We start from the raw sequence: 57,671 nt of genomic DNA on the forward strand, positions 1-57,671 counted from the left end.
CTGAGCCCGGTCTCGACCGGCTATTACGCTGACCGTTCGTGAGCGCTGAATCGCGAACGGGCAACACAGGACCGGACAACACGGCGCCTGATAATTACCTGGACCTGCGCGCTGCGCTGGGTGATCCGGTTCTCGACGCTGAGCTCCTCGAGCTCGCGCTGACCCACCGCTCGTATGCGTACGAGAACGGTGGTCTCCCGACCAACGAACGCCTCGAGTTCCTCGGCGACTCGGTGCTCGGGGTCATCATCACCGAGGCGTTGTACGCCCACCGGCCCGAACTTCCCGAGGGGCGTCTGGCCAAGGTACGTGCCGCGGTCGTGAACGCCCGCGCGCTGGCCGAAGTCGGTGGACGGCTCGGTCTCGGCGAGCACATCAAACTCGGCCGTGGCGAGGAGAGCACCGGTGGTCGCGGCAAGGCCTCGATCATCTCCGACGCGGTGGAGGCGCTGATCGGCGCGGTCCACCTCTCCGGCGGCATCACCGTCTCGCACGCCGTCGTGCATGCACTCTTCGACGACATGGTTTCCACGGCGCTCTCGCTCGGTGCCGGGCTCGACTGGAAGACCTCCCTCCAGGAGCTCGCCGCCGTGCGCGGGCTCGGGGTCCCGGAGTACGTGATCGAATCCGAAGGTCCCGATCACCGCAAGAGCTTCACCGCACGCGTCCGCCTCGGCGGCTCGTTGTACGGCAACGGTGCCGGCTCCTCGAAGAAGGAGGCCGAGCAGATGGCCGCATCCAGTGCGTACGCGGACCTCACCGGCACGGCCGTCGCCGACGCCTGACGATGCCAGAACTGCCTGAGGTCGAGGTCGTACGCCGCGGCCTGGAACGACACGTCGTCGGCTCGACCATCGCTGCAGTCGAGGTGCTCCACGAGCGCCCGGTGCGACGGCATCTGTTGGGCCCGGCTGCGTTCGTCGCCGACCTGGTCGGACGGCGATTCGAGGGCGCGCGCCGGCGGGGCAAGTACCTGTGGTTGCCCCTGGATGACGGCAATGCCTTGATGGCGCACCTGGGCATGAGTGGCCAGATGCTGGTGCAGCCGGTCGGTCAGGCCGATGAGCGGCACCTGCGCGTGCGCTTCACTCTCGATGACCAGGAGTTGCGCTTCGTCGACCAGCGGATGTTCGGCGGCCTGTCCATCAGTGAGGGAGGTGCTGATCTTCCCGTCGAGATCGCTCACATCGCCCGGGACCCGATGGACCCGGAGTTCGACGAGGATGAGTTCGCGCGCCGCGTACGCCGCTCCGACTCGGGCATCAAACGACTCCTGCTGAACCAGACCGTGATCTCCGGCGTCGGCAACATCTACGCCGATGAGGCGCTGTGGCGATCGCAGATCCACGGCGAGCGGCCGGGACGACAACTGAGCCGCACGGCGGTGATCGGTCTGGTCGAAGACGTGCGAGCGGTGATGGCTGCTGCGCTGGCCGAGGGCGGCACCAGCTTCGATGCGCTGTACGTCAACGTGAACGGCGAGTCGGGCTACTTCGACCGCTCGCTGAAGGCGTACGGCCAAGAGGGTCGGCCGTGTGAGCGGTGCGGGACGCCGATCCGTCGGATCTGCTTCATGAACCGCAGCTCGTACTTCTGCCCTGTGTGTCAGAAGCCTCCGCGCGGCCGCTGACGAGTCCGCGGCGCCGATGCCCGCCGCGCGTCATGGATGGAGTCGTTAGGGTGGGCTCGTGAGTCGTTTTCGGCTGTCCGCTGGTGGATCGCGCGCGCATGAGCCCTGGTTCCGGATCGGGACCCTTGATGTCGGCACGACCTGGTTCGTGGTGCTCCTCGGCGGCGTCGGTCTGCTGGCGTACGCCGTCGGTGGTGCGGATTTCGAGTCCGACATCGCGTTCCTTCCAGATGCCTCCTGGACCCTTCACCACCCCTGGTCGGTGGTGACGTGGCCGTTGGCCATCCTGTTCAGCCGTGGGGCGCTGAACTTCGCGATCGGGCTCTTCTTCCTCTGGTACTTCGGGCGCGAACTCGAATCGAGCGTCTTCGGACGGAACAAGCTCGCGTGGTGGCTCGTCCTGACCACGTTGGTGTTCCCGGCCGTCGTCTCCTTGCTGGTCGCACTCGTACCAGGCTGGGTCTACCCGCTGTTCGGCCTGCAGTTCCTGGGCCTGGCGGTCTTCCTCCTCTACGCGGCGGAATGGCCGCGCAGGCTGTTCTTCTGGGGCGTCCCTGCATGGATCCTCGGCATCATCTATCTGGCCGTGACGCTCGTGCAGTATCTCGCCGACCGCAACTGGGCCATGGTCTTCGGCCTCCTCATCGGGCTGGGGATCAGCGCGATCGCTGCACGCCAGTACGGTGCGCTCAGCGAGTACGCGTGGATCCCGCGACTTCCCGGCGGAGGCCCGCGTCGCCCGCGGACGCGTACGCGCAAGAGCGCCCAACCAACGGTGGTTGCAGGACCGTGGCAGGGCTCCTCGACCACCGCGCCGCCGGTCAACCGTGACGCTCAGCGCATGGATGAGTTGCTCGACAAGATCAGTGCCCACGGCACCGAGTCCCTGACCGCGGCCGAGCGTCGCGAGTTGGAGGAGCTCCGCCTCCGCCGACGTCGTTGACGCCGAAACCCGACATCTGTCAGTCCGAGACCTGACATCTGCCGGGTCTCGGACTGACAGATGTCGGGTTTCGGCGAGAGATGGCGCCGTTGGATTGACCCGGATGGGACCGCGAGAGACACTGGTAGACGGCCCGTCACCTCGGGTCATCCCACTCAAAAGGACCTGTCTCATGGCGAAGGCCCTGGTTGGCCACCTTGGTGGCGACGCGTCGCAGCTCAGTATGGAAAACGCCCGACTGCGTACGCGCGTCCAGGCACTCCAGGCAGAGATCTCCGAGCTCCGAGCTCAGAACGACGCATTGGTGTCCGCAAAGGCTGAAGCCCTGATCGAGTCGGCCGCGCCTCAGCTCGTCTGACTCCATCAGGGCCCCACCGGGAGGTCAGTGACCTGCGCCCTCCCGTGCCTTCAACGGCAACAGGAAAGCGGCGAGGAACGCCAGCCCGTAGCAACCCACGGTCATCCAGGCCGTCAGTTCGGTCGCATGCGCGAACCCGCGCGCCGGCAACCAGTTGAAGAACAGCGTCCCGAGCACGGCCACCCCGAGAGCTCCGGCGAACTGCTGGATCGCATTGAGTACGCCCGACGCCGTCCCGACCTCGCGGTCGCTGAGGTCGGCCAGGATGATGTCGAACATCGGCGCGAAGATCAGGCCTGAGCCGAATCCGGCCACCACGAACGGGCCGGTGAGTTCCCATCCGGATGTCACGCCGCTCCCGACGACGAGGGCGAACGCGCCCATGCCGATCGCGGTGATCAACAGTCCGGCGTGCATCACATGACGGCCGAACTTCGGGCCGAGGAGCGCGCCGGAGAGCGCTGCGCCGAACGCCATGCCGAAGGCGTACGGAGTGGACACGATGGCGCTGTGGCGCGGGGTGTAGCCGAGGCCGAGCTGGAGGTAGAGGTTCATCACCAGGCCGAGACCGACCATGCCGACGAAGAAGGTGCCGAGGAAGATCACCCCGGCGACGAAGCCGCGGTTCTTGAACAGCGACGGCTCGATCACCGGGTGCGAGCTGCGGCGCTCGCTCCACGCGAAGAGCCCGAAGACAAGCGCGGACCCGGCCATCATCACGTACGTCCACGCCGGCCAGCCGAGGTCACGCCCCTGCACCAACGGGTAGATCAGCAGGCCTGAGGCGATGGTGATCAGCAGGCCGCCGACCGGGTCGAGGCGGGCGTTGCGATCCCGTGGGATGTTGGGCAGGTAGCGGACCGAGAGATAGACGCCGATCAGGCCGACGGGCACGTTGATCAGGAAGATCGAGCGCCAGTGGGAGCCGAAGAGGTTCGCGTCGATGAGGAATCCGGCGATGATCGGCCCGAGCACGGCTGAGAGGCCCATGATCGGCCCGAACGGGATGAAGGCCTTCTGCAGCTCGTCCTCGGGGAAGGACTGCTTCACCATCGCGAAGCCCTGCGGGATCATCACGGCCCCGAAGAGGCCTTGGAGGACACGGAAGGCGATCAGCCATCCGGCTGTGGGTGCCAGCCCGCAAGCCAGCGAGAACAGCGTGAAGCCGGCCATGCCGATGACGAACATCTGCTTGCGGCCGTACAGGTCACCTGCCCGTGAGGAGGTGATGAGGCCGACGGCGAACGCGAGCGTGTAGCCGGCCAGGATCCATTGCAGCGTGGTGTTGCCACCGCCGAGATCGCGGAGGATCGAGGGGCCGGCCAGCTGGGCGATCGTGCTGTCGAGCAGGTCCATGACGTCGGCGATGATCACCACCGCCATCACGAACCACCGGAATTGGTAACCGATCGGGAGATCGGGCGCCGCGGACTGCGACTGTGTTTCAACGGTTGCCATGGGGGACTCCTGAGAACGCGGACGAACACTGTTCGTGATTTACGAACAGTGTTCGCGAACGTTGTTCGCTTTGTCAAGTGCGGGTGGCTAACATGCGTCTCATGACTGACCGCCCGCCGATCACCCCGTGGAAGAGCATCCCCGGGAACGCGGTCCCGTGGAAGAGCGGCGGACCGTCGGGCCCGGGACGTACGAAGCTCTCCGTCGACGTCATCGTCGATGTGGCAATGCGGCAGTTGCGCGCACGGGGATATGACGCGGTCACCATGCGGTCGATCGCCACGGAACTCGGCACCGGGCCGGCGAGCCTGTACGCCCACGTCGCCAACCGCAACGAACTCGACTCGCTGGTCAACGCCCGGATCAGTTCGATGGCGTACGTCCCGGACCCGGACCCGGACCCGGGGCGCTGGGACGAGCAGATCGCCGAGGTCGCCCGCGAACTCCTTCGCCTCTACCGCGAGCATCCAGGCACCGCGCGCTGCACCATGGGCAACATGCCGGCCTCCATCGAGGCCCTCGACCCGGTCGAGAAGATCTTCGCGATCCTGCGCGCCGGCGGCGTACCCGATCAGGATGCGGCCTGGTTCGGTGACCAGTTCTCGCTCTATGTGGCGTCCTTCGCGATGGAGGAGGACATCTGGAAATCCAGGGCGCGGGCGGACAACCTCAGTGAGGCGGAGGCGTGGGACCACATCCCGCCGGTGTTCGCGAACCTCTCCGCCACGCGATTCCCGGTCCTCACCTCGCTCGCCGGAGCCCTGACGAACGGTGATGCCGACGAGCGGTTCAACTTCGGCGTCGACCTGATGATCCAGGGTTTGAAGGCTCGCAAGGGGTAGGGTCGACCCAGCCGAGCTTCCCCCGACGCATGGTCTGCAGGGTTTTCTGTGAGGCATCACGCGTCGCCGTAGACCAGTGGGAGTCGTCCGTTGTATCTGAAGAGCCTCACGCTCAAGGGCTTCAAGTCCTTCGCGTCCGCGACGACCCTTCAGCTCGAGCCCGGCATCACCTGCATCGTCGGACCCAACGGATCCGGCAAGTCCAACGTCGTCGACGCCCTCGCCTGGGTCATGGGCGAGCAGGGTGCCAAGAGCCTGCGCGGCGGCAAGATGGAGGACGTCATCTTCGCCGGGACGGCCGGCCGCGCCCCGCTGGGCCGCGCCGAGGTCGCCCTCACGATCGACAATTCCGACGGCGCACTGCCGATCGAGTACGCCGAGGTGACGATCAGCCGCACCATGTTCCGCAACGGCGGATCCGAGTACGCCATCAACGGCTCGACCTGCCGACTCCTCGACGTCCAGGAACTCCTGAGCGACTCCGGCATCGGCCGCGAGATGCACGTCATTGTCGGCCAGGGTCAGCTCGACACCGTTCTGCACGCGACTCCCGAGGACCGCCGCGGGTTCATCGAGGAGGCGGCTGGCGTCCTCAAGCACCGCAAGCGCAAGGAGAAGGCGCTTCGCAAGCTCGAGTCCACCGACGGCAATCTGACCCGGTTGCAGGACCTGCTGACCGAACTCCGCCGCCAGCTCGGCCCGCTCGGTCGTCAGGCAGAGGTCGCCCGCCAGGCACAGACGGTCCAACTGGACGTACGCGACGCCCGGGCGCGCCTGTTGGCAGACGACCTGGTGCAGGCTCAGCAGTCGATGGAGAGCGACGCCGCCGATGAGTCGGCGTTGCTGGCGCGGCGTGCGGAGGTCGAGACCTCGATTGCCGCAGCCCGGGAGCAGGAGGCTGCACTTGAGGCAGCCCTACGTGAGGACCTCCCGGCGCTGGCGCAGGCGCAGGACACGGTCTTCCAGTTGGGCAGCGTCCGCGAACGTCTGCGAGGTCTGCAGTCGCTCGCCGCCGAGCGCCAGCGCAATGCGCGATCCCTGCCGGCGGTGCCGGCCGGTCGCGATCCCGACGAACTCGAGGCCGAAGCCGCCGTCGTCGCCGAGCAGGAGACAGTGCTCCAGGGCGAAGTGGCCGGATTCCGTACGTCCCTCGACGCGGCAGTCGTCGACCGCCAGGCGGCCGAAGCCGCCCACGCCGAGGAGGAACGCCGACTCAGCGCCGTCGCTCGGGCTGCCGCGGACCGTCGCGAAGGCCTGGCTCGCCTGATCGGTCAGGTCAATGCGCTCAAGTCCCGGGCTGCCGCAGCGGACGAAGAGGTCGGCCGTCTCGCCGAGGCGCGTACGCAGGCCCAGGCGCGGGCCGAGAAGGCGCAGCGTGACTTCACCGCTCTGGAGACCCAGGTCGCGGGCCTGGACGCGGGGGAGGAGAGCCTCGACGGAGAGTACGAAGCCGCCGCCGCCGGACTCGAGGAGATCGAGCTCAAGCTCGCCGACGCCCAGGCTGAGGCCAGTGCCGCTGACCGCGAGAAGACCGCGCTGAGCGCGCGCAAGGACGCCCTGGAGATGGGCCTCGATCGCAAGGACGGCGCCGGAGCACTGCTCGGAAGCGATCTCGGTGGCGTACTCGGATCCGTCGCGTCTCTCGTCTCGGTGAAGACGGGGTACGAGGCCGCGTTGGCGGCAGCGCTCGGCACTGCGGCAGATGCCGTCGTGGTGGCCGATGCGGCCGCCGCCGTGGCTGCGCTCGGCGAACTCAAGACCGGTGACCTCGGTCGGGCCGGCCTCCTCTTCGACGCCAGCCCGGCCTCGACCGCGAAGGCGCCGCCGGGGGCGGACCTGTTGATCGAGGCAGTCACCTGCCCGCAGGGCCTCCGCGCCGCACTCACTCGGTTGATCGGTCACGTCGTCGTGGTCGATTCCTTGGAGGACGCCCGCCGGGCGGTCAAGGGGAACGACGAGCTGGTTGCGGTAACGCGCGACGGCGACATCTTCGGCAGTTCCTTCGCGCACGGTGGCTCGTCGAGCGTGCCGAGCCTCATCGAGGTCCAGGCTGCGGTCGATGAGACCACTGAGCGGCTCAAGACAGCAACCGCAACGGCCGAACGCGTCACGTTCGCACTGGCCCAGCTGGAGGCCGAGCGCAAGGATGCGAAGGCGCGCGTCGACGTGGCGCTGGCCCGGTTGCACGAATCCGATGCCCGGCTGGCAGCTGTGGCCGAGGAGCTCGGTCACCACGGTGCCACGGCTCGCGCCGCTCGCGGCGAGGCCGAGCGCCTGACCGAATCGATCGAGAACCTCCGTGCCTCTCGCGAGGAGGCGGTCGTTCAGTTGGCCGACCTCGAGGAGCGACTCGCCCACGCCGAGGAAGAGCCGGACGTGGAACCGGATCTCGGTCCGCAGGTGGACCTGGCGACCGCAGCAGCGCTGGCCCGCCAGGCCGAACTGGAGGCGCGACTGGCTCTCCGCACAGGCGAGGAACGCGCCCGAGCCCTGCACGGCCGCTCGGCAGCGCTGCTCGCCAGCGCCCACGGTGAACGAGTCGCTCGCGCCGAAGCAATCGCGCAGCGAGAACGTCTGATGCGCGAAGGTGCCGCCGCCGAGGCCGTCGCCTTCGCGGTTGCCACGGTGCTGGCTCGTGTCGAGGTGTCCATCCACCGCGGCGACGAGGCCAAGGCCGCGGTCGAGGCAGGCCGCGTGGAGCGCGAGCAGTCCCTGATGGCCGGTCGCACCACGTTGCGTACGCTCGCCGCCGAGCTCGAACAGCTCGTCAACGACGTCCACCGCGACGAACTCGCTCGCGCCCAGCAGCGGATGCGGATCGAGCAGTTGGAGGAGCAGGCCCTCGAGACCCTGGGTCTCGACCCGGCCGGGCTGGTCGAGGGCTTCGGCCCACACCTGCCGGTCCCGGTGATCTCGACGAGCACGATCGACGGGTCGCTGGTCGAGTCCGGAGAAACCGTCCCGTACGTGCGTGACGAGCAGGCGGCTCGACTCAAGAAGGCCGAGCGCGCGCTCTCGCAACTCGGCCGGATCAACCCGCTCGCGCTGGAGGAGTACAGCGCGCTGGAGGAGCGGCACAAGTTCCTCACCGAGCAACTCGAGGACCTCAAGGCCACCCGCAAGGACCTGCTCGACATCGTCAAGGAGGTCGACGCACGGGTGCAGCAGGTCTTCGCCGAGGCGTACGCCGACGTCGAGAAGGCCTTCGTGGAGACGTTCGCCCGGCTGTTCCCGGGCGGCGAGGGCCGGATCTTCCTCACGAACCCCGACGACATGCTGTCCACCGGCGTCGAGGTCGAGGCCCGGCCACCGGGCAAGAAGGTCAAGCGGCTCTCGCTGCTCTCCGGCGGTGAGCGGTCGCTGGTCGCGGTGGCGTTCCTCGTCGCGCTCTTCAAGGCGCGTCCGAGCCCGTTCTACATCCTTGACGAGGTCGAGGCGGCGCTCGACGACACCAACCTCGGTCGTCTGCTCGAGATCTACGAGGAGTTGCGCGCTCACTCACAGCTGCTGGTCATCACCCACCAGAAGCGGACCATGGAGGTCGGCGACGCCCTGTACGGCGTGACGATGCGCGGCGATGGTGTCTCGACGGTGATCAGCCAGCGGCTACGGGACGAGCGCTCCGCCTGATCGCCGAGACCCGACATCCGTCATGCCGAAACCCGACATCTGCCGTGGCGAAATACGGACTTCGTCCGCAGTCTGATGGGATAAGCCCATGACGCTCATCGTGGTGCTGTCCGTCCTGGCCGTCCTGGTTCTCGGCGGTGGCACCGCTGCGCTGGTCGTACGCGGCCGCCAGTCGGCTGCCCTCCCGAAGCCCGCCGCCCGGCCGGAGCTCGCCCGGCCGAGCGTGGTGGAGCAGCCGGCCGAGCCCGAGGCCCAGCCGACCACTGAGACGCCGGAGAGCAGCGCCTCCCGGCTCACGCGTCTCAAGCAGCGCCTGGCCGGTTCCAACGCGCTCGGCCGCGGACTGCTCGCGCTCATCTCCCGGGACCAGTTGGACGACGCGACCTGGGAGAGCATCGAGGACCTCCTGATCGGTTCCGACCTCGGGGTCAAGGCATCCACGGAACTCGTGGAGAAGGTGCGTACGCGCCTCCGCGTCGAGGGCGGGGACGCCAGAACGATCCTCAAGGACGAACTGGTCACCCTGCTGGACCCTGCCGCCGACCGGCGCCTCCAGGTCACCGGTGAGGGCGGCAAGCCGGGCATCGTGCTGGTGGTCGGCGTGAACGGTGCCGGCAAGACGACGACCGTCGGCAAACTCGCACGCATTCTGGTGGCCGAGGACCGCAAGGTCGTCCTCGGCGCCGCAGACACGTTCCGCGCCGCTGCCGCAGACCAGCTGGAGACGTGGGGCAGCCGCGTCGGTGTGGAGGTCGTACGCGGCGCTGAAGGCGCTGACCCCTCCAGCGTGGCCTTCGACGCTGCCAAGGAGGGTGTCGATCACGGCCTCGACACGGTGGTCATCGACACCGCCGGTCGTCTGCAGAACAAGCAGGGTCTGATGGACGAGTTGGGCAAGGTCAAGCGCGTCACCGAGAAGCAGGCGCCGGTCACCGAGACCCTGCTGGTGCTCGACGCGACCACCGGTCAGAACGGTCTGGTCCAGGCGCGGGTCTTCAACGAGGCCGTCGACATCACCGGGGTCGTGCTCACCAAGCTGGATGGTTCAGCGAAGGGCGGGATCGTGGTCCAGGTGCAACAGGAGCTGGGTGTCCCGGTCAAGCTGGTCGGCCTCGGTGAGGGCCCCGATGACCTGGCTCCCTTCAGCCCCGAGGCCTTCGTCGACGCCCTGCTCGGCTGATCGATGCTCGCGCGAATCCGGGAACTGCTGGAACGCCGCCCGCACCTCGGTCCGATCCTGCTGATCTGCGCGATCGTCGTCGTCGCGAACGGGCTGTATCTCACCGGCATCCGCGACAGCGATCCGCTGGGTACGCGTGCCGGGTTGGCCCCCGCAGCGCACGGGTGGGTCGCCGGGCGTACGACCATCGACCGGAATGACGGGTACACCTCCCAGGCGTTGGGGCACCTTGCGGCGACTGACCTTCTTCACGGCCATCTGCCGCTGTGGAACGAGTACGAAGGTGTCGGTACGCCCCTGCTCGGCGAGATGCAGAGCGCCGCGCTCTTTCCGCCGACCCTGCTGAACGCCTTGCCGAACGGGATCCTCTACGAGCACATCCTGTTGGAGATGCTGGGCGGGGCTGCGACGTATCTCCTGTTGATCCGGCTACGACGCAGTCGCCTCGCGGCGCTGACCGGCGGGGTGTCGTTTGCAGTGATGGGCGTGTTCGTGTGGCTCACGAATGCGGCGTTCAATCCGATCGCCTTCCTGCCGGTGTGCCTGCTCGCGGTGCAGGGGATGGCAGATGCTGCCCGGGAGGGGCGCCGGTCGGCGTACTGGGCTCTGCTGGGCTTCGGGATCGGCATGTCGTTGCTGTCGGGCTTCCCGGAGACCGCGGCCCTCGACGGGATGCTGGTGGCGGCGTTCGCCGTCATGCGCTGGGTCCAGCTTCGTGGTTTCCGGCGACGCTTCACCCTCGGCGTGCTGGGCGGTGGTGTCGCAGGTGTCGCCCTGGCGGCGCCAGCGCTCGTGGCGTTTGTCGACTACCTCGGTTTCGCGGCCGTCGGCGGTCACGGGGGAGCCTTCGGTGGGGCCTGGTTGCCGGCGAGGGCGCTCCCGATGCTGGGGCTGCCGTACGCCTACGGACCGATCTTTCCGGTCGAGTTCGGCAGGCGTACGACCATCGACGGACTGTGGGGCGCTGTTGGCGGCTACCTCACGCTGACGACGCTGGTGGTGGCTGTCCTGGCCTTCCGCCGCAGCACCCGCCGGGCCGAGGTCTGGTTGTTCGGCATCGCCAGCCTGATCGCACTCGGTCGTATCTACGGCCCGGCTCCGATCGTGTGGGTCTTCGACCTGATCCCCGGCATGACCAAGGTGAGCACCACGCGCTACCTGCCGCCGATCGTCGCGATGTGCGCCTGCGTCCTGGTCGCGTACGGGATCGACTCCCTCCGCGTACCCCGCCGCAAGACGCGTCTGGCGGCGACGGTCGCCGTCCTCGTCGCGCTGGCATTCGCTGGGGGAGCGCTGTTCCTGGTCTCCGACTCCGCGGTGCACGGTCGCTGGTGGTGGTACGGAATCTCGGTGGGGTGGGCCGCCGCGCTGCTGCTGATGATCGGTCTCGGGCTACGACAGGCCGATGCCGGTCGTGCCCAGCGCGCGCGTCGGATGATCGCGGCAGTCGTGATGCTCGATGCGGTGGCGATGTTCATGGTCCCGCAGCTCAGTGCGCCGTCCAAGGTCCAGATCGATCGCCCCGCGGTCGCGTTCCTGCAGTCGCATGTGGGGCTGGGTCGCGTCTACAGCATCAGCGTGATGGCCGCGAACTACGGCTCCTACTTCGGCATCGCGCAGCTGAACGTCAACGACCTGCCGTTCCCGCGGACCTTCGCGCAGTACGCCGAGGAGGATCTGGACCCCGGCACCACAGCGGTGCCGATCTTCCCGGGTGGGATGAAGGACAGCGACGGTCCGGTCCGGCGTCGGGACACCGCGCTGGTCGCCAACTTCGAGGCATTCCGCGAAGCCGGCGTCGCCTACGTCGTGACGGCCCGGAACCAACTGAGCCTGACCCAGGGCCTCTCGGTCGGGATGCGGCTGGTCTACAACGACGGGTTCATCCGGATCTGGGAGGTGCCGCACCCGAAGCCGTACTTCGAGACCGTCGGTACGCCCTGCCGGACCGACTTCGCCGGCCGATACTCGGTGACCGTGACCTGCTCGCAGCCCTCGGTGCTGGTCCGTCGTGAGATGTACGCGCCCGGCTGGACGGCCAGGGTCAACGGTCATGGGGCCGCGATCACCGCGTACGCGCCTCCCGGGTCGAGCGTCGGCCTGTTCCAGTGGGTGTCCCTTCCTGCGGGTCGGAGCACCGTCACGTTCGCGTACCGACCGCGTGGTCTGGATGCGGCGTTGGTGGCCGCAGCTGTGAGTGCGCTCGCGATGGGCGGCGGGTGGGTCGTCTCACTGATCGGTGCGCGTCGACGCCGCCGGGCAGACATGTCGGAGACTTCGGCCTCGTGAGCCGGATGTCGTCCGCGATTCGTCGAGAGTGGGTGCCGCTGCTCCTGATCGTGGTCGTCGTCCTGGTGGCCAACGGCTCCTACATCGTCGGTCTGCGGTCCAACGATCCGCTGCAGTACCGCGCCTCGCTCGGACCGGCTCCCGTCGGTGTGGTCCAGGGACGCACCACCATTGATCGCAACGACGGATACACCTCCCAGGCGTTGGGCCGACGGGCTGCCGAGGAACTGCTTCACGGACACCTCCCGCTGTGGAACCCGTACGAAGGCATCGGCATGCCGTTGGCCGGGGAGATGCAGAGCGCGGCGCTGTTCCCGTTCACGCTCATCCAGCTGTTCGACAACGGCATCTTCCTGGAGCACCTCCTGTTGGAGATCCTCGGTGGGGTCGCCACATACCTCTTCCTCCGGCGACTGCGGATCGGCCGGGCGGGATCCTTGGCAGGCGGTGCCCTGTTCGCGGTGAACGGGACCTTCGTCTGGCTGACGAATGCCGCATTCAACCCGGTCGCGCTGTTGCCGGTCGCGCTCCTCGGGGTGGAACTGATCGCCTCGGCGTCGACCACTCGCAGACGTTCGCGCGGCTGGGTGGTGCTGGCTCTCGGCCTCGGTCTGAGCCTGCTCGCCGGGTTCCCCGAGACCGCGCTGATCGACGGTCTGCTCGTGGGTGCGTACGCGGTCCTGCGCCTCGCCCAGCTCCGAGGGGTACGCCGGCGCTATCTGCTGCAGTTGGTGGCCGGAGGCTTCGCGGGCGTGGCTCTCGCAACTCCTGTGTTGGCGGCCTTCGCTGCCTATGTCGGCTTCGCCAACGTGGGGACCCACGCCGGGGCCTGCGCGCGGATGACGTTGCCCCACGGCAGCATGTCCGGCTGGTTGTTCCCATACATCTACGGGCCGATCTTCGGTCAGTCGGATCCGTGGGCACCGTCGTTCCTCCACCAGTTCTGGGGCAACGTCGGTGGGTACGGATCTCTCGCCGCGCTCCTGGTCGCGCTGACGGCATTTCGCGCGCGAGCGCATCGCGCGTACGCCCTGCTCTTCGGTGGAGCCGGTCTGGTCCTGATGGGACGGATCTTTGGCGCGCCGATCATCGTCGGGCTGGTCAACCTCGTGCCCGGGATGTCGCAGACGTGCGCGCAGCGGTACTCCCAGCCAGCCGTGAGCATGTGTCTGGCGGTCCTGGTGGCCATCGGGATCGATTCGTGGGGACAGCGTTCACGACGCTGGGACTGGGCATGGTTCATCGCGGGCGCAGGGATCATCGGTGGGCTGGCGGTGGTCGCAGCGCTGCCGCATCTCGACGATCACGTCCCGCACCACGTCCGGTGGGCGGTTGTGAGCGTCGCCTGGGCCTCGGCGATCCTCATCGGGCTGACGCTCGCCCTGGTCCTCGCTCGTCGTGGACATGGACGAGGTGCCCGCTCCCTGGCGGCGGCGTTGATCGCCCTCGACGCGATGGCGATGTTCGCTGTCCCGCAGACCAGCGCCGGCCCGGAGTCGACTGTCGACACGGCCGCAGTGGACTTCCTCCAGTCGCACGTCGGACTCCATCGGGTGATGACGTTCGGTGTCTCCAACGCCGGGGTGATGGATGCCAACTACGGCACCTACTTCGGCATCGCCCAACTCAGCCTCAACGACCTGCCCTACCCGAAGCTGTTCTCCGACCTGGCCACCACCGACCTCTATCCCGGCACCGCACCCGGCGTCCTGTTCCCGGGATCGCCGGCCCGCGGCAGGACTCCGGGTCCGGTGGAGCAGGCATTCCTTGCGCACGTGACTGCCTACCGGGCGGCAGGCGTCGCGTACGTCATCACCTCGGACAATCGCCTGTCACCGGTGGCGGCGCGAGCCGCCGGTCTCACGGAGGCCTATCGGGACAGTTGGGCGGTGATCTGGGCCGTGCCCGATCCGGCGCCGTACTTCCAGCCGGTTGATGCCGCCTGCGTCGTGGTGCCGCTCGACCGGCAGCACGTCCGGGTGACGTGCCCGTCAGCCACCCGACTCGCGCGCAACGAGATGTACGCGCCGGGCTGGTCGGCCTCGATCGACGGACACGATGCCCCGGTCAGCGCGTACCGGCCCGACGGCCTGACTGTCGCGGCGTTCCAGCAGATCCAGGTGCCGGCCGGCACCTCGACGATCACCTTCCGGTACTGGCCGGCTCACTTCTCGTGGTCGCTCGTCGCGGCGGGGACGGCCGTGCTCGCGATGCTCGGTAGTTGCGGCTGGTCGTTGATCGGAGCGCGCTTGCGGAGGAGCAAGGGCTCCGCGAAATCTGTTACATCCCCGTAACAGTTCGCAGGTCGCCCTGAAACCTCACCCCGCGAGGGTACTGCCGTTATCTGGCATGTGGATCGCCGACGACGCCGTCGACTCCACTGCCTCCGGACCGAATCCATGGAGGTTCTGTGGACGCCTATTACGGCTGGATGATCGTCGCTACGGCGCTCGTCCTCATGATGACAACGCCCGCGCTGGCGTTGTTCTACGGCGGCATGACGCGCGCCAAATCTGTGCTCAACATGATGATGATGTCGTACGTGGCCATGGGCACCGTCGGCATCAGCTTCGTGCTCTGGGGTTGGTCCGAGGGCGGTTGGGCCGGCACGAACAAGGGCTTCAACAACGGTCACCTGATCGCGAACCCGTTCAGCTTGTTCGGCCTCCACACCGAGCTTCCCTCGAACTACATCTACGTGCTGTTCCAGCTCACCTTCGCGGTGATCACGGTCGCGCTCATCTCGGGCTCGATCGCTGACCGCGTCAAGATCTTCCCGTGGGCCGTCTTCTCGATCCTCTGGGTCACGATCGTCTACTACCCGATCGCCCACAACGTCTGGGGCGGCGGCTGGCTCTACCACCACTTCGCGAACCTCGACTACGCAGGCGGCACGGTCGTCCACATCAACGCCGGTATCGCCGGTGGTGTGCTCGCCCTGATCATCGGCAAGCGCATCGGGTTCAAGAAGGACCCGATGAAGCCGCACAACCTGACCCTCACGATGGTCGGTGCCGGTCTGCTCTGGTTCGGTTGGTACGGCTTCAACGTCGGCTCGATCGTCCTCAACGCCGACCCGAACGCCGGCCCGAAGGAGACTGCCGACCAGGCGGCCGCCTACGCCTCGTCCCTCTCGGCGCAGTTCCAGGCCGAGACCGGTGCGACCTTCCTCAACACCACCATCGCGACCATGGCCGCGATGATCGCCTGGCTGCTCGTCGAGCGCCTGGTCCACAAGAAGTTCACCTCGTTGGGTGCGGCCTCGGGCATCGTGGCCGGTCTGGTCGCGATCACCCCGTCGTGTGGTGCGGTCAACCTGTGGGGCGCGATCGCGGTCGGCGCCATCGCCGGTGCGGTCTGCGCCGTGGCCGTCGGCTTCAAGTACAAGATCGGTCTGGATGACTCGCTCGACGTCGTCGGCGTGCACCTCACCGGCGGTATCCTCGGCGCGCTGCTCATCGGCTTCGTCGGCACCGCCAAGGGTTCGCCGCAGGGTGCGGACGGCCTGTTCCACGACGCGTTCCACAACGTCGACATGAACGGTCTGTTCTACGGCGGCAACGCGACGCTGCTCTACCACCAGTTCGCGGGTGTTCTCTTCACCCTGATCTGGTCCGGCGTCGGCACGGCGATCATCGCCCTGGCGATCAAGTACACGATCGGTTGGCGTGTGAAGCCCGAGGCTGAGATCGAGGGCATCGACGGCGACCAGCACGGCGAGCAGGCGTACGACGTCGCTCCGGGATCGGGGGTCCTCGTATGAAGCTCGTGACGGCGGTCATCAAGCCGCACAAGTGGGAGGACGTACGCGAGGCGCTGGAAACGTTCGGTGTCACCGGCATGACGGTGTCCGAGGTCAGCGGCTACGGACGTCAGAAGGGCCACACCGAGGTCTACCGCGGTGCTGAGTACGACATCGCCCTGGTCCCGAAGATCCGTATCGAGATCGTCGTCGACGACGCCGACGCCGACGACATCGTCGGTCTCATCGTCAAGACCGCGGCCACCGGCCGCATCGGTGACGGCAAGGTCTGGCTCGCTCCTGTCGAGACGGTGGTCCGGGTACGTACCGGCGACCGTGACTCGGAAGCGATCTGATCCACCCAAGAAGCGGCCCGGTTCTCCTGCATGGGGGACCGGGCCGTTTCATCATCCCCGCTGGTGGGGACGCGACGAAACGCGGCATGATGCAGGTATCGCCGCAGGCACGACTTCCAGGAGAATTGCATGAAGCTCATCACCGCAGTCATCAAGCCGCACAAGTGGGAGGATGCCCGCGTCGCGCTTGAGGCCGTCGGCGTCACCGGCATGACGGTGTCCGAGGTCAGCGGCTACGGTCACCAGAAGGGCCACACCGAGGTCTACCGCGGTGCCGAGTACGAGGTGACCCTCGTCCCCAAGATCCGGATCGAGATCGCCGTCGCCGACGGTGACGTCGACGCGATCCTCTCCGCCATCGAGAAGTCCGCCAACACCGGCAAGATCGGTGACGGCAAGGTGTGGGTCAGCCCGCTCGAGACGGTGGTACGAGTCCGCACGGGTGACAGAGACGACTCCGCCCTCTGACACCTCCCAGCAACACCTGACGGCCTTCTGTTACACGCCTGTAACAGAAGGCCGTCACAGTTCGGTCCATGCTCAACCCGGTCCTCGAGATCACGCTCACGCACGTCCAGCCCGATTCTGGCTCCACGGCCTGGCTCCTCGCAGCCTCGGCTCTGGTGTTGCTGATGGTTCCGGGACTGGCGTTCTTCTACGGCGGCATGGTCCGCGTCACCAGCGTCCTCAACATGATGATGATGGTCTTCGGTGCGCTCGCCGTGTTCATGATCGTGTGGGTGCTGATCGGCTACTCGCTGGCGTTCGGAACTGATCACGGCGGCGTGATCGGCGATCCGACGCAGTACTTCGGATTCCAGAAGTTGCTCGACCCGGCGAACGACGGGGCGTACCCCGGTCTGATCTTCGCCGCCTTCCAGGGTCTCTTCGGAGCGATCACGGTCGGCCTGATCGCCGGAGCGATCGCCGACCGCACCAAGTTCGGCACCTGGCTGATCTTCACCGCCCTGTGGACCGTGCTCGTGTACGCACCGGTCGCGCACTGGATCTTCGCCTCCCAGAACGGCCACGGCGGCTGGCTGGTCGACCACCTGCACGTGCTCGACTTCGCGGGCGGCACTGCTGTCGAGATCAACTCCGGCGCTGCCGGTCTCGCGGCTGCGCTCGTCCTCGGCAAGCGGATCGGCTTCGGCCGCGACCCGATGAAGCCCCACAACCTGACCCTCACCATGATCGGCGCGGGGCTGCTCTGGTTCGGCTGGTTCGGCTTCAACTCCGGGTCGGCACTGGCGGCGAACCACACGGCCGCATTGGTCTTCGTCAACACCCTCCTCGCCGGGTGTGCCGGGCTCCTCGTCTGGTGCCTGGTGGAGCGCGTACGCGACGGGCACGCAACCTCGTTCGGGGCCGCGTCCGGTGTTGTCGCCGGGCTCGTGGCGATCACCCCGTCGTGTGGCGCGGTCACTCCGTTCGGCGCGCTGGTCGTGGGAGGTCTGGCCGGAGCGATCTGCGCTGTCGCTGTCGGTCTGAAGTTCAAGTTCGGCTACGACGACTCACTTGACGTTGTCGGGGTCCACCTCGTCGGTGGTCTCATCGGCACGATCGCCATCGGGCTGCTGGCGTCCACCAGGGCCACCTCGGTCAACGGGCTGTTCTACGGCGGCGGCGCCGACCAGCTCTGGCGCCAGGCGCTCGCTGCCCTGGTCACCTTCGTCTTCTCGTTCGCGGTCACTGCGGCGTTGGCGTGGATCCTCGACAGGACCGTCGGCTTCCGCATCCACGAGGACCACGAGGCCTCTGGCGTCGACCTCGTCATCCACGCGGAAGCCGCGTACGAACTGCACATGAGCACCAGTTCACGAGGCGCCCCGCGTCTCTGACGCCTGACGGCGCGTCCGCCGCGTCGCTGCTCGGCTCGCTGGCCTCCAGGCCAACTTCGCTCGCGCTCCTTGCGACCGCGCGCGTCAGCCGCCAGAGGACCTCCGCTGACCATCCGGCATGATTTCGGTCCGTGACCAGTCAGGAACGGGCCGAGCGTACGACCGCGGCCGATGAGCTGTGCCAGTCGGCGTACGCCGGCGCCGGCGGCCCGGACGTCGGGGTGGCGTTGGTCGCAGTCGGTGGGTACGGCCGAGGCGAGCTGGCTCCGTACTCCGATCTCGACGTCGTGCTGGTCCACGACGAGGGCGTCGAGGTGGGTGATCTCGCCGAGAAGGTCTGGTACCCGCTGTGGGACGCCAAGGTGAAACTGGATCACTCGGTCCGCTCGTTGTCGGAGATGTTGTCCGCCGCCGAGGCCGATCCGCGGGTCGCGCTCGGCCTGCTGGACGTACGCCACCTCGCCGGCGACACGGCACTGACTCTGCGCCTGCGTTCCACGATGCTCAATGACTGGCGGCAGAAGGCACGTCAGCAACTTCCCGCGTTGCGTGAACTGACCCAGCAACGTCACCGGCTGCTGGGCGAGGTTGCTCACGAGTCCATCCCTGACCTGAAGGAGATGGAGGGTGGTCTGCGCGACGGCGTGGTGATGAAGGGCATCGTCGCCACGTGGCTGGTGGACGTGCCGCATGTCGATCTGGAGCGGTCCCGGCAGGGGTTGTTGGACGTACGCGACGTGGTCCAGGGGCTGGCTGGCCGGGCCACCGACCGGATTGCGCCGGAGTGGTGGGGCGACATCGCCGAGCATTTCGGACTGGACTCGAGGCTCGAGGCCCAGCGTTACGTGCGTCAGCTCGGTCGCCGCGTCACCCACCTCTCCCGACTCAGTTGGCGCCGTGTCGACGACGCGCTCCTACGGGGTTCCCGGGAACGCAGACCGCAGCTGACCTCCGTTGCTCAGGGTGTGGCGGTGTCCCGTGGAGAGATCGTCCTGGACGGGGTGGTGGAGCCGGCCGACGACCCAGTGCTGCTTCTGCGCGCCGCGGCCGAGGCTGCCGTACGCGGCCTGGTCCTCTCGCCCGCATCGGCAGGCCGTCTCGCCCGGACCAGCAAGCCGCTGCCGAACCCGTGGCCCGACGAGGCCCGGCACCAGTTCGTACGCCTGCTCGCCTCCGGCCGGGGTCTGCTCCATGTCTGGGAGACGCTGGAGGAGACCGGTGCCCTCGGACAGTTCCTGCCTGAGTGGGAGGAGATCCGCCTCCTGCCGCATGCCACGACAGTCCACCAGTACACGGTCGATCGGCACTCGATCGAGACGGCCGTCGAAGCCTCGGGCCTGATCCGCAGGGTCGGCCGCCCGGACGTCCTCCTGGTGACCGCGCTGCTCCACGACATCGGCAAGAGTTGTGTCGGCGACCACTCCATCGCAGGTGCTCCCGTTGCGCGGGCCGCAGTGGCCAGGATGGGCTTCGACTCCGACGCGGTGGCGCTCATCGAGCTCCTGGTCCGCTATCACCTCCTGCTCGCCACCCTCGCCACCACGCGCGACCCCAGCGACCCGGCGACCATCGAGCAGCTGCTGTCGGTGATCACGACGACCGAAGCCCTGGATCTGCTCACCGAACTCACAGAGGCCGATGCGCTGGCGACCGGGCCGAAGGCGTGGACGACCTGGCGCGCGTCCCTGATCCGTGAGTTGGCGGCGAACGCCCGGCAGCGCCTCGACACCGGTGAGCCAGTACGCCCCGAGCCTCAGCACCTCAAGGTGCCGCGGGCCGTCGAGAAGAAGGGGGACATTTCCTTCTCGGTCGAGCAGACCGAGGACGGAGCGCGGCTCACCGTGATGGCCAAGGACCGCGTCGGGCTGATGGCCGATGTGGCTGCGGTCCTCGCTCTCCAGCGAGTGGGCGTACGCGCCTGTCGGCTGTGGTCGCAGGGCGACATCGGCGTGTCCCAGTGGGAGTTGGCCGACGAGTCGGTGCAGGCCTCGATCCTGCACACGCGTTTCGAGGCACTGCTGGACGGCCGCCTGGACGCAGATGCGCGGCTCCGTCCCTCGGATGCAGCAGCTCACCTCGCGCCGGCCGTCGTCGTACGCCCCGGAGCCGCGACGGATGCCACCGTGCTCGAGTTCCGGGCCGCGGACCGCCCGGGCACGGTCTACGTCGTCGCCAAGGCGCTGGCGGCACTCGGAATCACGGTGCGTTCGGCCCACCTCAGCACGCTGGGTCCCCAAGCCGTCGACGTCTTCTATCTGCAAGAGCCGGGTGCCGGCGCACTGAGTCGCGAGCGGGCTCAGGCCGCAGTCGACGCCGTACGGGCGGTGCTCGCGGGGGAGTAGCCCGCTCCGGTGGACGTCCCTGCGGGAGGCTGACTCGTTCGTTCGGTTTCCGTGCTCGCGCAGGCGGGGGCATGGAACCTCGCGCGCTCGTCTACCCTTGCCCCATCATGTTCGCCACCCTGTCTGATCGCCTCGCGGATACCTTCAAGAACCTCCGCGGCAAGGGCCGCCTCTCCGAAGCCGACATCGACGCCACCGCGCGGGAGATCCGGATCGCCCTGCTCGAGGCCGATGTCGCGCTGCCGGTCGTCCGTGAGTTCGTCGCTGCCGTCAAGGAGCGAGCCACGGGTGCCGAGGTCAGCCAGGCGCTGAACCCGGCACAGCAGATCGTCAAGATCGTCCACGAGGAGCTTGTGACGATCCTCGGCGGCGAGACCCGCCGGCTGCGGTACGCCAAGACCGGTCCGACGGTCATCATGCTGGCCGGTCTGCAGGGTGCGGGCAAGACGACCCTTGCCGCGAAGCTCGCGCTGTGGCTCAAGGAGCAGGGCAAGTCGCCGCTCCTCGTCGCGTGCGACCTCCAGCGCCCGAACGCGGTCAACCAGCTCCAGGTCAATGGTGGCCGCGTCGGCGTTCCGGTGTACGCCCCCGAGCCCGGCAATGCCGGGGGGATCGAGCACGGCGGCAACCCGGTGCAGGTGGCGCAGGCCTCGATCGAGGAAGCCAAGCGCAAGCTCCACGACGTCGTCATCATCGACACCGCCGGCCGTCTGGGCATCGATGCCGAGCTGATGCAGCAGGCAGCGGACATCCGCGCTGCGGTCCAGCCGGACGAGGTCCTGTTCGTCGTCGACGCGATGATCGGTCAGGACGCGGTCACGACCGCGCAGGCGTTCCTCGACGGCGTCGGCTTCGACGGCGTCGTGCTCACCAAGCTCGACGGTGACGCCCGCGGTGGCGCGGCGCTCTCCGTCCGCTCGATCACCGGCAAGCCCGTCATGTTCGCCTCCTCGGGCGAGAAGATGACCGACTTCGACCTGTTCCACCCGGACCGGATGGCCTCCCGCATCCTCGACATGGGCGACGTCATGACGCTCATCGAGCAGGCCGAGAAGGCCTTCGATGCCGACGAGGCCGCCAAGGCAGCCGCCAAGATGGGTGCCGGCCAGTTCACCCTGGACGACTTCCTCAAGCAGATGCAGCAGCTGCGCAAGCTCGGGTCGATGACCAAGCTGATGGGGATGCTGCCCGGCATGGGTCAGTTCCGCGACCAGCTCGAGAACTTCGATGAGCGCGAGATCGACCGCGTCCAGGCGATCATCCAGTCGATGACGCCGGCTGAGCGGGAGAACCCGAAGATCCTCAACGGATCCCGTCGCCTGCGCATCGCCAACGGCGCGGGCCGTACCGTCACCGACGTCAACTCGCTCGTCGACCGGTTCGGCGAGATGCAGAAGATGATGACCCAGATGATGTCTGGCGGCGGCATGCCGGGGATGCCCGGCATGCCCGGTGCGGGCTTCGGCAAGCGCGCCGGAGCCAAGCAGCAGGCACAGGTACGCAAGGGCAAGGGTGCCCGGAAGTCCGGCAACCCGGCCAAGGCCGCTCAGGAAGCGCAGGAGGCGGCAGCCGTAGCCGCGGCGCGGCCCGCGGCGAACCCGTTCGGCGTCGGCGCCGAGATCGACTACGAGGCAGCTGCGGCGGAGTTGAAGCTGCCGAAGGACTTCAGCCAGTTTCTGAAATGATCAGCCTCACGTGAGGATCCTGATCGTCGACTGCGCCAACGTGGTCGGTGCGCGCCCGGACGGGTGGTGGAAGGACCGCGCCGCTGCTGCGTCGAAGTTGTACGACGCGGTCGCAGCCGCTGACCTGGACGATGACGAGATCGTTCTCGTGTACGAAGGTGCAGCGAAGAGCGGGGTGCCAGCCGTTCGATCGCCGGGGTTGCGCGTCGTACACGCACCGAAGGATGGCGACTCGACGATCGTGGCCGAAGCCCGCCGGGGGTACGAGGGTGGTCATCGAGTCCGTGTCGTCACGGCCGATCGAGCGCTGTCCGCCAACGTGGCGGCCTACGCGGACACGGTGAGCCCGACGTGGCTCCTCCACCAGGTGTCTCCGACTCCTTGATGTGTTCTCGCGACGTACCTGACACGTCGCGAGAACACATCAACCGACGCGCGTGCCCCTCAGCACCACCGCGGCTGGCGTCGCGAGGACCGAGAGGTCGTCCAGTGGGTTCCGGTCATAGACGACGAAGTCCGCAGGGGCGCCCTCGGTGAGTGTCGGGTTGAACCCGAGCCACTCGCGAGCACGCCATGACGCGGCGCCCAGTGCGTACTCGGCGGACATGCCGACGGCGTGCATCGCGGCGACCTCGAGATGGAGGGTGCCGTGGCCGCGCTGGTTCGCGCCGTCGGACCCGGCGTACAGCGGCACGCCAGCCTCGTACGCGCTCATCACGGCCTCACGGCGACCTTCGTACAGGCTCGTCATGGTGGTCGCGTACGCCGGGAACTTGGCACCGGCCGCGGAAGCCAACGACGGGAACAGTCCGATCTGGGCGACGGTCGGGACCAGCGAGGTGCCGTGGGAGACCATGAGGTCGACGAGGTCGGGGGTCAGTCCGGTCCCGTGTTCGATGCAGTCGATGCCGGCAGCGATCAGACCGGGGAGTACGTCGGTGCCGAAGCAGTGCGCCGTGACCTTCGCACCCAAGTCGTGGGCAGCCGTGATCGCCGCTGCGAAGTCGGACGCGTCCCAGGACGGTTTGAGATCCCCGGCATCGCGGTCGATCCAGTCACCGACCAGTTTGACCCAGCCGTCGCCGCGCACGGCCTGGGTACGCACCGCGGCGACCAGGTCCTCGGGCCCGACCTCATCGGCATACCCGCGCATGTATCTGTTGGTTCGCGCGATGTGTCGTCCCGCTCGGATCACGTGGGGGAGATCGCTGCGGTCATCGATCCATCGGGTGTCGCTCGCCGACCCGCAGTCGCGAAGGACCAGGGCGCCGCCGTCGCGGTCCTTGATGGCCTGCACCTCTGCTTCATCCGCAGGGATGGCTCCGTGCGGTCCGAGGCCGATGTGGCAGTGAGCGTCCACGAGTCCGGGCACGATCCATCCGCGGGTCTGGGTCTCCGCACCGGGCTGAGGAACGTAGGTGATCCGCCCGCCGACGACGTACAGATCTCGGGCCTCGCCCTCAGGAAGGATCACTCCTGAGTAGCGCTGAACGCTCAACCGACGCCGCCGGCCAGACGCTCGGGCGCTACGTCGTAGGCGACTCTTGCCCGATTCCGCCGCACCAACTCCTCGACCGGACCGTCCGCGGACTCCCTCGTACGCCACAACTCGTTGCTCCTCATGACCTCGGAGCCTTCCAGTTCGAAGCGCTCGTCACGAGCCTCGACATGCCAGATCGGCTGCGCGGCAGCAGAGCGCAGTTCGCCGCGGAGATCGGACTCGTCCACCGTCACGAGGAACTGGAAGTCGTCCGACGTGTCGTTGCGGATCACCAGATCGAGGTAGTTGTAGACGATCGTGCATCCGGATCCCCAGGGCACGCGCCTCTCGTTGTCCGGGAACAGATCGACGTCGTGTTCGGTGCGCTCGACGACGGTCAGGTCCGAGTGCAGCGCCAACCAGTGGAGCACGTTCGCGAGCTGGCACAGGCCGCCGCCGACTCCCGCTTCGGGCGCGCCGCGAGCGATCCGCATTCCCTCGACGAAGCCTCGCCGCGCGGTCGCGTCACCGACCAGCCGATTGAACGACATGCTCTCTCCGGGGCGGATCACGACACCGTTGACCGATGTGGCGGCAAGCCGAAGGTTGATGACCTTGCCGTGCTGCAACGGCATCTCGGCAGGGCTGAGCTCGCGCAGAAGAGGGGATGCGTGAGTGCGCACGACGTGCCCGAGCACCGGAACATCGCGCACCGCAGCCCATCGCACCCGACCGGTGACGCCGTGCAGCCACCAGAGCAGCGAGCGTCGAGTCCGGTGCACGCGCATTGCAAAGGGCAGGATCCACGGCCACCGCGAGGAAGGACTCATGACGGTCAATTTCCCCGGAAACGTCTTGCTCTGGCAAGATCAGACGCTGAACCTGTGCGTTCGGCCCTCTCACCGATCGCGCAGTGTCCACCCGAGTTTCCGCGTCGGTGTTTCCCCACCAGCGCGTGGCTTCTCACCCGTACACACATTCAAGGAACCACGTGTCCGTCAAGATTCGTCTCAAGCGCCTGGGCAAGATCCGGGTACCGCAGTACCGCATCGTCGTGGTCGACTCGCGCACCAAGCGCGACGGCCGCGTCATCGAGGAGATCGGGCTCTACCGCCCGAAGGAGGAGCCCTCCTTCATCCAGGTGAACTCCGAGCGCGCTCAGCACTGGCTCAAGGTCGGCGCCCAGCCGTCCGACCCGGTGGCCGCGATCCTCAAGGTGACCGGTGACTGGCAGAAGTTCAAGGGCATCGACGGTCAGGAAGGCACCCTCCGGTTCGCCGCTCCGAAGGCCGACAAGCTCGAGACCTTCAACCGTCTTCTCGCCGAGGCTCACGCCGAGCCGACCGCCGAGGCCGTGACCAAGTCTTCGAAGAAGAAGGCTGCTCCGGTCGAGGAGGCTCCGGTTGAGGCCGTTGCCGAGGTTCCGGCCGACGAGGCCGCCGCGGACGAGACCCCGGCCGAGGCCTGATGCTCGCCGAGGCGCTCGAGCACCTTGTCCGCGGGGTCGTTGACCACCCGGACGACGTGACCGTACGCGACAAGCAGCTGCGTCACGGCTCGATCCTCGAGGTGCGCGTGCACCCCGAGGACCTGGGCAAGGTGATCGGTCGCGGAGGTCGTACGGCCACCGCGTTCCGTACGGTCATCTCGGCCCTGGCCGGCAAGAAGGGCGCGCGCGTCGACTTCGTCGACGTCGACAAGCGTCGCTGATTGCATGACCTCCACGGTCGAAGTTCTGGTCGGACGGATCGGCAAGCCCCACGGCATCAAGGGGTACGTGACGATCGACGTCCGCACGGACGAACCCGAACGACGCTTTGCGGCGGGGCAGTCTCTGATGACTGCCCCGCCGTCTGGCGTCTCCAGGGGTCCCGAAGGCGCGCCCGCGTGGAAGGCGCCGAAGACCCTCACCGTCGTCGATGTGCGGTGGCACCAGGGCGTGCTGCACGTCCTGTTCGACGGCTACAGCAACCGCAACGAAGCTGAGGCGCTGCGCGGCACGCTCCTGCGCGTCAACCTGACCGACGCGGACGTCCCGGAGGACCCGGACGAGTTCTACGACCACCAGCTCATCGGGCTGAGTGCGTACGACCTCGACGGGACGCACCTCGGAGAGGTCGTCAACGTGTCCCACGGCTCCGCCCAGGACCTGCTGATCATCAAGACGTCGGATGGTCGCGAGGCGCTGGTCCCGTTCGTCACGGCGCTGGTCCCGACCGTGGATCTGACCGAGAAGCGGGTCGTCATCGCGGATCGCCCGGGCCTGGTCACTCCGCTGGACGACTGATGAAGCTCGACTACCTGACGATCTTCCCGGAGTACCTCGCGCCTCTGCAGTTGAGCCTCCCGGGCAAGGCGATCGAGTCGGGGCTGCTGGAGATCGCCGTCCACGACATCCGTCAGTGGGCCCACGACCGCCACAACACCGTCGATGACACCCCGTACGGCGGGGGAGCCGGGATGGTGATGAAGCCGGAGCCGTTCGGTGAGGCTTTCGATGAGCTGGCCATCGCCGGCGCGACCGTGGTCGTGCCCACGCCCAGCGGGCGGCCGTTCACCCAGGCCGATGCCGAGGACCTGGCGACGAAGGATCGCCTCGTCTTCCTGTGCGGTCGGTACGAGGGCATCGACCAGCGTGTCCTGGACCATGCCGCTTCCATCGCTGACGTGCGTGAGTTGAGCCTGGGCGACTACGTCCTCAACGGCGGAGAGGTCGCTGCTCTGGCGATCACCGAGGCGGTCGTACGCCTGATCCCGGGCTTCATGGGCAACGCCGAATCCCTGGTCGAGGAGAGCCACCAGGACGGCCTGCTCGAATACCCCAGCTACACCAAGCCGCAGACGTGGCGCGGTCACGAGGTGCCCGAGATCCTGCGGTCGGGCAACCACGGTGCGATCGCAGCCTGGCGTCTCGAGCAGAGGCGCGTACGCACTGCGGAGCGGCGCCCCGATCTGCTGTCGGTCAGCGAGCTGGCCTCATCTGAGTCGCTTCGACCGGAGCGCGCAGTGCCCGCGGATGCTGCGGAGCTGTTGGTCCTCACCCGGTCCTGTTGGGTCAACGAGGCGCTTGCGAACCAGACTCTGGACCTCCCGCACTTCCACGAGACCGTCGAGGAGCTGCGCGACTCGTTCATCGAGTGGGAGACGTGGGTGTGCCGCGAAGGTGGCCGGATCGTCGCCTCGGTCCGCGGTCGGCAGATCGGTGAGGACTGGCACATCGGTCGCGTGATGGTCGCGGTCGGTCTCGAGAGTCGCGGACTCGGTCGGGCCCTGCTCGGTTTCATCGAGTCACGCGCACCCGACGGGGTCGGCGCGTACGAGCTGTTCACGGGTTCCCGGAACAAGCGCAACCAACGCTTCTACACCAAGTCGGGATATCGGATCGTGTCGGGCGACTCGCCCCCGGGAACCGTACGGCTGCGGAAGCCGCGACAGCGGAATTCGGTCTGACCGACGTCGGTGTGACAAAATCGTCCGGTCCCGCTGGTCAAGGATCGCCTCGAAGCAGTTCACATCAGAACCTGCCTCGAAGGATCTGCGCCGGACACCCGCCACAGGGGGTGCCGACGCGTCGACCATCACGTGGGACACCGGGTTCATCTCTGGGCTCTGCCCACAACTACCGCGGCTGACCTGTGGCGATCGCGAGGAGCAACATGACGAACATCGTCGCCGAAATCGGCAACGCTGCGAAGCGCACCGACGTCCCGGCCTTCCGTGCCGGTGACACCATCAAGGTCCACGTCAAGGTCATCGAAGGTTCGCGCTCGCGTGTCCAGGTCTTCCAGGGCGTCGTGATCCGGATCTCGGGTTCGGGCGTCGGTCGTACCTTCACCGTCCGCAAGGTCTCGTTCGGCGTCGGCGTGGAGCGTACGTTCCCGCTGCACAGCCCGATCTTCGAGCAGATCGAGGTCGTCACCCGTGGTGACGTCCGTCGCGCGAAGCTCTACTACCTGCGCAACCTGCGCGGCAAGAAGGCCAAAATTAAGGAGCGGCGAGAGGACTGATCGAGCTCGCTCGACTCAGTCCCGAGCGCGACTTAATTGGCGGCGCGAAGCGCCGCCCGATCAAGGAGCATCGTGTCTTTCCGACGACGGCTGTCTGCCCGCCAGGAGATCCTCCTGGTCGTGGCGGCAGCCGTCGTCGTGTTTGCGCTGGTGCAGACGTTCTTCGCGCAGCAGTTCTACGTGCCGTCCGGATCGATGGAGCCGACACTGCACGTCAATGACCGGATCCTCGTGGACAAGACCTCCACCTGGTCGGGGTCACCCATACGCGGGGATGTCGTGGTCTTCTCTGATCCCGGTGGCTGGGATGACCGCGCGGCCAACCCCGGTGGCATCAACGGTGTCCTCTCCGCCATCGGTCTCTACCCGTCCGACAACCACATCGTGAAGCGGGTCATCGGCATCGCCGGCGACACGATCACCTGCTGCAACCCCCAGGGCCAGCTCAGCGTTAACGGTCACGCGCTCGACGAGCACACGTACGCGGTGCCGGGCGTCTGGGACGGCAAGACCTGCTACGGGCCGATGATCCCCAATTGCCGGTGGTCGGCCGGACCTGTGCCGCCCGGATACCTCTTCGTCATGGGGGACAACCGGGCTCATTCGGCTGACTCCACGGTGCATCTGTGCACGGCAGCGGAGACCGACTGCCACGACGTGCCCTGGGTGCCGGTGGACAACGTGGTCGGCCGGGTCTTCGCGATCATCTGGCCGGTCGGCCGCTGGACTTGGCTGTCACGACCTGCCGCCTTCGGGGAGATCTCGTGACTGCCCCCACGCTGCGCTACGAACGCGAACTTCTGCGCACCGGCGCGACGCTGCTCGGTTGCGTCGACGAGGTCGGACGCGGAGCGCTGTCGGGTCCGGTCACGCTCGGCGTGGTCGTTCTCTCCGCGGCGACGAAGTCGGCGCCCCAGGGCGTACGCGACTCGAAACTGTTGTCTGCGCCGATGCGCGAGCGGCTCGCACCGAAGATCCGACGGTGGGCCTTGGACCATGCGGTCGGACACGCCTCGGCCGAGGAGATCGACGAGTACGGGTTGATGGCGGCGATGCGGATCGCTGGTCGGCGCGCGTTGTCGCAGCTCACGCACCTGCCAGACCTGTTGTTGCTGGACGGCAACCACGACTACCTCAGCCCGCCCGTGCAGGAGGCGCTCTTCGGCGATCCTGACATCGACCTCGTGCCCCCGGTGGTGACGCGGATCAAGGCCGACATGCGGTGTTCCGGTGTCGCTGCCGCGAGTGTGCTGGCCAAGACGACTCGCGACGCGATCATGCTCGAACTCGACACCGAGCACCCGGAGTTCTGCTGGGCGGACAACAAGGGCTACTCGGCGCCGGCGCACATGGACGCGCTCGTCCGGCTGGGTCCGACGCGACATCACCGTCGCTCCTGGTCTCTTCCGGGGCTGGAGTCACTAGGCTCCACTCCATGAGTGCCGAGGACCTCGAGAAGTACGAGACCGAGATGGAGCTCACGCTCTACCGCGAGTACCGCGACGTTGTCGGCATCTTCAAATATGTGGTCGAGACCGATCGCCGCTTCTACCTGTGCAATCAGGTCGACGTGAAGGCGCGTACGGAGTCGGGCGACGTCTTCTTCGAGGTCACCATGAACGACGCCTGGGTGTGGGACATGTACCGCCCCGCGCGCTTCGCCAAGGCGGTCAAGGTGCTGACGTTCAAGGACGTCAACGTGGAGACGTTGGCGCCGACCGACCTCAATCCGGCGATCGACTAGTACGAAACTCGTACGTCCCTGGTCCCAAGCGACTAGGTCGATCGACCATCGGGGAGGGTCCACCGGATCCTGATCCCTCATAGCGTCGTCTCCAGCGGCCGGCCACCACCAGTTGGGCGCGCGTGGGGAGGCATGAGGCGATGAGTCGACGATTCCGAAGGACTGTGGCGTCCCACGATGAGCGCGGCGTGGCTGCTGTCGAGTTCGCGCTGCTGCTCATCCCGCTGCTCGTCATCATCTGGGGGATGATCAGCTACGGCATCATGTTCACCTATCGGCAGGCGCTGTCGCAGGCCGCCGGCGAGGGCGCCCGGGCTGCGGTTGCCGCACCCTCGACCTCGACCTGGACAGCTGCGTCGGCGGCGGTCAACAACGCGCTGGGGTCCTACAGCCAGGCGTGCGGCACCAGCAGTGGCACCCAGAGCACCTCGTACCTCACCTGCACCGTCTCGGCGGCGGCCACCTGCGCCAATGACGCGAGCCACACCTGCGTCACGGTGACCCTGACGTATCCGTACCGGACGAACCCGCTGATCCCGAACATCCCCGGTCTGGGCATCATCGTGCCGTCCACACTCACATTCGTCTCGACGGTCGAGGTCAGTTGATGGGCTGGCTGCGGGGCCGGACCTGGCAGCAGCGGGAGCGCGGTGCGACTGCCGTCATCGTTGCGCTCACGATCACGTTCGTGGCGATCCCCACGGCCGCGCTGTCGATCGATCTCGGCGTGCAGCGGATTGCTCGCAAGGATGCCCAGACGGTGGCCGACACGGCCGCTCTCGACGCCGCGCGGGCGCTGGCAACGAACAGTGGGCTGACCAACTCGGCGGCGACGACCGTCGCCCAGAACTCCTCAGCCCGGAGCACCGTGATCGCAGGCTCCTCGGCGGCCGGGACCACCGTGACGGCTGTCGTCGGCACCGTGGGTTCCACCTTCGTCTCCGACCACAACCTGGGCTGCGGGTCGAGCTCCTCGAACTCCTATTTCACCGCTGGCGGTTCGTCCCCGAACGCCGTTCTGGTAGTCGTACGCGCCACCGTCGACCGCTTCTTCGCCCAGGCGGTCGGGGCCGGTTCCGGCTCGGTGTGCCGGTCGGCCATCGCGAAGGCTCTACCTGCCAACCAGTGCTACTCGGTGGGGTCGTTCGCCCTCGGCGTCGACACCAACAACTCGATCATCGGCCCGTTGCTCTCCAAGCTCGGGATCAGTGCCGCCGCGACCGCGTTGTCGTCTGCCGGGATCGTGAACACCAGCGTGTCGCTCACTGCGATCGCGACCCAGTTGGGGGTGGGCACGCCTTCAGCGTTGCTGACGCAGAGCACGACCATCGGCCAGTTCGTGGCGGCAGCGATCACGGTCATGACCCAGAACGGCAACACCGCCAGCGTCACTGCGCTGCAGGCACTCCAGGCCAACATCGGCGCGCTGGCCAGTCAGCCGCTGCAGATCGGCAGGCTGGTCAACCTCGGCACCGGTTTCGGCAGCGCCGCTGACGCGAACGTCAACCTCGGGACGTTGCTGGACGGGTCGCTGATCCTCGCCAATGGCAGCAATGCGCTCAGGATCCCGGGTCTGGACATCAACGTGCCGGGCATCGGCGCCATCCAGGCGTCCGCCACGGTGATCACTCCGCCGGTGCAGGGGTGCAACGGGGCGAACGCGACGTCCTCCCAGGTGTCCATCGAGCTTGCCGCGCAGCCCAGCGGATCCCTGGGCAGCGTGCTCCTCGGCGGGTACGCGACCAAACTCGACGTGATCGTCACCTTGGCGAACGCCACGGCGTCCAGCGACACGACCGCGGCCTGTTCGCCGTCGACGATGAAGATCAACGTCACGAACCAGACGCTCGCGAACATCAGGATCAAGGCTCACGTCTCCAACGTGCTCGGCCTGATCCAGGGGGATGTCGACACCGGTGCGCCGGGCGCCGGAACGACAGGTTCCTACACCCTCCAGTTGCCAGCGAACTACACCACGGCTTTGCAGACGTCCTCGGGCACGCTCGGGATCGACCTGACCAACGCGCAGACGCAGTTGACTCTGCTGGGCCTGGTCAGCATCAACCTGGGGAACCTGCTGGCGCCGCTCACCAATCAACTCAACACCCTGCTCAGCGGCACCTTGGCGACCGTCCTCGGCGCTGCGGGCACGACGTACGCGGGTGCCAGTCTGCTCGCCATCCCGACGGCCTCATGTGGAGGATCCTCCCTGGCCGAATAGCCAGCCTGTCTCCACAGTGGCATCCGTCTCCTCGGTTTCCCACAGGTGGTTCCGGACTGATCCTGAAGGGTCGGCGGTCTCACGGATGCTCAACGCATCTGGAGATCGGAGGCGGCATGGTGGGGCTACGCAATCAGGCGGTAGGAGCCTATGGCGAGCGGGTGGCGGCGAGGTATCTCGCCGACCTCGGGATGTCTGTGCTCGAGCGCAACTGGCGGTGCTCCGAGGGCGAACTCGACCTGGTGATGCGCGACGGCGACGTCCTGGTCGCCTGCGAGGTGAAGACCCGGTCCACGGAGACGTACGGCTCACCGCATGAGGCGGTCGCGGCCGACAAGCTCGATCGGCTCCAGCGCCTCGCGGTCCGATGGGCTGCTGAGCGTCTGGGCAACCCGCCGCCTGCGATCAGGATCGATCTGGTGGCTGTGCTCGCACGTGGCCACGGAGCCGCCCAGGTCGAGCACGTACGAGGACTTCTCTGATGGCGTACGGACTGGCCCACACCGTGTCGCTGCGCGGCGCCGTCGGGCACCTCATCGACGTCCAGGCTGATGTCTCGCCCGGGCAGGTGGGCCTCACGATCGTGGGACGCGTCGACTCTGCGGTGTCGGAGGGCCGGGATCGCGTACGGATGGCGATCATCAACAGCGGCATCGAATGGCCCGCGACGAAGCGGATGACCGTGCTGTTCTCTCCGGCGGACCTGCCCAAGACGGGCACCCACCACGATCTCGCCCTTGCCTGCTCGATCCTGGCCGCCAACCAATACCTGCCAGATGCCGAGTTGGACGACCTCCTCCTGATCGGGGAACTGGCGCTCGACGGCGGCGTACGCGCTGTCGCCGGCGCGCTCCCGATGGTGTTGGCGGCGGCGCAGCGAGGGATCACCCGGGTGATGCTGCCCGAGACCCAGGTGGCGGAGGCGTCCCTGTTGCCGGGGATCGACGTCATCGGTGTGCGCTCGCTGGCTCAGGTCGTCGCCATGCTCCGCGGCGAGGAGGTGCCATGGGCGCCACCGGTCCCGCAGTCGTCCGGCGGGACCCTGCTCTCATGGCGGGGGGAGGACCGGCTCGACGAGGTCGACATGTCGGACCTGATCGGCCTGCGTGAGGCCAAGTACGCCGCGGAGGTGGCTGCCGCCGGAGGCCATCACCTCGGATTCTCGGGACCTAAGGGATGCGGCAAGACGTCCCTGGCGGAACGGATCCCGTCCATCCTTCCTGATCTCGATCCGGAGGTGTCCGTCGAACTGACAGCCCTGCAGTCTCTTGCCGGGCTCCTCGATCCGGCCCGTGGATTGACGCTGCGCCCTCCGTATTCGGCGCCTCATCACGACTGCTCGAAGCCGAGTCTCGTCGGAGGAGGGACCGGTCGTGTCCGTCCCGGTCTGCTGTCCCTCACCCACGGCGGCGTCATCCTCCTCGACGAGTTCCCCTTGTTCCGCACGGATGTGATCGATGCGCTCCGGCAACCGTTGGAGAGCGGTGAAGTGACCGTTGCCCGCGGGGATGAGTCCGTGACCCTTCCGGCCCGGAGCATCGTCGTGATGGCATCCAATCCGTGCCCGTGCGGCAACAAGGGCCTGGCGAACGGTGACTGCCGGTGCCGTTCTACCGAGCTGCGTGACTACGAACGCCGGATCCGCGGACCCCTCCTCGACCGCGTGGACATCACGGTGAGGCTCAATCCGGCGATGGTCGCCGATGCTGCGCTCGCGCCGCTGGAGACGAGCGCGGAGATTCGTCAGCGGGTGGAGGCCGCGCGGCAACGCCAGTCTGAGCGATACCGCGGTTTCGACTGGCGACTCAACGCGCACGTACCAGGGGTGATGTTGCGGAAGAGGTGGCCGCTCCCGTACGAGGCCCAGCGCGAGATCGATCAAGCGATCATGGGCAGCCACCTGAGCCGACGCGGCGGCGTCCGGGTGCATCGGCTGGCGTGGACGGTTGCGGACCTCGCCGAGGTCGATCAGCCGGGGCTGCAGGAGGTTCAGGTCGCCCTGCGCCTGCGTCGTGGTGACTCCCTGCCGGAGCATGCGCTGTCGAGGAGGGCAGGGTGAGCCCGGATCGCCTGGCCCGTGTCGCGTTGTCGAAGGTGTTCGAGCCCGGCGATCTCCGGCTACCCGCTCTGCTGGCTCACTACGGGGCCGCCGACATCGTGTCGCGCCTGGTTGCCGGGAACGACCCCAGGCTGCACGAGGCTTCCGCGGATGTCGGGAGCCGCCTGGCGTCCGTGAACGCGGCCGCCGACCTGGAACGCGCGGCACAGGCTGGCATCCGGTTCGTCACTCCGGAGGACGATGAGTGGCCCGCTGGGCTGGACGATCTCGACCACATCGAGCCTGTTCAGGAGATGGTGGGCGCTCCAGTCGGACTGTGGGTCCGGGGACCGGCTCGCCTCGGCCGACTGACGCAGTCGGTGGCTGTCGTCGGTGCCCGAGATGCCACCACGTACGGCTGCAACGTGGCAGCGCAGATCGCCGGCGAGTTGGTCGTCGCGGACCGGCCGGTCGTTTCTGGTGCCGCATTCGGCATCGATCGGGCTGCTCATCTCGGTGCGCTCTCGATGCGCGGGACGACCGTGGCGGTGCTGGCATGCGGAGTCGACGTGGCCTATCCGGTCGCCCACGGAAGCATGCTCGACGACATCGCCCGGACGGGTGCCGTCGTGTCCGAACTGCCCCCCGGTCAGACCGTGAAACGCCAACGTTTCCTGTCCCGCAACCGACTCATCGCGGCTTTCTCCGAAGGAGTGGTCGTGGTCGAGGCCGCGATTCGCAGCGGGGCGCTCAACACCGCGACCTGGGCCGATCGGCTGAGCCGACCCGTGATGGCAGTGCCCGGGCCGATCACCTCTGCGCAGTCGCAAGGGGCTCATGAACTGATCAGGCGAGGCGGCCTGCTCGTCACGCGTGGCGCGGAGGTGCTTGAGGCCTCCGCACCGATGGGAAGTCACGCGGTCGCCGACCGGAGGGCGGAGGTGCTGCCGCGCGATCGACTGACCCGCCGTGCGAAGCAGGTGATCGACGCGCTCGAGGTGGACCGGGCCATGACCCTGGAGGAGGTATCGGCCGCAGCTGCGGTCTCGCCGTTGGATGTCGCTGCGGTCCTCCAGCGTGCCGAGGTACGCGGCCTCGTGGCCCAAGACTGTGGCCGTTGGGTGCTCACCTCGCTGGCGCTCCGGACGTAGTGTGACTCCTGTGACTGATGAGGCAGGTCTGCTTCCTGAGGCGTTCGCGCGCCTTCTGGGAGACTATGAACGCCATCTGACGTTCGAGCGCAACATGTCCGACCACAGTGTGCGGGCATACATCGGGGACGTCGCCAGCCTCTTCGAGCACGCGACCCGCTTCGGCGCCACCGACCCGTCGGACATTGATCTGCGGCTGCTGCGGAGTTGGCTGGCCAAGCAACAGACGATGGGACGGGCGCGTACGACCATCGCTCGACGATCGACGGCTGCGCGGACCTTCACCGGCTGGCTCCATCGGACCGGGCGCGTCGCGACCGATCCGGGCGCGTTGCTTGCCTCGCCGAAGGCTCATCGGGTCCTGCCCCCGGTCCTGCGAGCGGACGAAGCAGAGGCGATGGTCGCGGCCGTGGAGCTCGATCCGGACACCGATGATGCGGCAACGCTCAGGGACGCGGCGATCCTCGAGATTCTCTACGCGACTGGCATCCGCGTCAGCGAACTCGTCGGGCTCGACCTGAGAGCGATCGACATGGGTCGCCGGACCCTGCGGGTCCTCGGCAAGGGCGGCAAGGAGCGTACGGTCCCGTTCGGCGGTCCTGCCTCCAAAGCTCTGGACCGGTGGCTCGAGCGTGGTCGGCCGACGTTCCGGAGCCCAGATGCGCCGACGTTGGCTGTGTTCCTGGGGTCTCGCGGCAACCGGATCGACCCTCGGGTCGTACGCCGGGTGGTCAACGATCGGACGGCAGCCGTTCCGGGCGCCCCTCGGCTGAGCCCCCACGGTCTTCGGCACACGGCGGCCACGCACCTGTTGGAGGGCGGGGCCGATCTCAGATCGGTCCAGGAGCTGCTCGGGCACTCTTCGCTCTCCACCACCCAGCTCTACACGCACATCAGTTCTGACCGACTACGGCAGGCTTACAAGCAGGCTCACCCGCGCGCATAGCCACGGTGGCCCCCAACCGGCCAGCCGACCTCATGGGGAATGGAACAGTCGGGTCAGATCGACCTCCAGACCGAACTCCTCGCCAGCCCACAACGGCAGGAGACGGACGTCGCTCGCGCTGGCGAACAGCGTCAACGGATCGAGATAGTCGTCGCTGGCGTCATCAATCAGCCCCAGGTGCAGGCAGGCGTCGGGATAGCAGTGCGAACCTCCTAGCTCCATCACCCCGACGACATCACCCGCAGACACCTTCGTCCCTGTCTCAATCTCGGCCGCCACAGGCTCGTACGTGACGCGACGGGCGCCGTTGTCGATGACGACGACGCCGCGTCCCGCGAGCTCGCCCGCAAATGTCACCGTTCCTGAGGTGGCGGCACGGACGGCCTGCAGGGGAAGCGCTCCGAGATCGACGCCACGGTGTCCCGCGCAGTACGCACATCCGGGTGGATCAAACGGGGCGACCACCGGGTGGGGATCGACCGGCCATACGGCCGCAGGAACCGGCTCCTCGCCCGCGGCTGCCGCGGCCGACGCGCTGCCGGGGACTCCAGACAGAGCCAGCGCGCCGGCAACGGCAGAGCCGGCGATGGCACGGGGGAGGAGCCGGATCCTGAGGCCGTGTGACGTCCTTCGCATACAGCGATCGTGGGGCATCGGTCGGGGAGACCGGAGGGCTGCAGATGAACCTGTGGAGACGCCCCCGTACCGGGCGTCCTGTGGACGAACTCCGGCGATTGGTGACCCACCCCACGCTGAACTAGGCTGGACCCCGCAACTCGTATGAGTTGACTTCGCACGTCCGCAGACCACGACGACCCGCCAGGGTCGGTCGCCCGTGGGTGTCGCTCTCAGTCTCCGTGAGGAGTCGGGCGGTACGCAGGCGTCAGGCACAACCGGCATCCGCCGGGAGTGAGACAACTGAGAACAATTGGAGAATCTGTCATGGCAGTTGTGACCATGCGCCAGCTCCTCGAGAGCGGCGTCCACTTCGGACACCAGACCCGTCGCTGGAACCCGAAGATGAAGCGCTTCATCGTCACCGAGCGCAACGGCATCTACATCATCGACCTGCAGCAGTCGCTGGCGTACATCGACCGCTCGTACGCCTTCGTCAAGGAGACCGTCGCCAAGGGCGGCACGATCCTGTTCGTCGGCACCAAGAAGCAGGCCCAGGAGGCCATCGCTGAGCAGGCGACCCGCGTCGGCATGCCGTACGTGAACCAGCGCTGGCTCGGTGGCATGCTCACCAACTTCTCGACGATGCACCAGCGGATCAACCGCCTCAAGGAGCTCGAGGAGATGGACCTTGAGGGCGGTGGCGCGGCGGTGAACCGCACCAAGAAGGAACTTCTCATGATGAAGCGCGAGAAGATCAAGCTCGAGAAGACTCTCGGCGGTCTGCGCGACATGACGAAGGTTCCGGCGGCCATCTGGATCGTCGACACCAACAAGGAGCACCTCGCCGTCGAAGAGGCGCGCAAGCTCCGCATCCCGATCATCGGCATCCTCGACAGCAACTGCGACCCGGACGCCGTCGACTACGCGATCCCGGGCAACGACGACGCGATCCGCGCCGTCGGTCTACTCACCCGCGTGATCGCCGACGCCGCTGCCGAGGGCCTCGTCGCCCGCAGCGGTGGCAAGGCTGCCGATGTCGAGCCGCTGGCGGAGTGGGAGAAGGAACTCCTCACCCCGGCCGCTGACGCTCCGGCCGCTGAGGCCACCGAGGCTCCGGCTGCTGAGGCGACTGAGGCTCCGGCCGCCGAGGCAATCGAGGCTCCGGTGGAGACCCCGGCCGTCGAGGCCGAGGCTCAGGCCTGATTCATTCATCTGGGAGTCGCGGGTGGCCACTAGGCTGCCCGCGACTTTCCGCATGACACCAGCAACAGCCCCACAAACTCGTACAAAGAAAAGGACTGTCATGGCTTACACCGCCCAGGACGTCAAGAAGCTCCGCGAGCTGACCCAGGCCGGAATGATGGACTGCAAGAAGGCGCTCGACGAGGTCGCCGGTGACTTCGAGAAGGCCGTCGAGCTGCTCCGCGTCAAGGGTGCGGCGAAGGCTGCCGCCCGCGCCGCCGAGCGTGAGACCTCGGCCGGTCTGGTCGCCAGCTCGGGCAACGCCCTCATCAGCCTGCTGGCCGAGACCGACTTCGTCGCCAAGAACGAGGCGTTCATCAGCGCTGCCCAGGCCATCGCCGAGGCGGCCGACGCCAACAAGGTCGGCGACGCTGAGGCCCTCAAGGCTGTCTCGCTCGGCGACAAGACCGTCGGCGAGACCGTCGACGAGCTGGCTCGCACCATCGGCGAGAAGATCGAGCTCGGTCAGGTCGCGTACTTCGACGGCACCACGACCGTCTACCTCCACAAGAAGGCGGCCGACCTGCCGCCGACGCTCGGCGTACTCGTCGAGTTCGACGGTGACGAGGCCGCGGCCAAGCAGGCTGCCCAGCAGGCTGCCGCGATGAAGGCCCAGTTCCTCACCAGCGACGAGGTTCCGGCCGACGTCGTCGCCAAGGAGAAGGACGTCCTCACCAAGAAGACGCTCGAGGAGGGCAAGCCGGAGGCTGCCGTCGCCAAGATCGTCGAGGGTCGCATCGGTGCGTTCTTCAAGGAGATCGTCCTGCTGGAGCAGGAGTCGGTCTTCGAGGCGAAGAAGTCGGTCAAGGCCGTACTCGCCGCTGCGAACACGACTGTGAGCAAGTTCGCCCGCTTCGAGGTCTGAGGACCGGGGACGGCTGTGACGCCGTCCGCGTACGCATTGCGAAAGCCCCTGCCGAGTGGCAGGGGCTTTCGTGCTTCATGGGCGTCTGCGCATATACGACACCTACTCGATAGGGTGAACGCCGTGACGTACAAGCGGGTCCTGCTCAAGCTGTCCGGTGAGGTTTTCGGTGGCGGAAGGGTGGGCGTCGATCCCGACGTCGTCGCGGCCGTGGCGAAGGAGATCAAGGCTGTCGTCGAGCACGGCACGCAGATCGCGATCGTGACCGGCGGTGGCAACTTCTTCCGCGGCGCGGAGCTCCAGCAGCGCGGCATGGACCGCGTACGCGCCGACTACATGGGCATGCTCGGCATCGTCATGAACTGCCTCGCGCTCCAGGACTTCCTCGAGAAGGAAGGCGTGGACACCCGCGTGCAGACTGCCATCACCATGGGCCAGGTCGCCGAGCCGTACATCCCGCGTCGGGCGATCCGCCACATGGAGAAGGGGCGCGTCGTGATCTTCGGTGCAGGCATGGGCATGCCGTTCTTCTCCACCGACACGGTCGCCGTCCAGCGTGCGCTGGAGAGCAAGTGCGACGTCGTCCTGGTCGCCAAGAGCGGTGTCGACGGCGTGTACAGCGCCGACCCGCGCAAGGACCCGACGGCGAAGAAGTACGACGAGCTCACGTACGAGACGGCACTCGCCGAGGGCTTGCAGATCATGGATCAGACCGCGTTCGCGTTGTGCGGTGAGAACAAGTTGCCGATGGTGGTGTTCGGCATGGAGCCGGAAGGCAACATCCTGCGCGTCGTTCAGGGTGAGAAGATTGGCACGCTCGTCAGCGCAGGCTGAAGCCTCGATACGCTGCGTTCAGCAGCTACTCGACCAGCGGTAGTAGCGAAACAGGGAGAAAAGCTGTGATCAACGACATCCTCAACGAAGCCGACGAGAAGATGGGCAAGTCCGTCGACTCGACCCGTGAGGACTTCGCGACGATCCGCGCTGGCCGCATCACGCCGACGGTCTTCAACAAGCTGAACGCCGAGTACTACGGCACGCCGACGCCGTTGTCGGCCCTGGCGACCTTCACCTCGCAGGACGCGCGCACGATCATGATCGCGCCCTTCGACATCTCGGCGATGCCGGCGATCGAGAAGGCGATCCGCGACTCCGACCTCGGCGTCAACCCGTCCAACGACGGCAAGGTGCTGCGGGCGGTCTTCCCGGAGCTGACCGAGGAGCGCCGCAAGGAGTTCGTCAAGCAGGCCAAGGCTCAGGCTGAACAGGGCCGCATCTCGATCCGTCAGGTACGCCAGAAGGCCAAGCAGAACCTCGAGAAGCTCGAGAAGGACGGCGAGGTCGGCAAGGACGACGTCACCGGTGCGGAGAAGAAGCTCGACGTCGCCACCAAGAAGCACACGGACGCGATCGACGACATGCTCAAGCACAAGGAGGCGGAGCTGCTCGAGGTCTGAGACCTCACACTCCGTCTTCCACCGACGCATCCTCGATGAGTACGAGCTCCGACGCCCCTGAGGCGAAGAATCATGGCCGGGCTGGCCGGGACATACCACTGGCGTTCGCGACTGCAGCCGTCCTGGTCGGAGTGATCGCGGCTTCGCTGTTGTTCGTGAAGTCGTTGTTCATCCTGGTTGTCATTGCTGCACTCAGTCTGGCTGTGTGGGAGCTGCGACGGGGCCTGCGTGCGGTCGACATCGACCTCCCACAGTTGCCGATCACCGTCGGTGGAGCGGCAATGATCGCCTCGGCGTATGTCTGGGGCGCGAATGCCCTGGTGACGGCCACCGCGATGACGGCGCTGGGGACCTTGCTGTATCTGTTCCGCCGCGGCGTGCAGGGCTACGTACGCACCGCAACCGCAGCAATCTTCACCGTGATCTATCTGCCGTTCCTCGCGGCCTTTGTCGCCATGTTGTTGTCTGAAGGTGGACGTCGCTGGTCGACCGATTCGGACCTGCATGACCTCGGAGTCCGCGGCGTGGCGACGTTCATCGCCCTCGTCGTCGCCTCCGATGTCGGCGGCTTCGTGGCCGGAGTCCTTCTCGGAAGGCACCCGATGGCGCCGATCATCTCCCCGAAGAAGTCCTGGGAGGGCTTCGCCGGCTCAGCGATCGCGACCTGCGGTGCGGGCATCGGCCTCGTCATCTGGCTCTTCCACGGGCACTGGTACGTCGGCGCTCTGCTCGGCGTGATCGCGGTGGCGATGGCGGTGCTCGGTGATCTCGTCGAGTCCGTCATCAAGCGTGACCTCGGCGTCAAGGACATGAGCCAGATCATTCCCGGCCACGGCGGGATCATGGATCGCCTGGACTCGCTCCTCGCGACGGTCGCGCCGGTCTGGCTCGTCCTCCACTACTGGGTGCTCAAGGGGCACTGAACCGATCTCGGTCAATTCGGGTCGACGAGCCTCGCGCCGTCGACGTCCGTCAGGTATGGCTCTGCCCATGCACTGATGATCCGCGCGGCTCGTTGAGCCTGGCCGTGGGCCGTCATCAGATGGTCGGAACCCTCGAGCGAGACGAAGCTCTTCGGGTGCCGGGCCGCTACGAACAGGGCGCCTGCATTGTCGATCCCGACAGTGTCGTCGGTGGGGGAGTGCATGATCAGCAGCGGCCGGTGAAGGTCGCGCACGCACCCCGTCAGGTCTGAGGCGCGTACGTCCTCGACGAACGCCTTCTTGAGCGTCAATGCACGGCCGGCGACAAGCCACGGTGAGGACCCGTCCGCCAGTACCTTCCCGACGACGGCGTCGTACATCTTCTCCACGTGTACCGGTTCGGAGGGCGCTCCGACAGTCGCGACTGCCTTGACGTCGGGGCAGCGAGCGGCCGCTGCGATCACCGCATCCCCACCGAACGAATGCCCGACCAGCAGGGTGGCCCGCGTCCCACGGGAGGCCATGAATTCGACCGCGCGGATGGTGTCCTCGACCTTGACGGTGAACGAGCCGTCGCCCCAGTCGCCGCCCGACTGTCCGAGCCCTAGGTTGTCGAAGCGGAGCATGCCGATGCCTTCGCTGGCCAGTTGCTTGCAGATCCGGGCCGACGCCGGGAAGTCCTTGCCGAGGGTGAACCCGTGGGAGAAGACGCCCCAGCCGCGTACCGGACCCTGCGGTTCATCGATCAGGCCGACGAGTTCGGGACCGACGACGCTGGGGAACGAGACCTTGGTGCTCACGCGAGAAATCTATCGGCGGCACCGTCAGGTGGGACACTGAGCGACATGTCCGAAGGTCGCGAGCGCTCAGGCGAGGTCAAGGCGCTGCCGCTCGTCATGGAAGCCCCGCGTGGCCGCGCGAAGCCGCCGCGGCACCTGGCAGACCTCGATGAGGTCGGCCGCAAGGACCTGCTCACCGAGATGGGCCTCCCGGGCTTCCGGGCCAAGCAGTTGTCGACCCACTACTTCGGTCGGCTGGTGCACGATCCCGCGGAGATGACCGACCTCCCCGCAAGCCAGCGCGAGGAACTCGTCACCGCGCTCCTCCCGGACCTGATGACCCCGATCAAGCAGCAGTCGGCGGACGCCGGGACGACGGTCAAGACGTTGTGGAAGCTCTTCGACGGCTCGCTCGTCGAGTCGGTGCTGATGCGGTACTCCGATCGCGCCACCATCTGCATCTCCTCCCAGGCCGGCTGCGGCATGGCCTGCCCGTTCTGCGCGACCGGCCAGGGCGGTCTGCAGCGCAACATGTCGACCGCCGAGATCGTCCACCAGGTCGTCGTCGGTGCTCGCGCCATGGCGAACGGGGACGTCGCCGGTGGAGAGGGCCGACTCTCCAACGTGGTCTTCATGGGCATGGGCGAGCCGCTCGCCAACTACAAGGCAGTGGTGGGCGCCGTACGCCGTCTCACTGATCCGGCACCAGCCGGACTCGGGCTGTCAGCCCGCCACGTCACCGTGTCAACGGTCGGGCTCGTCCCGCGGATCAAGCAACTCGCCGATGAGGGCGTACCGGTCACCTTGGCGCTGTCTTTGCACGCCCCGGACGACGAACTGCGCAACGAACTCGTCCCGATCAACACCCGCTTCTCGGTCGCGGAGACGGTCGCCGCGGCCTACGAGTACTTCGAGAAGACCGGCCGCAGAGTCTCCATCGAGTACGCGATGATGCGCGGGATCAACGATCAGGCGCATCGCGCGGACCTGCTCGCCGACGTCCTCGGCGTGTACGGGATGCACTGGGTGCACGTGAACCTCATCCCGTTGAACGAGGTCCGCGGCTCGAAGTACACCCGGTCGTTCGACGAGGTGATGGACGAGTTCGTACGCACACTGGAGCGTCGCGGCCTGTCGACGACCATTCGGGACACCCGCGGCAGCGACATCGATGCGGCCTGCGGCCAACTGGCCGCCGAGGAGCGCTGACCTCCCCTTTTCGGGGGTGTGCCAGGCACTCTCGACAGGACGACGCACCGGGTCCAGACTGAGCCCAAACCTATGCGTGACCTGAGAGGACCAGCCATGATTCGCACCTCTTTCCCACTGTCTCGCGCTGCAGTCGGCGCAGCCCTGCTCCTCGCGGGCGGCGTGCTCACCGCGTGCGGGAGTTCGTCCACGGCAGGCGGTACGCCCAGCAGCGCGGCGCCAAGCACCTCGTCGACGCCCAGCGAGACCATGGGAATGCCGAGCATGGTCCCGAGCCTCACCGCGCTGTGCACCGGGCTGAATTCTGCGGACCTGGCGTCGCTGTCCCAGTCGAAGGACGCAGCCGGAGTCCTGGCGGCGTGGACCAAGCTTGCCGCAGACGCTCCGGACGCCATCAAGGCGGACATGCAGCTCGTGGCCACCTACCTGCAGGCCGCGGTCTCCCACGACTACACGGCAATGTCGGGCGCGATGACCGGTTTCCAGGCCGCGATCGCCCACATCACCACCTACATCGCGACGAACTGTCACGCCTGACGTCACGCAGCCCGCAGTTGGCGCCGAGGTGAACACCCGGAGACTGGTTCACAAACGCACAAGGTCGTCGGCTCGACCCCGCAGGAAGTGACGCGTCGGATTCACCAACACGTCACTTTCGGCCACCCGGCAGGTCGTCCGGCGCGCTCACCCTCGAAGCATGACGAGCATCCTTGCGGAGCGTCCTGAGACCGTCACCCTGCAGCGCGAACCGCTGCGCGTCCTCGTGGTGACCGAGTCCTTCCTGCCGCAGATCAACGGCGTCACCAACTCCGTACGTCGTGTCCTGGAGCACCTCGCCGAGCAGGGCCATGACGCCATGGTGCTGGCCCCGACGGCCCCGGAGAGCGGGGAGTACATGGGCTTCCCGGTCGTGGTCACCAGAGGCATCACCCTGCCGGCCTACGACGACTTCCGGATCGGCATGGAGAGCCGCAAGCGGTTCAAGAAATACATGGTCGACTTCGACCCCGACGTGGTGCACGTGGCGAGTCCGGCCAGTATGGGATGTGCGGCGGTCAAGGCTGCCCAGGAGCTCGGGATCCCGGTGGTGGCGATCTACCAGACCGACATGGTCGGCTTCGCCAAGGGCTACGAGGACCGCTACCACGTGACTGGCCTCGCGAAGGCGATGAAGAAGCTCACCCGGAAGATCCACAACGCGGCTGACCGCAACCTTGCCCCGAGCAGCGCGAGCATCGCGCAACTCGAGGGTCTCGGCATCGAGAACAACGTGCTGTGGCCGCGCGGTGTCAATGTCGAGCAGTTCGACCCGTCGCGCCGCGACAGCGAGTTGCGCACGCGCCTTGCGCCGAACGGTGAGCTCATCGTCGGGTACGTCGGCCGCCTCGCGGTCGAGAAGGAACTCGAACTCCTCGACGTCTTCCACAACGACCCGCGCTACTCATTGGTGCTGGTCGGCGGAGGCCCCGACGAGGAGCGGCTGCGCAAGCTCATGCCGAAGGCGCACTTCCTCGGTCTGCTCCACGGCGAGGAGCTCGGTGCCGCGTACGCCTCCCTCGACGTGTTCGTCCACACCGGCCGTCACGAGACCTTCTGTCAGGCGGCCCAGGAGGGTCTCGCGTCCGGCCTGCCGGTCATCGCGCCGAACCAGGGCGGGCCGATCGACATCGTCGACCACGGGGTCACCGGCTTCCTCTACACGCCGGGCGACCGCGCCGACCTTGCTGGATATGTCGAGAGGCTGGCCAGCGACGACCTGCTGCGCCGGTCGTTCGCCCGCGCCGCTCGCAAGGCCGTCGAGGGTCGGTCGTGGGCCGCGATCAACTCGCGCCTGATCGACCATTACCGTGAAGTGATCGCCGAAAAGCAGCTCAGCGGAGCAGGTCGACGACTTCGTCGATCGAGTTCGCGAGGTGGATCTGCGCGGCCATGGGCCGCGTCGCCGCGAGTGCACTGAGCGCTGGCCACACCGGCAGCGTCTGCGTCCAGTACTCGGCCCCGAGCAGGATCATCGGGGTGACCTGGTCGGGTACGGCGTAGTAGTTCTCGCACGCGTCCTGGAAGATCTCCTGCACCGTGCCCGCCGCGCCCGGCAGGAAGACGATCCCGGCATTGCAGATGTTGAGCAGGATCGCTTCGCGCTGGGCGTTCTTGAAATACTTCGCGATCGCCGTCGCGAAGACATTCGGCGGCTCGTCGCCGTAGTGCCACGTGGGGATCCCGAGGGTGTCACGCGGCACCTCCGCACGAGCCGCAAGACCCGTTTTCGCCCACTGGGAGATCGACGGTCCGTACGTCGGCACCTGTGCCAGGTCGTCGATCGTCCTCTCGAGGGTCGAGGCGGTCTCGTGGCCGTACGACGCCCCGAGGTTCGCTGCCTCCATGGCGCCCGGCCCACCGCCTGTCGCGATGGTGAGGTGGCTGCTGAGTCGGTGGGCCAGGGTTGCCGTCTGTCGGTAGTTCTCGTCTCCGCGCACCGCCTGGTGCCCGCCCATGATCCCGACGATCCGACGCCCGGTGATCCAGCTGTCGAGAGCTTCGTCGATCGAGAAGTCGTGGACCGCACGTTCGCGTGCCGCGCTGCGGTCGTGCGGCTTGCGGGACCATGCGTACGCGCGGGCGTCGAGGGTGTCGCGGTAGCGGTCACCGTCGTACAACTCGTCTGCGGTGTACAGCGAGGTGCGTTCCTGATCGACCGGTGAGGTGGGCTCGGCGGCCGGCAGCGAGGCCAGTCGGGCGAGTTCGTCAGCGCGTACGGACCGCCTGCGACTCATGACGCTGAGCCTTCCATACCGACGCCTGTCAGAATCGCTGCGTGGCGAAGCGTGATGTGACGATTCTTGGGTCGACCGGGTCGATCGGGACCCAGGCGCTGGACCTCGTACGCCGCAACCCGGACAGGTTCCGGGTCGTCGCGATGACCGCGGGGGGCGGCAATCGGGAGCTGTTCGAGGCGCAGGTGGCCGAGTTCAGGCCGGCGTACTCGGGCCTTGGCGAGGAGGCGTCGGTCGAGGCCGCCGGTCGCGAGGCCGATGTGGTCCTCAACGGCATCACCGGTGCGGTCGGACTGCGCCCGACCCTGGCTGCCCTGGAGGCCGGCAACACGCTCGCGCTCGCCAACAAGGAATCCCTGGTCATGGGCGGCCCCCTGGTCCTGGAGCGCGCCGCGCCGGGACAGATCGTCCCGGTCGACAGCGAGCACAGTGCGTTGGCGCAGTGCCTGGCTGCCGGTCGTGCGGAGGACGTACGCAAGCTGGTGCTGACCGCGAGCGGCGGTCCGTTCCGGGGGCGTACGCGGGCCGAGCTCGCCGCGGTCACCGTGGATGAGGCGCTCAACCACCCGACCTGGGACATGGGGCCGGTCATCACCATCAACTCGGCCACCCTGGTCAACAAGGGCCTGGAGGTGATCGAGGCCCACCTCCTCTTCGGGATCCCGTACGACCGCATCGAGGTCGTCGTGCACCCGACGTCGGTGGTGCACTCGATGGTGGAGTTCAACGACGGCTCGACGCTCGCCCAGGCCAGTCCTCCGACGATGGCCATCCCGATCGCGCTGGGCATCGCCGGGTCCGAGCGGATCCCCGATGCCGCCCCGGCAGTGGACTGGACGAGCGCGCAGACGTGGGAGTTCTTCCCGCTCGACGACCAGGCCTTCCCAGCGGTCGCGCTGGCTCGGCGGGCTGGTAAAGCTGGGGGAGTGCAGCCGGCCATCTACAACGCCGCGAACGAAGTCGCCGTGGAGGCGTTCCGGTCGCACCGCCTGGCCTTCACACAGATCGTGGACACGATCGCCACGGTGCTGGACGGCTCCGACCCGATCGTCTTGTCGGCACCGCGTACGGTCGATGACGTGATCGCCGCCGATGCCTGGGCCCGCGACCGCGCTCAGGCCGTTGTTGAGCGGCGTGTGATCGGATGAGTACCTTGCTCTACCTCGGCGGGGTCATCCTCTTCATCCTCGGCGTCGCGGCCTCGATCGGCCTGCACGAGATGGGCCACCTGATCCCCGGCAAGCTCTACAACGTCAAGATCACCCAGTACTTCATCGGCTTCGGGCGCACCATCTGGAGCCGTCAGCGGGGAGAGACCGAGTACGGCCTCAAGGCTGTGCCGCTCGGTGGCTACGTGAAACTCGTCGGGATGCTCCCGCCCGGGCCTGAAGCGGCCCCGGGGACGGTTCCGAGTCGGCCGACCGGCATGTTCAGCCAGTTGATCAGCGACGCCCGCGCGGCGGAGTACGAGCACGTCGGCCCCCACGATCACGGCCGACTCTTCTACCAGCTGCCGTGGTGGAAGAAGGTCGTCATCATGGGCTCGGGTGTGGCCACCAACATCGTGCTCGCGCTCGCCCTCTACTCCGTCGTCTTCATGGGGTATGGAGTTCAGAGCCCGACCCTGACGATCGGCGTCGTGAACAAATGTGTGCTCGCCGTCCGCGCAGCGGAGGCGCCGACCGAATGCCCCAAGGGTGCGCCTGCGTCCCCGGCGGCGAAGGCGGGACTCGAGGTCGGCGACACGGTCACAACGCTCAATGGCGTGAGGATGGAGAACTACGACCAGTTCCGGGAAGCCATCCGTGCCAACGGGACGGGCCCGGTCACGATCGGCATCGTTCGCGGCGGTCGTCCGATGGTCGTCGGGCCGATCTCGACCGTCGTCAACAACGTCCCCTCCGACAGTGATCCGACCCAGACCGTCAGGGCAGGTTTCCTCGGCGTCGAGCCCGATACCGCCCGGCAGCAGCAAGGTTTCGGGTTCGTCCTCTCGACCATGAAGGACAGCACTCGACACGTGCTGTCGACCCTGGGGCACATGCCACAGCGCGTCTACCACGTCGCGCGAGCCGCGCTTGGGCTCGAGACCCGCGACCCGAACGGTCCGATGAGCATCGTCGGCGCCGGCCGGATCTCCGGTGAGGTCGTCCAGAACCAGGCAGTGCCGCTCGGGGCCCGGCTGATGTCTCTCGTGCTGCTCCTCGCGGGCCTCAACCTCTTCCTCGGCCTGGTGAACCTGGTCCCGTTGCCCCCGTTCGACGGCGGCGGCATCGCCACCACACTGGTGGACGCGATCCGTCGGGGATGGGCGCGCGTACGCCGCAGGCCGGACCCGGGCGCACTGGACTCGGCGAAGCTCCTCCCGGTCACCTATGTCGGCGCCGCGCTCATCCTGGTGATCAGCGTGGTCCTGATCTACGCGGACATCGTCGCCCCTGTGAAACTCTCGTGAGTGGGACGGAGGGTTCTGGTCCGGCTGGGACCTACTCCGAAGGAGCATCGGCGCGAACGCGCCCACGAGCGAGCGAAGCGAGCAAGGCGCGCGCGGTTAGCCACCGCGACGAGGAGTAGGTCCCAGCCGGACCAGAACCCTCCGTACTGACTCCGGCGAGTGCCGCCTCGGTAGGATCGGGATGTGACTTCCCTGGGCATGCCCGCACTTCCGCCGCCGGTGCTCGCGCCGCGCCGTCAGACCCGCCAGATCAAGGTCGGCAAGGTCGGCGTCGGATCGGATTCGCCGGTGTCGGTGCAGTCGATGACCACGACGCTCACCAGCGACGTCAACACCACGCTGCAGCAGATCGCCGAACTCACCGCTGCCGGCTGCGACATCGTCCGGGTCGCCTGCCCGAGCCAGGACGACGCTGACGCGCTCGCGGAGATCGCGAAGCACTCCCAGATCCCGGTCATCGCCGACATCCACTTCCAGCCGAAGTACGTCTTCGCCGCCATCGAGGCCGGGTGTGCAGCGGTCCGGGTCAACCCGGGCAACATCCGTGCGTTCGACGACCAGGTCAAGGAGATCGCCCGGGCAGCCCAGGACCACGGCACCAGCATCAGGATCGGCGTCAACGCCGGGTCACTCGACAAGCGCCTGCTGGAGAAGTACGGCAAGGCCACCCCCGAGGCCCTCGTCGAGAGTGCTGTCTGGGAGGCCGGCCTCTTCGAGGAGCACGGCTTCCGTGACTTCAAGATCTCGGTCAAGCACAACGACCCGGTCGTGATGGTGCGCGCGTACGAACTCCTCGCCGAGAGCGGCGACTGGCCGCTGCACCTCGGCGTGACCGAGGCGGGCCCGGCCTTCCAGGGGACGATCAAGTCCGCGACGGCCTTCGGTGCGTTGCTGAGCAAGGGCATCGGCGACACCATCCGGGTCAGCCTGTCGGCTCCGCCGGTCGAGGAGGTCAAGGTGGGCCTCCAGATCCTGCAGAGCCTCAACCTGCGCGAGCGCAAGCTCGAGATCGTCTCCTGCCCGAGTTGCGGCCGCGCGCAGGTCGACGTCTACTCCCTCGCCGAGCAGGTCACCGCAGGGCTGGACGGCCTGGAGGTCCCGCTCCGTGTGGCAGTCATGGGCTGCGTCGTCAACGGCCCCGGCGAGGCCCGTGAGGCCGACCTGGGCGTCGCCAGCGGCAACGGCAAGGGCCAGATCTTCGTCAAGGGCGAGGTCATCAAGACAGTGCCCGAGGCGCTCATCGTCGAGACCCTGATCGAGGAGGCGATGAAGCTCGCCGAGTCGATGGAGGCCGTCGAGGGTGCCTCCGCGAGCGTGTCCGTCTCCTGAGCATGGGAGTCCCGGTCCGGGACGGCATCAAGCCGTTGCGCGCTGACGATCTCGGCGCGTTCCTCGCACTCACCCTCCGTGATCCTGTCCTCGACGTGTTCGCCGAATACCGGGCGCGCGGGACCTCCCTCGATGCCCGCTGGTTGGGCGCTGAGATGTGGGGTCGGTTCAGCGACGGCGGCCTGGTCGCTGCCTGTCACGTCGGCGCGAACCTGGTCCCGGTCGGCGGCTCCGTGGATGACGCGGTCGCCTTCGCCGAGCGGGCGGCCGGCAAGGAGCGGACGGTCTCCACGCTGGTCGGTCGCCATGAACACGTCGAGGCGATGTGGGACGTACTCCGCAGGTCCTGGGACCCGCCTCGTGACATCCGCTGGCGTCAGCCGCACCTGGAGATCGGCTCCCAACCTCTGGTCGAGCCAGACCCCGCCGTCCGGTTGACGGTGGCTGAGGACTTCGGCGTGCTGTACCCCGCCTGCGTGGCGATGTACACCGAGGAGGTGGGGGTCTCGCCGGAGGTCGCCGCCGGGGGAGAGGCGTACCGTGCCCGCGTGCGGCAGCTGATGAACCGCGGCTGGTCGTTCGCCCGGATCGACGACGGCCGACTGGTCTTCAAGGCCGAGGTCGCCTGTGCCACCCCGTACGCAGCCCAGATCCAGGGCGTGTACGTCGCGCCCGAACACCGCAACCAGGGGCATGCGGCCGCGGGTGTTGCGGCCGTCGTGGAGGCCGTACGCGCCTCGATCGCGCCCCGGGTCTCGCTCTACGTCAACGAATGGAATGCCGCCGCGCGGGCCGCGTACGCCCGGGTCGGCTTCGTTGAGACCGCCAGGTTCTCGACGATCATGTTCTGAACGGGTCGCTTCAGGTAACTCTGCAAGGATGGCCGGCATGCGCAAGATCGGTCTGTTTGCCACTGGAATCGCCTCCCTGGCGCTCACCGCGTGTGGGTCGTCCTCGCCGTCAGGCACGGGCAGCAGCTCGATGCCCGGCATCGACATGACCACGCCGATGGCGTCGCCGACCGCCACCGCGCCTTCCGCCTCGCCCGGCGCGGTCGGCGCCTCCGGCAACCCGTTCGCGGACCCGCTTCCGGGGATGCCGGAGATCCCGGCCAACGGTGTGTACGGCGACTCGACAAGCCTGTCTCCGGCTGTCGAGGGCGACCCGGCGTACATCTATGTGCCGGACAGCAACGAGAGTTCCGGCGGCACGACCACCGTCATCGACCAGCACACCCACAAGATCGTCCGGGTGCTTCCGTCGGGCGTGCTGTCGCAGCACGTGACACCGTCGCACGACCTGCGTCACATCTTCGTCGAGGCGAGCGTTGCGAACCGTCTCTACGGCATCGACCCAGCCACGGGACAGGCGGCGACCTCGTACTCCATCGAACGCCCGTACAACCTGTACTTCACGCCGGACGGCAAGTTCGGTGTGGAGATGGACGAGCAGCACCAGAAGATCCAGTTCACCGACCCGAACACCTTCAAGGTCATCAAGACCATCTCGGATCCCGCCTGCCAGGGTCCGAACCACGCCGACTTCTCCGCGAACGGCCGCTACTTCATCGTGAGCTGCGAGTTCTCCGGCGAACTGCTCAAGATCGACACAGTCACTCAGTCAGTCGTCGGTCATCTCTCGCTGGGCAACGGCGCCATGCCACAGGACGTACGCCTCGCACCGGACGGCCGCAGCTTCTATGTCGCCGCGATGATGCTCAACAAGCTCGTCCAGATCCCGTGGAACGACTTCACCGTCGCCAAGGAGTACTCGACGATGACGATGCCTCACGGCATCTACTTCAGTCGCGATCAGCAACGCGCCTTCGTCACCGCTCGCGGTGCCGGGGCGGTCCAGGTCTTCGACCTGGCTCAGGAGAAGTTCGTCGCGACCTGGCAGACCCCGGAGCACTACCACCTAGACATGGGTGGTCTGAGTGTTGACGGCAAGACCCTGTGGATCTCGGCGCGCAACGAGGGCTGGGTCCTCGGCTTCGACACGACCACCGGTGCCGTGGTGGCCAAGATCCGCGTCGGCGGGATGCCGCACGGCCTGCTGGTCTGGCCGCAGCCCGGTCGCTACTCCATCGGACACACGGGCGTCACCCGATGAGGCGTGCCCTCGCGGTCGCTGCCCTGGCGACCCTCACCGCCTGTGGGTCAACCGCGGCGCAGAGCACGCCGACCACAGGAGGCTCCTCGGTCGGCTCCAGCGTGCTGCCGATTCCTGTGACGCTCGCGCATCCGATCGTCGACGTGATGCCGTACCGGCTGGTTACGGGCGTTGGTCGTGAGGCCATCATCCAGACACCGAGTGGGGCGATCATCGCGGGCGGTCTGGTCGTCGGCGACACCACTACTGACGCAGCGCAAGAGATCGACCTCGGCGCCGGCAAGGTGACCTCCCTCCCGGCCCTGAAGGTTCCTGTCCACGACACGGCGGGGAGCCAGAACGCCGCCGGACCGCTGGTGATCGGCGGCGGGAACAGCTCTGAGCAATCAGTGGTCCAGCAATGGTCGGGTGGCGCTTGGAGTGTGGTCGGACACCTGCCGACGACCCGCTCGGATCTGGTTGCCGTGTCCACTGGGGGCAGGACGTTCGTTCTCGGTGGGTATGACGCGGTCACGCCCGCCGTGAGCAGTGTTGTGTCATCGAGCGACGGCAGGACGTGGACCACAGTCGGCTCGCTCGTAGTGCCGCTGCGATACGCCGCGACGGCGGTCTTCGGAGCCAAGGTGTGGCTGTTCGGCGGTGAGGCGTCGGGCGCTGAATCGAATGTCGTCCAGACGTTCGACACCGCCACCGGCAAGGGACAGGTGGTGGCCCATCTCCCTATGGCGATCGGACACGCCTCCGCGTTCCGCTTCCAGGACAAGGTCCTGATCCTCGGTGGACGTACGGACGCCAGCTCGGGAGCGATGACTGACCAGATGTGGTGGTTCGATCCCGCCACCGACAAGTTCGCCGACGCAGGGAAGCTGCCGTACGTGCTGGCTGACGCCGCCATCGTCACCGGAGGCAATTTCGCGTACGTCGTCGGCGGCGAGAGTCCACACCCGATTTCGACGATCCTGCGGATCACCTTCACCAAGGAGCGATGATGAGTGGCTTGTCCCCGATCACCAAGGCAGTTGTCGGCGCATTCGTCGTCAGCGGAACGATCCACGTCGTCCGTCCGCAGACGTTCGACGCCCTCATGCCCGAGTGGCTGCCGGCGCACAAGGAGATCGTTGTCGGCTCCGGTGTGGCAGAACTCGTCTGTGCGGCTGCGGTCGTGAACCCCAGGACGCGCCGCATGGGCGCGCTGGCCAGTGCGGCGCTGCTGATCGGTGTCTACCCGGGCAACGTGCAGATGGCGCTCGGCGCCCAGAAGACGCACAACACCGGATACAAGATCGCCACGCTGGCCCGCCTGCCACTGCAGTGGCCGATGATCAGCGCCATGCTCAAGACGGCGCGCGAGGCGAAGGCCTAACTCCCTGCCCAGCGGTGGACCGATGTTGCTGGTGAGGCGACTACGGGCCGGATCGGCGCCTCTTCTGTCACTTCGGTCCACCCTCACGTACGCCGCCGGCCGCGGAATCGGTTCGGCTGTGACCCCGGCACCCCAGTAGCCTTGCGCCCATGATCGCCAGGCTCTCGACGCTCTTCGTACGCACACTGCGGGAGGACCCGTCTGACGCCGAGGTCCCGAGCCACCGGCTCCTCGTACGCGCCGGCTACATCCGTCGTGCTGCTCCCGGCATCTACACCTGGCTGCCGCTGGGCCTCCGCGTCCTGCGCAAGGTCGAGGGCATCGTGCGCGAGGAGATGGATGCGATCGGCGCCCAGGAAGTCACCTTCCCGGCTCTGCTTCCGCGTGAACCGTACGAGGCCACCGGTCGCTGGACCGAGTACGGCGACGGCATCTTCCGTCTCAAGGACCGCAAGGATGCGGACTACCTGCTCGGCCCCACGCACGAGGAGATGTTCACACTCCTGGTGAAGGACCTGTACAGCTCGTACAAGGACCTGCCGCTGTCGATCTACCAGATCCAGAACAAGTACCGCGACGAGGCGCGTCCGCGCGCGGGCCTGCTGCGTGGGCGCGAGTTCATCATGAAGGACTCGTACTCCTTCGATGTCGACGACGCCGGCCTGGACGCGAGCTACAACGCTCACCGTGCGGCGTACATCAACATCTTCGACCGGCTCGGTTTCGAGTACGCGGTGGTCAAGGCCACCGCGGGTGCCATGGGCGGCTCGAAGTCGGAGGAGTTCCTCGCGAAGGCCGAGGTCGGTGAGGACACCTTCGTACGCTGCGACAACTGCGACTATGCCGCCAACGTCGAAGCCGTCCAGACCCGCGCACCGCTGGCGATCGACGCCGCCGGCCTCGCGGCCGCGGAGGTCGTCGACACGCCGGGTGCGGAGACGATCGAGAAGCTGGTGGCGTTCCTGAACGCTGAACAGGCGCAGGAGCGGATCTGGACCGGAGCGGACACGCTCAAGACCCTTCTCTTCACGATCACTCACGTCGACGGCACCACTGAGGAGCTGGGCATCGGTGTCCCCGGCGACCGGGAGGTCGACGGGAAGCGGCTCGAGGCGTACCTCGGCGAGGGCATCGAGGTCCAGCTGTTCGGTGCGGCTGACTTCGCCAAGCACCCGAGCCTCGTCAAGGGATACATCGGTCCCAAGGCCATCATTGCCGAGGGCATCAGGTTCCTGGTCGACCCGCGGGTGGTCGACGGATCGGCCTGGGTCGCCGGTGCCGATGACCACGGAAAGCACGTCGTGTCGCTGGTCGCCGGTCGGGACTTCACCCCGGACGGCCTCATCGAGGTCGCCGAGGTACGCGACGGCGACGGCTGCCCGAACTGTGCCGAGGGCGCGCTGAGCACCGCTCGCGGCATCGAGATGGGCCACATCTTCCAGTTGGGCCGCAAGTACGCGGAGGCGCTCGACCTCAAGGTGCTCGACGTCAACGGCAAGCTCGTGACGGTCACGATGGGGTCGTACGGCATCGGCGTCACTCGCGCGGTGGCTGCGATTGCGGAGGGCACCCTCGACGAGATCGGCCTGTGCTGGCCGCGCAACGTGGCGCCGTACGACGTGCACATTGTCGCCGCGGGCAAGGAGGCTGAGATCTTCGAGGCCGCCGAGGCCTTGGCGAAGGGCCTGGAGGCTGCGGGCATCGACGTCCTGCTCGATGATCGCGCCGGCAAGATCAGTCCCGGAGTGAAGTTCAAGGACGCCGAGCTCATCGGTGTGCCGACGATCGTGACGGTGGGACGCGGTCTGGTCGACGGGACGATCGACGTCAAGGACCGCCGTACCGGAGAAGCCACTGCGGTCGCAATCGCCGATGCTGTGGCCTCGATCACTGCCACTGTGAACAGTCGGTAAACCTCTCGGGATCTGCGTCACCTGACCGGGTGGGCCCGCGTTCCATGAGGCGTGACCATTTCTCGACGCACGCTTCTCGGAGCCGCTGGCGCTGTCGCCGGCGGCGCGGGCCTGGCAATGGCGGGAGCGGCTGAGGGCTTCGGCTCGGTCGGTCCCGTGTCCACCTATCCGGCGCTTCCCGCGCCGGCCGACTCGGGGATCGAACACATCGTCGTCGTGATGATGGAGAACCGATCCTTCGACCACTTCCTCGGGTGGGTGCCGAATGCCGACGGCAAGCAGGCTGGCCTGACGTACGTCGACCGCTACGGCGTCCCTCAGAAGACCTATCACCTCGCCGCGTTCAACAACTGCGGTTTCAACGACCCGGACCACTCCTACGAAGGTGGTCGGATCGAGTTCAACGACGGCAAGTGCGACGGGTTCCTCAAGGCAGGTCTCAACGACGTCTCGGCGATCGGGTACTACGACAAGGCGGATCTGCCGTTCCTCGGACGGGCTGCCCAGGACTGGACGACTTTCGACCGCTACTTCTCCGCGGTGATGGCCGAGACGTACCCCAACCGCTTCTACATGCACTCCGCACAGACGGACCGGCTGCACAACGGCATGGCCCAGAGCACCCTTCCGACGATCTGGGACAGCCTTGCGGCTGCCGGAGTCAAGGGCACCTACTTCTTCAACGACGTGCCCTTCACGGCGCTCTGGTACACCAAGCATCTCGCCATCAGTCAGCCGTACGCGCTGTTCAAGACGCAGGCAGCTCTCGGCCAGTTGCCCGCTGTGTCCTACATCGACCCGCGTTTCGAGGACGAGGCATCAGGTACGTCGAACGACGACCACCCGCACGCGGACATCCGGGCGGGGGAGGCGTTCCTCAACGAGGTGTACGACGCTGTTCGCACCAGCCCCAACTGGGACAAGACCGTGCTGGTGATCACGTTCGACGAATGGGGCGGCTTCTACGACCACGTGGCGCCGGAGAAGGCTCCGGATGTGTCCGCGAAGACTGCGCTGCGCGGCTTCCGTGTCCCGACGATCGTCATCTCGCCCCTCGCCCGCCGCGGCCACGTCGGGCACAACACGTACGACCACACGTCGGTGTTGAAGATGATCGAGTGGCGCTTCGGACTGCCACCGCTGACCGTACGCGACGCGAACGCCCGGAACCTGGCTGAGGCTCTCGACTTCTCATCGGTCGCCAGCCCCAACCTGACGGCTCCGGCCTACACCGTTCCCAACTTCACCCCGCTCGGGTGCACGGCCGGAACGGGCGTCTCGACCGCCGAGCTCGGCTCGGAATTCTCTGAATGGGGCGACCTCAAGGCTCTCGCCCAGAAGCTGGGAGTGGTGTTGCCGGTATGACCGCCCTGACGTTCGGCCGCAAGGCCGGCTTCCGTCGCATCGTCGCGTCGCTCACCTTCGTGGCCGTCGCCTTCGTCGGCGGCGCCATTGTGCTTCACAACCACGACGCAGCCGTCCAGCACGACACGCTCGACGCGGTGACCAACAGCAAGATCGCGGCGTACGTGCCGCCGGCCAAGCATGTGTTCGTCATCAACATCGAGAACAAGGGCTTCACCAACACCTGGGGAGACGGTGTCGACGGCAATGGCTACGGGATCGGTGCCGGCAATGGCGGCGACCCGTACCTGGCCACGACCCTGCGTTCGAAGGGTGCGTTGTTGACCTCGTACTACGGGACGGCCCACAACTCGGAGCCGAACTACATCGCGCAGCTCTCCGGGCAGGGTCCCAACCCCGAGATGCAGGGTGACTGCCAGACGTACTCGAATTTCGTCTCGGCGGGTACGGCGGCAATGCATCAGCTCCGTGGCACCGGGTGCATCTTCCCGAAGGGCACCGCGAGCCTCGCCATGCAGCTGCAGAACTCCCGCCACACGTGGAAGGGGTACGAGGAGGACATGGCGACGCCGTGTCAGCACCCGACTGTCGGCGGCGTCGACAACACGCAGAAAGCCACCGCGACGTCCGAGTACGCGACGCGTCACAACCCCTTCATGTACTTCCACGACATCATCGACAACCCGACGAACTGTGCCGCGCACGTCGTACCGCTCACCCAGTTGAGCAAGGACCTGAGCACGTACGGCAGCACTCCCGAGTACTCACTGATCACGCCCGACCTCTGCAACGACGGACACGACGCACCGTGTGCGAACGGGCAGCCCGGCGGTCTGAAGAGCATCGATGCGTGGATGAAGGTTTGGGTTCCCCGGATCATGGCGTCGCCGGCGTTCAAGACCGACGGAGTCCTGGTGATCACGGCCGATGAGGCCGACTATCCGGGCTCGGACAACGACATCACTGGTCAGACTGCGTGTTGTGGTGAGACCGCTGTGAACACCCCGAAGGCGGGGATCACCAACGACGGCGGCGGACTGATCGGCGCCCTGGTGATCTCGAAGTGGACGAAGCCGGGCTCCTGGAGTTCGACGCCGTACAACCACTACGCGCTGCTGGCCAGCCTCGAGGACATCTTCCGGCTCGGGTACGCGGGGTACGCGAGCGACCCGAACCTGGACCACTTCGGCCTGGACGTCTACAACTCCGGCTGGGACCAGGCGACCCCGAGTCCGACCCCGACCCCGACACCAGTCGTCACGAAGCAGCGGACCTACATCGGCCTCACCTACAGCCACGAGGTGCTGCCGGTCGGTCAGGTGACGCGGGAGACGTTCGCGGTGCACCCTGCGTCGATGGTGACCGGGACCCTCAAGGTGTCGAT

55 protein-coding genes (2 of these 55 only partly in view) are annotated in these 57,671 nt (G+C 67.3%); 49 read left to right on the forward strand and 6 right to left on the reverse strand.

Annotated features, from left to right (window positions below):
- The 5 genes from rpmF to KCTC_RS12310 all read left to right on the forward strand — a co-directional run.
- Positions 1-4: the 3' portion of a 50S ribosomal protein L32 gene (gene rpmF / locus KCTC_RS12285; RefSeq protein ID WP_125569530.1), read on the forward strand. 182 nt of this gene lie to the left of the window's left edge; the window shows 4 of its 186 coding nt (coding positions 183-186); its start codon lies beyond the left edge, outside the window; it ends in the stop codon at positions 2-4.
- Positions 5-38: 34 nt separating this feature from the next.
- Positions 39-785: a ribonuclease III gene (gene rnc / locus KCTC_RS12290; RefSeq protein ID WP_125569531.1), complete on the forward strand. Its 747-nt coding sequence runs from the start codon at positions 39-41 to the stop codon at positions 783-785.
- 2 nt (positions 786-787) lie between these two features.
- On the forward strand, positions 788-1,630 hold the full coding sequence (gene mutM, locus KCTC_RS12295; protein ID WP_125569532.1) for a bifunctional DNA-formamidopyrimidine glycosylase/DNA-(apurinic or apyrimidinic site) lyase: 843 nt from the start codon (positions 788-790) through the stop codon (positions 1,628-1,630).
- Positions 1,631-1,688: 58 nt separating this feature from the next.
- The gene (locus KCTC_RS14765) at positions 1,689-2,573 is read left to right on the forward strand and encodes a DUF6576 domain-containing protein (RefSeq protein WP_164512587.1); all 885 of its coding nucleotides are present in this window, start codon (positions 1,689-1,691) and stop codon (positions 2,571-2,573) included.
- A 172-nt stretch (positions 2,574-2,745) separates the two neighbouring features.
- Positions 2,746-2,931, forward strand: a complete 186-nt coding sequence (locus tag KCTC_RS12310; protein ID WP_125569535.1) for a hypothetical protein — start codon at positions 2,746-2,748, stop codon at positions 2,929-2,931.
- 24 nt (positions 2,932-2,955) lie between these two features.
- Here the strand turns inward: KCTC_RS12310 and KCTC_RS12315 are convergent, their stop codons facing one another.
- Entirely contained in the window at positions 2,956-4,389 is a 1,434-nt protein-coding gene (locus KCTC_RS12315; protein ID WP_125569536.1) for an MFS transporter, read from the reverse strand.
- Positions 4,390-4,490: 101 nt separating this feature from the next.
- Between KCTC_RS12315 and KCTC_RS12320 the strand changes: the two genes are divergently transcribed.
- The 12 genes from KCTC_RS12320 (at position 4,491) to KCTC_RS12375 (ending at position 22,681) form a co-directional block, all read left to right on the forward strand.
- A complete protein-coding gene (locus tag KCTC_RS12320) occupies positions 4,491-5,231 on the forward strand; it encodes a TetR/AcrR family transcriptional regulator (RefSeq protein ID WP_164512588.1) in 741 nt (246 codons plus the stop codon).
- A gap of 90 nt (positions 5,232-5,321) precedes the next feature.
- Complete coding sequence (gene smc / locus KCTC_RS12325) at positions 5,322-8,861, forward strand: chromosome segregation protein SMC (RefSeq protein ID WP_125569538.1); 3,540 nt, start codon at positions 5,322-5,324, stop codon at positions 8,859-8,861.
- Positions 8,862-8,949: 88 nt separating this feature from the next.
- The gene (ftsY, locus tag KCTC_RS12330) at positions 8,950-10,041 is read left to right on the forward strand and encodes a signal recognition particle-docking protein FtsY (protein WP_125569539.1); all 1,092 of its coding nucleotides are present in this window, start codon (positions 8,950-8,952) and stop codon (positions 10,039-10,041) included.
- Positions 10,042-10,044: 3 nt separating this feature from the next.
- Entirely contained in the window at positions 10,045-12,330 is a 2,286-nt protein-coding gene (locus KCTC_RS12335; protein ID WP_125569540.1) for a glycosyltransferase family protein, read from the forward strand.
- Positions 12,327-14,624 carry a hypothetical protein gene (locus KCTC_RS12340; protein ID WP_125569541.1) on the forward strand — a complete coding sequence of 766 codons (2,298 nt, stop codon included), beginning with the start codon at positions 12,327-12,329 and terminating at the stop codon, positions 14,622-14,624. Before KCTC_RS12335 ends, KCTC_RS12340 begins: the two co-directional genes overlap by 4 nt.
- Before the next feature lie 116 nt (positions 14,625-14,740).
- Positions 14,741-16,093, forward strand: coding sequence for an ammonium transporter (locus KCTC_RS12345; protein WP_197715195.1), 1,353 nt, complete (start codon positions 14,741-14,743; stop codon positions 16,091-16,093).
- Positions 16,090-16,428 carry a P-II family nitrogen regulator gene (locus tag KCTC_RS12350; protein WP_125569542.1) on the forward strand — a complete coding sequence of 113 codons (339 nt, stop codon included), beginning with the start codon at positions 16,090-16,092 and terminating at the stop codon, positions 16,426-16,428. The genes KCTC_RS12345 and KCTC_RS12350 overlap by 4 nt, the downstream gene beginning before the upstream one ends.
- Positions 16,429-16,557: 129 nt before the next feature.
- Entirely contained in the window at positions 16,558-16,896 is a 339-nt protein-coding gene (locus KCTC_RS12355; RefSeq protein WP_125569543.1) for a P-II family nitrogen regulator, read from the forward strand.
- Between the two features lie 68 nt (positions 16,897-16,964).
- Positions 16,965-18,269, forward strand: coding sequence for an ammonium transporter (locus KCTC_RS12360; RefSeq protein WP_125569544.1), 1,305 nt, complete (start codon positions 16,965-16,967; stop codon positions 18,267-18,269).
- 131 nt (positions 18,270-18,400) lie between these two features.
- On the forward strand, positions 18,401-20,611 hold the full coding sequence (locus KCTC_RS12365) for a [protein-PII] uridylyltransferase (RefSeq protein WP_125569545.1): 2,211 nt from the start codon (positions 18,401-18,403) through the stop codon (positions 20,609-20,611).
- Between the two features lie 107 nt (positions 20,612-20,718).
- Positions 20,719-22,296: a signal recognition particle protein gene (gene ffh, locus KCTC_RS12370; RefSeq protein ID WP_125569546.1), complete on the forward strand. Its 1,578-nt coding sequence runs from the start codon at positions 20,719-20,721 to the stop codon at positions 22,294-22,296.
- Between the two features lie 10 nt (positions 22,297-22,306).
- The gene (locus KCTC_RS12375) at positions 22,307-22,681 is read left to right on the forward strand and encodes an NYN domain-containing protein (RefSeq protein WP_125569547.1); all 375 of its coding nucleotides are present in this window, start codon (positions 22,307-22,309) and stop codon (positions 22,679-22,681) included.
- A 39-nt stretch (positions 22,682-22,720) separates the two neighbouring features.
- On the opposite strand, the gene KCTC_RS12380 is transcribed toward KCTC_RS12375, so the two are convergent.
- Both KCTC_RS12380 and KCTC_RS12385 read right to left on the reverse strand, forming a co-directional pair.
- A complete protein-coding gene (locus KCTC_RS12380) occupies positions 22,721-23,794 on the reverse strand; it encodes an amidohydrolase family protein (protein WP_125569548.1) in 1,074 nt (357 codons plus the stop codon).
- Positions 23,791-24,606 (reverse strand): VanW family protein, encoded by an 816-nt coding sequence (locus tag KCTC_RS12385; protein WP_125569549.1) that lies wholly within the window; start codon positions 24,604-24,606, stop codon positions 23,791-23,793. Before KCTC_RS12385 ends, KCTC_RS12380 begins: the two co-directional genes overlap by 4 nt.
- Positions 24,607-24,767: 161 nt before the next feature.
- Between KCTC_RS12385 and rpsP the strand changes: the two genes are divergently transcribed.
- The 14 genes from rpsP to KCTC_RS12455 all read left to right on the forward strand — a co-directional run bounded on the left by rpsP (position 24,768) and on the right by KCTC_RS12455 (position 35,883).
- Positions 24,768-25,244, forward strand: a complete 477-nt coding sequence (gene rpsP / locus KCTC_RS12390) for a 30S ribosomal protein S16 (protein WP_125569550.1) — start codon at positions 24,768-24,770, stop codon at positions 25,242-25,244.
- Entirely contained in the window at positions 25,244-25,486 is a 243-nt protein-coding gene (locus KCTC_RS12395; RefSeq protein ID WP_125569551.1) for an RNA-binding protein, read from the forward strand. The genes rpsP and KCTC_RS12395 overlap by 1 nt, the downstream gene beginning before the upstream one ends.
- 4 nt (positions 25,487-25,490) lie before the next feature.
- Positions 25,491-26,063 carry a ribosome maturation factor RimM gene (rimM, locus tag KCTC_RS12400; RefSeq protein ID WP_125569552.1) on the forward strand — a complete coding sequence of 191 codons (573 nt, stop codon included), beginning with the start codon at positions 25,491-25,493 and terminating at the stop codon, positions 26,061-26,063.
- Positions 26,063-27,226 carry a tRNA (guanosine(37)-N1)-methyltransferase TrmD gene (gene trmD, locus KCTC_RS12405; protein WP_125569553.1) on the forward strand — a complete coding sequence of 388 codons (1,164 nt, stop codon included), beginning with the start codon at positions 26,063-26,065 and terminating at the stop codon, positions 27,224-27,226. The genes rimM and trmD overlap by 1 nt, the downstream gene beginning before the upstream one ends.
- A gap of 206 nt (positions 27,227-27,432) precedes the next feature.
- Complete coding sequence (gene rplS / locus KCTC_RS12410) at positions 27,433-27,783, forward strand: 50S ribosomal protein L19 (protein ID WP_125569554.1); 351 nt, start codon at positions 27,433-27,435, stop codon at positions 27,781-27,783.
- A 72-nt stretch (positions 27,784-27,855) separates the two neighbouring features.
- Positions 27,856-28,551, forward strand: a complete 696-nt coding sequence (lepB, locus tag KCTC_RS12415; protein WP_231998719.1) for a signal peptidase I — start codon at positions 27,856-27,858, stop codon at positions 28,549-28,551.
- The gene (locus tag KCTC_RS12420; RefSeq protein ID WP_231998720.1) at positions 28,548-29,222 is read left to right on the forward strand and encodes a ribonuclease HII; all 675 of its coding nucleotides are present in this window, start codon (positions 28,548-28,550) and stop codon (positions 29,220-29,222) included. Before lepB ends, KCTC_RS12420 begins: the two co-directional genes overlap by 4 nt.
- Positions 29,219-29,527, forward strand: a complete 309-nt coding sequence (locus KCTC_RS12425; protein ID WP_125569556.1) for a DUF2469 domain-containing protein — start codon at positions 29,219-29,221, stop codon at positions 29,525-29,527. Before KCTC_RS12420 ends, KCTC_RS12425 begins: the two co-directional genes overlap by 4 nt.
- Positions 29,528-29,715: 188 nt before the next feature.
- Positions 29,716-30,135 (forward strand): TadE/TadG family type IV pilus assembly protein, encoded by a 420-nt coding sequence (locus KCTC_RS12430; RefSeq protein WP_164512589.1) that lies wholly within the window; start codon positions 29,716-29,718, stop codon positions 30,133-30,135.
- Positions 30,135-31,748, forward strand: a complete 1,614-nt coding sequence (locus KCTC_RS12435) for a pilus assembly protein TadG-related protein (protein WP_125569558.1) — start codon at positions 30,135-30,137, stop codon at positions 31,746-31,748. The genes KCTC_RS12430 and KCTC_RS12435 overlap by 1 nt, the downstream gene beginning before the upstream one ends.
- Before the next feature lie 116 nt (positions 31,749-31,864).
- Positions 31,865-32,230: a YraN family protein gene (locus KCTC_RS12440; protein ID WP_125569559.1), complete on the forward strand. Its 366-nt coding sequence runs from the start codon at positions 31,865-31,867 to the stop codon at positions 32,228-32,230.
- A complete protein-coding gene (locus KCTC_RS12445) occupies positions 32,230-33,807 on the forward strand; it encodes a YifB family Mg chelatase-like AAA ATPase (protein ID WP_125569560.1) in 1,578 nt (525 codons plus the stop codon). The genes KCTC_RS12440 and KCTC_RS12445 overlap by 1 nt, the downstream gene beginning before the upstream one ends.
- Entirely contained in the window at positions 33,804-34,937 is a 1,134-nt protein-coding gene (dprA, locus tag KCTC_RS12450; protein ID WP_125569561.1) for a DNA-processing protein DprA, read from the forward strand. Before KCTC_RS12445 ends, dprA begins: the two co-directional genes overlap by 4 nt.
- Before the next feature lie 10 nt (positions 34,938-34,947).
- Complete coding sequence (locus KCTC_RS12455) at positions 34,948-35,883, forward strand: tyrosine recombinase XerC (RefSeq protein WP_231998722.1); 936 nt, start codon at positions 34,948-34,950, stop codon at positions 35,881-35,883.
- A gap of 30 nt (positions 35,884-35,913) precedes the next feature.
- Here the strand turns inward: KCTC_RS12455 and KCTC_RS12460 are convergent, their stop codons facing one another.
- Complete coding sequence (locus KCTC_RS12460) at positions 35,914-36,519, reverse strand: M23 family metallopeptidase (protein WP_125569563.1); 606 nt, start codon at positions 36,517-36,519, stop codon at positions 35,914-35,916.
- A 306-nt stretch (positions 36,520-36,825) separates the two neighbouring features.
- On the opposite strand from KCTC_RS12460, the gene rpsB reads away from it, so the two are divergent.
- From rpsB to KCTC_RS12485, 5 genes are all read left to right on the forward strand, one after another.
- A complete protein-coding gene (gene rpsB, locus KCTC_RS12465) occupies positions 36,826-37,704 on the forward strand; it encodes a 30S ribosomal protein S2 (protein ID WP_125569564.1) in 879 nt (292 codons plus the stop codon).
- A 100-nt stretch (positions 37,705-37,804) separates the two neighbouring features.
- Complete coding sequence (tsf, locus tag KCTC_RS12470; RefSeq protein ID WP_125569565.1) at positions 37,805-38,608, forward strand: translation elongation factor Ts; 804 nt, start codon at positions 37,805-37,807, stop codon at positions 38,606-38,608.
- A 123-nt stretch (positions 38,609-38,731) separates the two neighbouring features.
- Entirely contained in the window at positions 38,732-39,442 is a 711-nt protein-coding gene (pyrH, locus tag KCTC_RS12475; protein WP_231998723.1) for a UMP kinase, read from the forward strand.
- A gap of 68 nt (positions 39,443-39,510) precedes the next feature.
- On the forward strand, positions 39,511-40,065 hold the full coding sequence (gene frr / locus KCTC_RS12480) for a ribosome recycling factor (RefSeq protein ID WP_197715306.1): 555 nt from the start codon (positions 39,511-39,513) through the stop codon (positions 40,063-40,065).
- Positions 40,066-40,100: 35 nt separating this feature from the next.
- Positions 40,101-40,988: a phosphatidate cytidylyltransferase gene (locus tag KCTC_RS12485; protein WP_125569568.1), complete on the forward strand. Its 888-nt coding sequence runs from the start codon at positions 40,101-40,103 to the stop codon at positions 40,986-40,988.
- A gap of 11 nt (positions 40,989-40,999) precedes the next feature.
- Here KCTC_RS12485 and KCTC_RS12490 read toward each other — a convergent pair whose 3' ends face one another.
- Complete coding sequence (locus KCTC_RS12490; protein WP_125569569.1) at positions 41,000-41,788, reverse strand: alpha/beta hydrolase family protein; 789 nt, start codon at positions 41,786-41,788, stop codon at positions 41,000-41,002.
- Between the two features lie 45 nt (positions 41,789-41,833).
- Between KCTC_RS12490 and rlmN the strand changes: the two genes are divergently transcribed.
- The 3 genes from rlmN to KCTC_RS12505 all read left to right on the forward strand — a co-directional run bounded on the left by rlmN (position 41,834) and on the right by KCTC_RS12505 (position 44,933).
- Positions 41,834-42,976 (forward strand): 23S rRNA (adenine(2503)-C(2))-methyltransferase RlmN, encoded by a 1,143-nt coding sequence (gene rlmN / locus KCTC_RS12495; protein ID WP_125569570.1) that lies wholly within the window; start codon positions 41,834-41,836, stop codon positions 42,974-42,976.
- A 96-nt stretch (positions 42,977-43,072) separates the two neighbouring features.
- Complete coding sequence (locus KCTC_RS12500) at positions 43,073-43,513, forward strand: hypothetical protein (RefSeq protein ID WP_125569571.1); 441 nt, start codon at positions 43,073-43,075, stop codon at positions 43,511-43,513.
- Positions 43,514-43,673: 160 nt separating this feature from the next.
- Positions 43,674-44,933, forward strand: coding sequence for a glycosyltransferase family 4 protein (locus KCTC_RS12505; protein ID WP_125569572.1), 1,260 nt, complete (start codon positions 43,674-43,676; stop codon positions 44,931-44,933).
- Here the strand turns inward: KCTC_RS12505 and KCTC_RS12510 are convergent.
- On the reverse strand, positions 44,848-45,750 hold the full coding sequence (locus tag KCTC_RS12510; RefSeq protein WP_125569573.1) for an LOG family protein: 903 nt from the start codon (positions 45,748-45,750) through the stop codon (positions 44,848-44,850). The genes KCTC_RS12505 and KCTC_RS12510 overlap by 86 nt on opposite strands.
- A gap of 41 nt (positions 45,751-45,791) precedes the next feature.
- On the opposite strand from KCTC_RS12510, the gene KCTC_RS12515 reads away from it, so the two are divergent.
- The 10 genes from KCTC_RS12515 to KCTC_RS12560 all read left to right on the forward strand — a co-directional run.
- On the forward strand, positions 45,792-46,898 hold the full coding sequence (locus tag KCTC_RS12515) for a 1-deoxy-D-xylulose-5-phosphate reductoisomerase (protein ID WP_125569574.1): 1,107 nt from the start codon (positions 45,792-45,794) through the stop codon (positions 46,896-46,898).
- On the forward strand, positions 46,895-48,205 hold the full coding sequence (locus KCTC_RS12520; RefSeq protein ID WP_125569575.1) for a M50 family metallopeptidase: 1,311 nt from the start codon (positions 46,895-46,897) through the stop codon (positions 48,203-48,205). The genes KCTC_RS12515 and KCTC_RS12520 overlap by 4 nt, the downstream gene beginning before the upstream one ends.
- 198 nt (positions 48,206-48,403) lie before the next feature.
- A complete protein-coding gene (gene ispG, locus KCTC_RS12525; RefSeq protein WP_125570165.1) occupies positions 48,404-49,534 on the forward strand; it encodes a flavodoxin-dependent (E)-4-hydroxy-3-methylbut-2-enyl-diphosphate synthase in 1,131 nt (376 codons plus the stop codon).
- Between the two features lie 2 nt (positions 49,535-49,536).
- A complete protein-coding gene (locus tag KCTC_RS12530; RefSeq protein ID WP_125569576.1) occupies positions 49,537-50,385 on the forward strand; it encodes a GNAT family N-acetyltransferase in 849 nt (282 codons plus the stop codon).
- A 37-nt stretch (positions 50,386-50,422) separates the two neighbouring features.
- Complete coding sequence (locus KCTC_RS12535) at positions 50,423-51,646, forward strand: YncE family protein (RefSeq protein ID WP_125569577.1); 1,224 nt, start codon at positions 50,423-50,425, stop codon at positions 51,644-51,646.
- Positions 51,643-52,635 carry a Kelch repeat-containing protein gene (locus KCTC_RS12540; RefSeq protein WP_125569578.1) on the forward strand — a complete coding sequence of 331 codons (993 nt, stop codon included), beginning with the start codon at positions 51,643-51,645 and terminating at the stop codon, positions 52,633-52,635. The genes KCTC_RS12535 and KCTC_RS12540 overlap by 4 nt, the downstream gene beginning before the upstream one ends.
- Positions 52,635-53,009: a DoxX family protein gene (locus KCTC_RS12545; RefSeq protein WP_125569579.1), complete on the forward strand. Its 375-nt coding sequence runs from the start codon at positions 52,635-52,637 to the stop codon at positions 53,007-53,009. The genes KCTC_RS12540 and KCTC_RS12545 overlap by 1 nt, the downstream gene beginning before the upstream one ends.
- 149 nt (positions 53,010-53,158) lie before the next feature.
- On the forward strand, positions 53,159-54,922 hold the full coding sequence (locus tag KCTC_RS12550; RefSeq protein WP_125569580.1) for a proline--tRNA ligase: 1,764 nt from the start codon (positions 53,159-53,161) through the stop codon (positions 54,920-54,922).
- A 51-nt stretch (positions 54,923-54,973) separates the two neighbouring features.
- Positions 54,974-56,287 carry an alkaline phosphatase family protein gene (locus tag KCTC_RS12555; RefSeq protein ID WP_231998724.1) on the forward strand — a complete coding sequence of 438 codons (1,314 nt, stop codon included), beginning with the start codon at positions 54,974-54,976 and terminating at the stop codon, positions 56,285-56,287.
- On the forward strand, positions 56,284-57,671 hold the 5' portion of the coding sequence (locus KCTC_RS12560) for an alkaline phosphatase family protein (RefSeq protein WP_125569581.1). 175 nt of this gene lie beyond the right edge of the window; the window shows 1,388 of its 1,563 coding nt (coding positions 1-1,388); the start codon lies at positions 56,284-56,286; its stop codon lies off the right edge, out of view. Before KCTC_RS12555 ends, KCTC_RS12560 begins: the two co-directional genes overlap by 4 nt.

The organism is Nocardioides baekrokdamisoli (assembly GCF_003945325.1).
In the GTDB taxonomy this organism is placed as follows: Bacteria; Actinomycetota; Actinomycetes; order Propionibacteriales; family Nocardioidaceae; genus Nocardioides; species Nocardioides baekrokdamisoli.

What these genes read in the sequence shown, in the direction of transcription:
- mutM (WP_125569532.1), top strand. Translation starts at nt 788, where the DNA reads ATGCCAGAACTGCCTGAGGTCGAGGTCGTACGCCGCGGCCTGGAACGA.
- KCTC_RS12310 (WP_125569535.1), top strand. Translation starts at nt 2,746, where the DNA reads ATGGCGAAGGCCCTGGTTGGCCACCTTGGTGGCGACGCGTCGCAGCTC.
- KCTC_RS12315 (WP_125569536.1), bottom strand. Translation starts at nt 4,389, where the DNA reads ATGGCAACCGTTGAAACACAGTCGCAGTCCGCGGCGCCCGATCTCCCG.
- KCTC_RS12320 (WP_164512588.1), top strand. Translation starts at nt 4,491, where the DNA reads ATGACTGACCGCCCGCCGATCACCCCGTGGAAGAGCATCCCCGGGAAC.
- ftsY (WP_125569539.1), top strand. Translation starts at nt 8,950, where the DNA reads ATGACGCTCATCGTGGTGCTGTCCGTCCTGGCCGTCCTGGTTCTCGGC.
- KCTC_RS12335 (WP_125569540.1), top strand. Translation starts at nt 10,045, where the DNA reads ATGCTCGCGCGAATCCGGGAACTGCTGGAACGCCGCCCGCACCTCGGT.
- KCTC_RS12350 (WP_125569542.1), top strand. Translation starts at nt 16,090, where the DNA reads ATGAAGCTCGTGACGGCGGTCATCAAGCCGCACAAGTGGGAGGACGTA.
- KCTC_RS12355 (WP_125569543.1), top strand. Translation starts at nt 16,558, where the DNA reads ATGAAGCTCATCACCGCAGTCATCAAGCCGCACAAGTGGGAGGATGCC.
- KCTC_RS12360 (WP_125569544.1), top strand. Translation starts at nt 16,965, where the DNA reads ATGCTCAACCCGGTCCTCGAGATCACGCTCACGCACGTCCAGCCCGAT.
- ffh (WP_125569546.1), top strand. Translation starts at nt 20,719, where the DNA reads ATGTTCGCCACCCTGTCTGATCGCCTCGCGGATACCTTCAAGAACCTC.
- KCTC_RS12385 (WP_125569549.1), bottom strand. Translation starts at nt 24,606, where the DNA reads ATGAGTCCTTCCTCGCGGTGGCCGTGGATCCTGCCCTTTGCAATGCGC.
- KCTC_RS12395 (WP_125569551.1), top strand. Translation starts at nt 25,244, where the DNA reads ATGCTCGCCGAGGCGCTCGAGCACCTTGTCCGCGGGGTCGTTGACCAC.
- rimM (WP_125569552.1), top strand. Translation starts at nt 25,491, where the DNA reads ATGACCTCCACGGTCGAAGTTCTGGTCGGACGGATCGGCAAGCCCCAC.
- trmD (WP_125569553.1), top strand. Translation starts at nt 26,063, where the DNA reads ATGAAGCTCGACTACCTGACGATCTTCCCGGAGTACCTCGCGCCTCTG.
- rplS (WP_125569554.1), top strand. Translation starts at nt 27,433, where the DNA reads ATGACGAACATCGTCGCCGAAATCGGCAACGCTGCGAAGCGCACCGAC.
- KCTC_RS12425 (WP_125569556.1), top strand. Translation starts at nt 29,219, where the DNA reads ATGAGTGCCGAGGACCTCGAGAAGTACGAGACCGAGATGGAGCTCACG.
- KCTC_RS12435 (WP_125569558.1), top strand. Translation starts at nt 30,135, where the DNA reads ATGGGCTGGCTGCGGGGCCGGACCTGGCAGCAGCGGGAGCGCGGTGCG.
- KCTC_RS12440 (WP_125569559.1), top strand. Translation starts at nt 31,865, where the DNA reads ATGGTGGGGCTACGCAATCAGGCGGTAGGAGCCTATGGCGAGCGGGTG.
- KCTC_RS12445 (WP_125569560.1), top strand. Translation starts at nt 32,230, where the DNA reads ATGGCGTACGGACTGGCCCACACCGTGTCGCTGCGCGGCGCCGTCGGG.
- KCTC_RS12460 (WP_125569563.1), bottom strand. Translation starts at nt 36,519, where the DNA reads ATGCGAAGGACGTCACACGGCCTCAGGATCCGGCTCCTCCCCCGTGCC.
- rpsB (WP_125569564.1), top strand. Translation starts at nt 36,826, where the DNA reads ATGGCAGTTGTGACCATGCGCCAGCTCCTCGAGAGCGGCGTCCACTTC.
- tsf (WP_125569565.1), top strand. Translation starts at nt 37,805, where the DNA reads ATGGCTTACACCGCCCAGGACGTCAAGAAGCTCCGCGAGCTGACCCAG.
- KCTC_RS12485 (WP_125569568.1), top strand. Translation starts at nt 40,101, where the DNA reads ATGAGTACGAGCTCCGACGCCCCTGAGGCGAAGAATCATGGCCGGGCT.
- rlmN (WP_125569570.1), top strand. Translation starts at nt 41,834, where the DNA reads ATGTCCGAAGGTCGCGAGCGCTCAGGCGAGGTCAAGGCGCTGCCGCTC.
- KCTC_RS12500 (WP_125569571.1), top strand. Translation starts at nt 43,073, where the DNA reads ATGATTCGCACCTCTTTCCCACTGTCTCGCGCTGCAGTCGGCGCAGCC.
- KCTC_RS12505 (WP_125569572.1), top strand. Translation starts at nt 43,674, where the DNA reads ATGACGAGCATCCTTGCGGAGCGTCCTGAGACCGTCACCCTGCAGCGC.
- KCTC_RS12510 (WP_125569573.1), bottom strand. Translation starts at nt 45,750, where the DNA reads ATGAGTCGCAGGCGGTCCGTACGCGCTGACGAACTCGCCCGACTGGCC.
- KCTC_RS12520 (WP_125569575.1), top strand. Translation starts at nt 46,895, where the DNA reads ATGAGTACCTTGCTCTACCTCGGCGGGGTCATCCTCTTCATCCTCGGC.
- ispG (WP_125570165.1), top strand. Translation starts at nt 48,404, where the DNA reads ATGCCCGCACTTCCGCCGCCGGTGCTCGCGCCGCGCCGTCAGACCCGC.
- KCTC_RS12530 (WP_125569576.1), top strand. Translation starts at nt 49,537, where the DNA reads ATGGGAGTCCCGGTCCGGGACGGCATCAAGCCGTTGCGCGCTGACGAT.
- KCTC_RS12535 (WP_125569577.1), top strand. Translation starts at nt 50,423, where the DNA reads ATGCGCAAGATCGGTCTGTTTGCCACTGGAATCGCCTCCCTGGCGCTC.
- KCTC_RS12540 (WP_125569578.1), top strand. Translation starts at nt 51,643, where the DNA reads ATGAGGCGTGCCCTCGCGGTCGCTGCCCTGGCGACCCTCACCGCCTGT.
- KCTC_RS12545 (WP_125569579.1), top strand. Translation starts at nt 52,635, where the DNA reads ATGAGTGGCTTGTCCCCGATCACCAAGGCAGTTGTCGGCGCATTCGTC.
- KCTC_RS12550 (WP_125569580.1), top strand. Translation starts at nt 53,159, where the DNA reads ATGATCGCCAGGCTCTCGACGCTCTTCGTACGCACACTGCGGGAGGAC.